Annotated in this window: 49 protein-coding genes, 1 tRNA gene and 1 rRNA gene (1 of these 51 only partly in view); 27 read left to right on the top strand and 24 right to left on the bottom strand. The window is 68.3% G+C overall.

The features are described from left to right. The 4 genes from ACSC1W_RS15230 to ACSC1W_RS15215 form a co-directional block, all read right to left on the bottom strand. Nucleotides 1-690, bottom strand: the 5' portion of a protein-coding gene (locus tag ACSC1W_RS15230) for a phosphotransferase family protein (RefSeq protein WP_435348409.1). The gene continues 270 nt to the left of window position 1, outside the view; 690 of the gene's 960 nt are visible here — the first part of the coding sequence; the start codon lies at nt 688-690; the stop codon falls past the left edge of the window. A gap of 108 nt (nt 691-798) precedes the next feature. Further along, nucleotides 799-966, bottom strand: coding sequence for a hypothetical protein (locus tag ACSC1W_RS15225; protein WP_435348408.1), 168 nt, complete (start codon nt 964-966; stop codon nt 799-801). Between the two features lie 190 nt (nt 967-1,156). Continuing rightward, nucleotides 1,157-2,335 carry an MFS transporter gene (locus tag ACSC1W_RS15220; protein ID WP_435348407.1) on the bottom strand — a complete coding sequence of 393 codons (1,179 nt, stop codon included), beginning with the start codon at nt 2,333-2,335 and terminating at the stop codon, nt 1,157-1,159. Nucleotides 2,336-2,448: 113 nt separating this feature from the next. Further along, the gene (locus tag ACSC1W_RS15215; protein WP_435348406.1) at nt 2,449-3,297 is read right to left on the bottom strand and encodes a hypothetical protein; all 849 of its coding nucleotides are present in this window, start codon (nt 3,295-3,297) and stop codon (nt 2,449-2,451) included. Between the two features lie 130 nt (nt 3,298-3,427). Here ACSC1W_RS15215 and ACSC1W_RS15210 point away from each other — a divergent pair, with 130 nt between their 5' ends. Further along, nucleotides 3,428-3,916, top strand: coding sequence for a universal stress protein (locus tag ACSC1W_RS15210; protein ID WP_435348405.1), 489 nt, complete (start codon nt 3,428-3,430; stop codon nt 3,914-3,916). A gap of 54 nt (nt 3,917-3,970) precedes the next feature. Here the strand turns inward: ACSC1W_RS15210 and ACSC1W_RS15205 are convergent, their stop codons facing one another. From ACSC1W_RS15205 to ACSC1W_RS15190, 4 genes are all read right to left on the bottom strand, one after another. Beyond that, complete coding sequence (locus ACSC1W_RS15205) at nt 3,971-5,134, bottom strand: acyl-CoA dehydrogenase family protein (protein WP_435348404.1); 1,164 nt, start codon at nt 5,132-5,134, stop codon at nt 3,971-3,973. Between the two features lie 60 nt (nt 5,135-5,194). Beyond that, on the bottom strand, nt 5,195-6,010 hold the full coding sequence (locus ACSC1W_RS15200; protein ID WP_435348403.1) for a DUF8054 domain-containing protein: 816 nt from the start codon (nt 6,008-6,010) through the stop codon (nt 5,195-5,197). A 126-nt stretch (nt 6,011-6,136) separates the two neighbouring features. Next, nucleotides 6,137-6,844 (bottom strand): type 1 glutamine amidotransferase, encoded by a 708-nt coding sequence (locus ACSC1W_RS15195; protein ID WP_435348402.1) that lies wholly within the window; start codon nt 6,842-6,844, stop codon nt 6,137-6,139. A gap of 505 nt (nt 6,845-7,349) precedes the next feature. Then, nucleotides 7,350-11,042: a PAS domain S-box protein gene (locus ACSC1W_RS15190; protein WP_435348401.1), complete on the bottom strand. Its 3,693-nt coding sequence runs from the start codon at nt 11,040-11,042 to the stop codon at nt 7,350-7,352. Between the two features lie 251 nt (nt 11,043-11,293). Here ACSC1W_RS15190 and ACSC1W_RS15185 point away from each other — a divergent pair, with 251 nt between their 5' ends. Continuing rightward, nucleotides 11,294-11,614, top strand: a complete 321-nt coding sequence (locus tag ACSC1W_RS15185) for a DUF7344 domain-containing protein (protein WP_435348400.1) — start codon at nt 11,294-11,296, stop codon at nt 11,612-11,614. Between the two features lie 125 nt (nt 11,615-11,739). On the opposite strand, the gene ACSC1W_RS15180 is transcribed toward ACSC1W_RS15185, so the two are convergent. Then, nucleotides 11,740-12,519 carry an alpha/beta fold hydrolase gene (locus tag ACSC1W_RS15180; protein WP_435348399.1) on the bottom strand — a complete coding sequence of 260 codons (780 nt, stop codon included), beginning with the start codon at nt 12,517-12,519 and terminating at the stop codon, nt 11,740-11,742. Nucleotides 12,520-12,624: 105 nt separating this feature from the next. Between ACSC1W_RS15180 and ACSC1W_RS15175 the strand changes: the two genes are divergently transcribed. Beyond that, complete coding sequence (locus tag ACSC1W_RS15175; RefSeq protein ID WP_435348398.1) at nt 12,625-13,827, top strand: HD domain-containing protein; 1,203 nt, start codon at nt 12,625-12,627, stop codon at nt 13,825-13,827. A 79-nt stretch (nt 13,828-13,906) separates the two neighbouring features. Here the strand turns inward: ACSC1W_RS15175 and ACSC1W_RS15170 are convergent, their stop codons facing one another. The 4 genes from ACSC1W_RS15170 to alaS form a co-directional block, all read right to left on the bottom strand. Further along, a complete protein-coding gene (locus tag ACSC1W_RS15170; RefSeq protein WP_435348397.1) occupies nt 13,907-14,779 on the bottom strand; it encodes a DUF4013 domain-containing protein in 873 nt (290 codons plus the stop codon). A gap of 98 nt (nt 14,780-14,877) precedes the next feature. Next, the gene (locus ACSC1W_RS15165) at nt 14,878-15,495 is read right to left on the bottom strand and encodes a DUF4013 domain-containing protein (protein ID WP_435348396.1); all 618 of its coding nucleotides are present in this window, start codon (nt 15,493-15,495) and stop codon (nt 14,878-14,880) included. Between the two features lie 364 nt (nt 15,496-15,859). Beyond that, nucleotides 15,860-16,603: a DUF4013 domain-containing protein gene (locus tag ACSC1W_RS15160; protein WP_435348395.1), complete on the bottom strand. Its 744-nt coding sequence runs from the start codon at nt 16,601-16,603 to the stop codon at nt 15,860-15,862. Nucleotides 16,604-16,654: 51 nt separating this feature from the next. After that, on the bottom strand, nt 16,655-19,435 hold the full coding sequence (gene alaS, locus ACSC1W_RS15155) for an alanine--tRNA ligase (protein WP_435348394.1): 2,781 nt from the start codon (nt 19,433-19,435) through the stop codon (nt 16,655-16,657). A gap of 255 nt (nt 19,436-19,690) precedes the next feature. Between alaS and ACSC1W_RS15150 the strand changes: the two genes are divergently transcribed. Both ACSC1W_RS15150 and ACSC1W_RS15145 read left to right on the top strand, forming a co-directional pair. Then, nucleotides 19,691-20,197, top strand: coding sequence for a TspO/MBR family protein (locus ACSC1W_RS15150; protein ID WP_435348393.1), 507 nt, complete (start codon nt 19,691-19,693; stop codon nt 20,195-20,197). Nucleotides 20,198-20,314: 117 nt separating this feature from the next. After that, nucleotides 20,315-22,198 carry an ATP-binding protein gene (locus ACSC1W_RS15145; RefSeq protein WP_435348392.1) on the top strand — a complete coding sequence of 628 codons (1,884 nt, stop codon included), beginning with the start codon at nt 20,315-20,317 and terminating at the stop codon, nt 22,196-22,198. Between the two features lies 1 nt (nt 22,199). Here ACSC1W_RS15145 and ACSC1W_RS15140 read toward each other — a convergent pair whose 3' ends face one another. Then, entirely contained in the window at nt 22,200-25,280 is a 3,081-nt protein-coding gene (locus tag ACSC1W_RS15140) for a replication factor C small subunit (RefSeq protein WP_435348391.1), read from the bottom strand. 124 nt (nt 25,281-25,404) lie between these two features. Here ACSC1W_RS15140 and ACSC1W_RS15135 point away from each other — a divergent pair, with 124 nt between their 5' ends. The 3 genes from ACSC1W_RS15135 (at nt 25,405) to ACSC1W_RS15125 (ending at nt 27,233) form a co-directional block, all read left to right on the top strand. Next, nucleotides 25,405-26,505 (top strand): bactofilin family protein, encoded by a 1,101-nt coding sequence (locus tag ACSC1W_RS15135; RefSeq protein WP_435348390.1) that lies wholly within the window; start codon nt 25,405-25,407, stop codon nt 26,503-26,505. 89 nt (nt 26,506-26,594) lie between these two features. Then, nucleotides 26,595-26,792, top strand: a complete 198-nt coding sequence (gene samp2 / locus ACSC1W_RS15130) for a ubiquitin-like small modifier protein SAMP2 (protein WP_435348389.1) — start codon at nt 26,595-26,597, stop codon at nt 26,790-26,792. 3 nt (nt 26,793-26,795) lie between these two features. Then, the gene (locus ACSC1W_RS15125) at nt 26,796-27,233 is read left to right on the top strand and encodes a GNAT family N-acetyltransferase (protein WP_435348388.1); all 438 of its coding nucleotides are present in this window, start codon (nt 26,796-26,798) and stop codon (nt 27,231-27,233) included. Nucleotides 27,234-27,274: 41 nt separating this feature from the next. On the opposite strand, the gene ACSC1W_RS15120 is transcribed toward ACSC1W_RS15125, so the two are convergent. Then, nucleotides 27,275-27,607 carry a hypothetical protein gene (locus tag ACSC1W_RS15120; RefSeq protein ID WP_435348387.1) on the bottom strand — a complete coding sequence of 111 codons (333 nt, stop codon included), beginning with the start codon at nt 27,605-27,607 and terminating at the stop codon, nt 27,275-27,277. Nucleotides 27,608-27,678: 71 nt separating this feature from the next. Continuing rightward, nucleotides 27,679-29,058, bottom strand: coding sequence for a phosphoglucomutase/phosphomannomutase family protein (locus ACSC1W_RS15115; RefSeq protein ID WP_435348386.1), 1,380 nt, complete (start codon nt 29,056-29,058; stop codon nt 27,679-27,681). Between the two features lie 191 nt (nt 29,059-29,249). Between ACSC1W_RS15115 and ACSC1W_RS15110 the strand changes: the two genes are divergently transcribed. Together ACSC1W_RS15110 and ACSC1W_RS15105 are read left to right on the top strand one after the other, a co-directional pair. Continuing rightward, on the top strand, nt 29,250-29,396 hold the full coding sequence (locus ACSC1W_RS15110; protein WP_435348385.1) for a hypothetical protein: 147 nt from the start codon (nt 29,250-29,252) through the stop codon (nt 29,394-29,396). Between the two features lie 184 nt (nt 29,397-29,580). Continuing rightward, nucleotides 29,581-30,177, top strand: a complete 597-nt coding sequence (locus tag ACSC1W_RS15105) for an NADPH-dependent FMN reductase (protein WP_435348384.1) — start codon at nt 29,581-29,583, stop codon at nt 30,175-30,177. Between the two features lie 21 nt (nt 30,178-30,198). Here ACSC1W_RS15105 and ACSC1W_RS15100 read toward each other — a convergent pair whose 3' ends face one another. After that, nucleotides 30,199-30,450 carry a GIY-YIG nuclease family protein gene (locus ACSC1W_RS15100; RefSeq protein ID WP_435348383.1) on the bottom strand — a complete coding sequence of 84 codons (252 nt, stop codon included), beginning with the start codon at nt 30,448-30,450 and terminating at the stop codon, nt 30,199-30,201. Nucleotides 30,451-30,502: 52 nt separating this feature from the next. Continuing rightward, nucleotides 30,503-30,652, bottom strand: coding sequence for a DUF7563 family protein (locus ACSC1W_RS15095; protein ID WP_435348382.1), 150 nt, complete (start codon nt 30,650-30,652; stop codon nt 30,503-30,505). Nucleotides 30,653-31,097: 445 nt separating this feature from the next. On the opposite strand from ACSC1W_RS15095, the gene ACSC1W_RS15090 reads away from it, so the two are divergent. Beyond that, on the top strand, nt 31,098-31,265 hold the full coding sequence (locus ACSC1W_RS15090) for a DUF1931 family protein (protein ID WP_435348381.1): 168 nt from the start codon (nt 31,098-31,100) through the stop codon (nt 31,263-31,265). 59 nt (nt 31,266-31,324) lie between these two features. On the opposite strand, the gene rpiA is transcribed toward ACSC1W_RS15090, so the two are convergent. After that, nucleotides 31,325-32,011 (bottom strand): ribose-5-phosphate isomerase RpiA, encoded by a 687-nt coding sequence (gene rpiA, locus ACSC1W_RS15085; protein WP_435348380.1) that lies wholly within the window; start codon nt 32,009-32,011, stop codon nt 31,325-31,327. A 122-nt stretch (nt 32,012-32,133) separates the two neighbouring features. Here rpiA and ACSC1W_RS15080 point away from each other — a divergent pair, with 122 nt between their 5' ends. From ACSC1W_RS15080 to ACSC1W_RS15060, 5 genes are all read left to right on the top strand, one after another. After that, nucleotides 32,134-32,862: an ABC transporter ATP-binding protein gene (locus tag ACSC1W_RS15080; protein WP_435348379.1), complete on the top strand. Its 729-nt coding sequence runs from the start codon at nt 32,134-32,136 to the stop codon at nt 32,860-32,862. Then, on the top strand, nt 32,859-34,097 hold the full coding sequence (locus ACSC1W_RS15075; RefSeq protein ID WP_435348378.1) for an ABC transporter permease: 1,239 nt from the start codon (nt 32,859-32,861) through the stop codon (nt 34,095-34,097). Before ACSC1W_RS15080 ends, ACSC1W_RS15075 begins: the two co-directional genes overlap by 4 nt. Nucleotides 34,098-34,194: 97 nt before the next feature. Then, nucleotides 34,195-35,481: an MFS transporter gene (locus ACSC1W_RS15070; RefSeq protein WP_435348377.1), complete on the top strand. Its 1,287-nt coding sequence runs from the start codon at nt 34,195-34,197 to the stop codon at nt 35,479-35,481. A gap of 245 nt (nt 35,482-35,726) precedes the next feature. Continuing rightward, nucleotides 35,727-36,317: a DUF7474 family protein gene (locus tag ACSC1W_RS15065; RefSeq protein ID WP_435348376.1), complete on the top strand. Its 591-nt coding sequence runs from the start codon at nt 35,727-35,729 to the stop codon at nt 36,315-36,317. A gap of 70 nt (nt 36,318-36,387) precedes the next feature. Further along, entirely contained in the window at nt 36,388-36,747 is a 360-nt protein-coding gene (locus ACSC1W_RS15060; RefSeq protein WP_435348375.1) for a hypothetical protein, read from the top strand. A gap of 23 nt (nt 36,748-36,770) precedes the next feature. Here the strand turns inward: ACSC1W_RS15060 and ACSC1W_RS15055 are convergent, their stop codons facing one another. Continuing rightward, nucleotides 36,771-37,514 (bottom strand): DNA polymerase sliding clamp, encoded by a 744-nt coding sequence (locus ACSC1W_RS15055; RefSeq protein WP_435348374.1) that lies wholly within the window; start codon nt 37,512-37,514, stop codon nt 36,771-36,773. Between the two features lie 255 nt (nt 37,515-37,769). Between ACSC1W_RS15055 and ACSC1W_RS15050 the strand changes: the two genes are divergently transcribed. Then, nucleotides 37,770-38,543 carry a 23S rRNA (uridine(2552)-2'-O)-methyltransferase gene (locus ACSC1W_RS15050; RefSeq protein WP_435348373.1) on the top strand — a complete coding sequence of 258 codons (774 nt, stop codon included), beginning with the start codon at nt 37,770-37,772 and terminating at the stop codon, nt 38,541-38,543. Nucleotides 38,544-38,581: 38 nt separating this feature from the next. On the opposite strand, the gene ACSC1W_RS15045 is transcribed toward ACSC1W_RS15050, so the two are convergent. Together ACSC1W_RS15045 and ACSC1W_RS15040 are read right to left on the bottom strand one after the other, a co-directional pair. Next, the gene (locus ACSC1W_RS15045; protein ID WP_435348372.1) at nt 38,582-38,758 is read right to left on the bottom strand and encodes a ribbon-helix-helix domain-containing protein; all 177 of its coding nucleotides are present in this window, start codon (nt 38,756-38,758) and stop codon (nt 38,582-38,584) included. 62 nt (nt 38,759-38,820) lie between these two features. Continuing rightward, nucleotides 38,821-41,250, bottom strand: a complete 2,430-nt coding sequence (locus tag ACSC1W_RS15040) for a twin-arginine translocase subunit TatC (RefSeq protein WP_435348371.1) — start codon at nt 41,248-41,250, stop codon at nt 38,821-38,823. Between the two features lie 104 nt (nt 41,251-41,354). Between ACSC1W_RS15040 and tatC the strand changes: the two genes are divergently transcribed. The 7 genes from tatC to pheT all read left to right on the top strand — a co-directional run bounded on the left by tatC (nt 41,355) and on the right by pheT (nt 52,877). Further along, nucleotides 41,355-42,902, top strand: coding sequence for a twin-arginine translocase subunit TatC (gene tatC, locus ACSC1W_RS15035; protein WP_435348370.1), 1,548 nt, complete (start codon nt 41,355-41,357; stop codon nt 42,900-42,902). A gap of 75 nt (nt 42,903-42,977) precedes the next feature. Beyond that, nucleotides 42,978-45,440, top strand: a complete 2,463-nt coding sequence (locus tag ACSC1W_RS15030) for a DUF2298 domain-containing protein (protein ID WP_435348369.1) — start codon at nt 42,978-42,980, stop codon at nt 45,438-45,440. A gap of 206 nt (nt 45,441-45,646) precedes the next feature. Continuing rightward, a complete protein-coding gene (locus ACSC1W_RS15025; protein ID WP_435348368.1) occupies nt 45,647-47,620 on the top strand; it encodes a MutS-related protein in 1,974 nt (657 codons plus the stop codon). 129 nt (nt 47,621-47,749) lie between these two features. Next, nucleotides 47,750-47,944, top strand: coding sequence for a DUF1059 domain-containing protein (locus ACSC1W_RS15020; RefSeq protein ID WP_435348367.1), 195 nt, complete (start codon nt 47,750-47,752; stop codon nt 47,942-47,944). Nucleotides 47,945-48,141: 197 nt separating this feature from the next. Further along, nucleotides 48,142-49,272, top strand: a complete 1,131-nt coding sequence (locus ACSC1W_RS15015) for an ORC1-type DNA replication protein (RefSeq protein WP_435348366.1) — start codon at nt 48,142-48,144, stop codon at nt 49,270-49,272. Between the two features lie 288 nt (nt 49,273-49,560). After that, nucleotides 49,561-51,066 carry a phenylalanine--tRNA ligase subunit alpha gene (pheS, locus tag ACSC1W_RS15010; RefSeq protein WP_435348365.1) on the top strand — a complete coding sequence of 502 codons (1,506 nt, stop codon included), beginning with the start codon at nt 49,561-49,563 and terminating at the stop codon, nt 51,064-51,066. Then, nucleotides 51,066-52,877, top strand: a complete 1,812-nt coding sequence (gene pheT / locus ACSC1W_RS15005; protein WP_435348364.1) for a phenylalanine--tRNA ligase subunit beta — start codon at nt 51,066-51,068, stop codon at nt 52,875-52,877. Before pheS ends, pheT begins: the two co-directional genes overlap by 1 nt. A gap of 24 nt (nt 52,878-52,901) precedes the next feature. Here the strand turns inward: pheT and ACSC1W_RS15000 are convergent, their stop codons facing one another. Both ACSC1W_RS15000 and ACSC1W_RS14995 read right to left on the bottom strand, forming a co-directional pair. Next, nucleotides 52,902-53,228, bottom strand: a complete 327-nt coding sequence (locus ACSC1W_RS15000) for a hypothetical protein (protein WP_435348363.1) — start codon at nt 53,226-53,228, stop codon at nt 52,902-52,904. 31 nt (nt 53,229-53,259) lie between these two features. Then, entirely contained in the window at nt 53,260-53,457 is a 198-nt protein-coding gene (locus tag ACSC1W_RS14995; RefSeq protein WP_267641674.1) for a hypothetical protein, read from the bottom strand. A 237-nt stretch (nt 53,458-53,694) separates the two neighbouring features. On the opposite strand from ACSC1W_RS14995, the gene ACSC1W_RS14990 reads away from it, so the two are divergent. From ACSC1W_RS14990 to ACSC1W_RS14980, 3 genes are all read left to right on the top strand, one after another. Then, complete coding sequence (locus ACSC1W_RS14990; RefSeq protein WP_435348362.1) at nt 53,695-54,000, top strand: non-histone chromosomal MC1 family protein; 306 nt, start codon at nt 53,695-53,697, stop codon at nt 53,998-54,000. Nucleotides 54,001-54,884: 884 nt separating this feature from the next. After that, nucleotides 54,885-56,356: ribosomal RNA gene (locus tag ACSC1W_RS14985) — 16S ribosomal RNA — on the top strand. 127 nt (nt 56,357-56,483) lie between these two features. After that, nucleotides 56,484-56,555: transfer RNA gene (locus tag ACSC1W_RS14980), tRNA-Ala, on the top strand. Nucleotides 56,556-56,826: the final 271 nt, after the last annotated feature.

The following is a 56,826-nucleotide window of genomic DNA, read 5'->3' as shown; positions in this document are numbered from 1 at the left end:
CGGTGGGCCACAGAGCGCGTGCTCGAAGTCGATGACGCAGGTCACCCGCCCGTCGGCCGTCCCGACGTGGTCGGGCAGGTAGTTCCCGTGGCAGAGGACGGGTTCGCCCGTGCCGTCGAGGAGGGCCGGCCGTTCGCGCAGGCAGTCGACGGTCGCCCGGGCCACGTCGCCGTGGCCGACGCGGTCGAGGTAGTCCCCGACGTCGGCGAGGTGGGCACAGACCGCGTCGACCCAGTCGTCGTGCGTCTCGACGCCGAGGCCGGGCCCGAGCGTCCCGTCGGCGTCGACCGTGCTGCCGACGAACCGCCCGTAGCTATCGACGGCGGCGGTCGTCTCCCCGTGCAGGGTCGCCAGTCCGGCACCCATCGTCCGGGCCGTCGCGTCGTCGAGGCTTGCCGACTGCGGGACCCCGTCGTGCCAGCGCGCGACGAAGTGGTCCCGACCGACGGCGAGGACGTCGGGGACCTGGACCGCCGTCTCCCGGTCGACGAACTGGAGGACGCGGGCCTCGGTCGCCGGATCGCCCTGGGGCCCGGTCGCGACCTTGCAGACACTGCGCGTCCCGTCGACGGTCACCTCGTACGTCCGGTGTGGCGGAACTTCGTGCAGCAGTCCGCGAACCTCGTAGCTGTCGAAGTGCGATTCGAGTGCGTCTCTGGCGGCCGAGTCGCCGCCCGTCGTTCGTGTCATGGGTTCTCCGCCGCGTGACGTGCGGCGACCGGTGTCAGCACTGCGCGGTGCAGCAGCTACCACCCGGAGAATGCACGCGTGAACGTGCTCCGTCCGGGGACAAAACCCTTACTCCTCGCAGACGAGTTCGAACCCTCCACAGTCACGGCGTATCCGACGCCGTCGAGGAACGACGTGGCGTCGTCGTACGTCCGGTCCGGGCGGTCGGTCGACCCGGCCGTCGAGCGTGGCGGCCTCGCGGACCAGTTCGAGGAGGTCCTTCGTCGCCACCGCCACGGTCGCACCGTCGGGGACCGAACCCAGGTCGACCGTCGTCGCAGTCGGTCTGCTTCCGTCAACGGAAGTCGCCGTCGGTGAGACAACCGGCGACCGCGGCAGCGAGCACCGCAGTGCCGGCCTGGCGGGCGTCACTGCGGGAGCACACGCGTCGACCGTCACGCTCGTCCGGTGAGTGCTTCGTCGGGACTCAGTAACCCAGATCGAACGCCCGGTTCACCACGAGTGCGAGGAACACCAGCGAGAGGAGGGCGACGAGCACCCCGATGGCGAAGACCCAGCCGAAGAGTTCGGCGAACGTCCCGGTCGCGACCGACCCCACCGACCCGACGACGCCGTAGACCGTCCGGACGAGGCCGAACCCGGCACCCTGCTCGGCCTCGGCGAGTTCGTCCATGAACCGCGGCAGGAGTGCGCCGCCCCACCCGAGGCCCGTCCCGACGAGCAGGACTGCGACCGCGAGCGAGAGGACCCCCGGGACGGCCACCAGCAGGACGAACCCCGACGCGGCGAGGAGCATGCACCCCGCCGTCGCGACCTGGCGGCCGAACCGGTCCGAGGCCGCACCGACGCCGACCTGCGTGACCGCCTGGACGACGAAGTACGCGGAGAAGACCGCCCCGGCCAACGTCTCCGACTGGTCGCGGTACTCGACGAGGAACGTCGGCAGGAACGACGCCGTCGCCTGCCAGACGAACGCGCCCCCGACGGCCAGGCAGACGGTGAAGGCGATCTTCCGCCGCGAGAGCAGTTCGACGAGGGGGCCGAGTTCGAAGCGGTCGCGCATCGGTTCGGTCGGTCGCCGAGGTTCCGTCGGGTGGACGCGCCAGGCGAACAGGACGAAGATGGGAACCGCGACGAGGGCCCCGAGCGCGACAGCGGGCCGCCAGCCGTACCGGACGCCGACCCAGGCGGCGACCACGGGCGCGACCAGGCCGGCGGCCGGCCCGCCGGAGTTGTGGAAGCCGATGGCGAACCCGAGGTCGTCGTAGGTCCGCGTCAGGAGCGTCGCGGCGACGCTGTAGTGGAGGCCGGCGACCGCACCGAGCAGCACCGTGGCGAGAACGAAGACGGCGAACACCGGTGAGAGGGCGAGCAGGAGGCTCGCGACGGCCGTCCCGCCGACGGCGAGGAGGATGACGGGTCGCTCGCCGTACCGGTCGGCGAGCACGCCGCTCGGGAACTGGGCGGCGAAGTACGACATCCACATGCCCGTGAGCGCGAGTCCGACGAGCGACTTCGAGACGTGGAACTCGTCGGTGATGAACGGAACGACGGGGCTGATGACCAGTCGGCCGGCCATCGTCGCGAAGAAGGCTAGCGTGCTCAGGATGAGGACCGTCTGTCGGTAGCGCCACGCGAATCCCATTCTACTCGGTCACCGGCGTCGTCACAGTACCTACTCGTCACCGACGTCGCTGTAAGAGGCCGTCGGTTCCGGCGGCCAGTGCAGGGTTCGACGTGCGGTCGCGCGGTCCCCGGTCAGGCAGTCCCGACCACCGCGACGTTCGCCACCGCGCCGACGGTCACCACGTAGTCCACCCCGGCGAGCGCGCTGGCGAACTCGTCGGCGACCGACGGAGTGAGCCCGACCGAGCCATCTTCGATGGCGGTGGAGACGGACCCCTGGAGATGCCTCGCGAGATGGTCGTCGGTCACGGTGACTACCTGCGCGTCGGACGGCGGGTCGGCCGGGTCCAGGCGGAGCACGTGGTGGGCTGCGCTGTCGCCCACGAGGACCGTGATTTCGTACGTCTCGTCGGCCGAACGGACGTACCGGTTCCGTTCGAACGTGTACGCCGCCGACGGTTTCTCCTCGTGCATCCCGACGGCATACGACTGGCCGGAGACTAGCTGTTCGGCGATGTCTCTCTCCGTGTCGGTCAGATCTGTGACGTACACGACCCCATCGGCCTCGTCGACCTCGCTCTCCGGCACCCTCTCGGGTCGGTACTGGTAGCTCGCCTCACCGGCGAACGGGACGCGTCTCGCGCTCGGGTCGTAGGTCCCGTCGCCGAACTGTACGTACTCGAACCCGCCGAACGGGAGTGGCCCGTCGTGGTCGATGGGGCCGTTCCAGTCGAGGTCGACGTGGTCGTCGGCGACCGACGCTTCGTGCAGCAGGTTCAGGAGAGCCTCCGACGCCACCACGACGGTCGACCCCGGGGGGACCGTTTCGGGTCGAACCGTCGTCGCGGTCAGGTGGGGTGACTCGTCGATGGTAGTCGGGTCGGTCCCGGTCGCCGGACCGCCGGTGTCCGACAGGCAACCGGCGACCGCCGCGGCCAGCACCGACCCCCCGGTCTGGAGGATTCGTCTGCGGGAGGGCATAGCCGTGGCTTCCGCGCCGACTGGTAAGTGCTTTGTCGGGAGGACCGACACGAACTTCCACGACAGAACTTTACTCGGGGCTGAGTAAACGTTTCGCCATTTTATTGGCTCCGGGGACGAACGAGTAGCTATGCAGACGAGCACAGCCCATCAGCAGACGCAGAACGGTTTCCAGACAGTCTTCGTCGCCCTCGGCTCGGGCGACGCGAACCGCGTCGAGCAACTCGCCGAGAAGACCATCGACCTGGCCGGACCGTCCGGCGCACGCGTCGTCCTCGGTCACGTCTTCACGAGGGAGGCGTACCAGGAGCGCCGCGAGGCGCTCAACTTCGGCCCCGATTCCGAGGTCACCCCGGACGTCATCGCCCGCCGATTCGGGGTCGTCCGCGACCTGGCCGACGCCCTCGAGGCGGCCGACGTCGACCACGAGGTGCGCGGCGCGCTCGGCGACTACGGCCAGGGCATCGCCGGACTGGCCGAGGAAGAGGGCGCAGACCTCGTCGTCGTCGGTGGCCGCAAGCGCTCGCCGACCGGCAAGGCCGTCTTCGGCAGCACCGCCCAGGAGGTCATGCTCTCGGCGCACTGTCCCGTAACCTTCGTCCGCGGCGACTCGGCGTAAGCAGGAGTCTCGCCTCGACGCTGCCACGCGAGCGACCCCGTCGATTACGTCCCCTTACTCGAACGCCGCGATTCCGGTCAGGTCATGGCCCAGGATCAGCGTGTGGATGTCGTGGGTCCCCTCGTAGGTGTAGACGGTCTCCATGTTGGCCATGTGGCGCATCGGCGAGTAGTCGCTGGTGATGCCGTTGCCGCCGAGCATCTCGCGGGCGACGCGGGCCTGGTCGCGGGCCATGCGGACGTTGTTGCGCTTGGCCATCGAGACGTGCTGCGGGCGCAGGTCGCCGCGCTCTTTCAGGTCGGCGAGGCGGTGGGCGAGCAACTGTGCCGTCGTTATCTGGGTCGCCATCTCGGCCAGTTTCTCCTGCTGGAGCTGGAAGCTCCCGATGGGCTTGCCGAACTGCTCGCGGTCGGTGGCGTACTCCCGGGCCGTCTCGAAGCAGTCCCGGGCCGCGCCGACCGCACCCCAGGCGATGCCGTACCGGGCCTGCGTGAGACAGGAGAGCGGTCCCTTCATGCCCTCGACGCCGGGGAGCACGTTCTCCTCGGGCACGTACACGTCGTTGAGGCCGAACTCGCCGGTGATGGAGGCCCGGAGCGACAGCTTCTCGGTTATCTTGTTGACCGAGACGCCGTCGCGGTCGGTCTCGACGAGGAAGCCCCGGACCGGGTCTCCCTCGCTGCTCTGGTCCCGTGCCCAGACGATGGCCACGTCGGCGATGGGCGCGTTCGTTATCCACGTCTTCGACCCGTTGAGGACGTAGCCGTCGCCGTCTGCCTCGGCCCGGGTCTCCATGGCGGAGGGGTTCGACCCGTGCTGGGGTTCGGTCAGGCCGAAGCAGCCGATCTTCTCGCCGCGACCCATGTCGGGGAGCCACTCGTCCTTCTGGGCCTCGCTGCCGAAGGCGTGGATGGGGTACATGACGAGTGCGCCCTGCACGCTGGCCATCGACCGGAGACCGGAGTCGCAGGCCTCGAGTTCCTGCATCAGCAGGCCGTAGGCCGTCTCGGAGACGTTCGGCAGGTCGTAGCCGTCGAGGTTCGGGGCGTAGAAGCCGAGGTCGCCCATCTCGGTGATGAGGTGGGTCGGGAAGGTGCCCTCCTCGTAGTGTTCGGCGATGTCCGGGCGGACGCGGTCCTCGACGAAGTCGCGGGCCGTGTTACGTATCAGCCGTTCCTCGTCGTCGAGGTCGGATTCGAGACCGACGTAGTCGAGCATACTCTGGCTCTGACCTACGCGCTTAAAAAATACTCCTACATCCGTCCGAGCAGTGCCGACTCAGGCGACGCGCTGTTCGAGCACGCGCTCACCGCTGTCCGCACAGACCAGCGCGACGACGTCGTACGAGTTACAGCAGGACTCGACGGTCTCCTCTTTCATCTCGACGGGACCGCCGTCGGGGCAGTCGTCGAGGAACACGCGGAGGCCGTTGAGGATGCGCCCCCGGGCGATCGGGTCCAGGTCCGCCCACGCCTCGCGGTCGAATCCGGCGAGTGCGCGCCCGCCAGCGACGTCGACCCGGAGCGCGGTCCGCGACGGCCACTCGCCGGCCCGGCGCCCGTCGCGTTCGAGCAGGACGGCCTCCTCGCGGAAGTTCAGGTCGTACTCCCCGTCGTCGAGGCCGAAGACGGCGCGCACGTCGTCCGGTCCGACCGCGCCGGTGTCGGCGAGTTCGTCGTCCCACTGGTCGCCGAAGTCGGCGGCCAGACAGAGGTCGTCGACGTCCGCGCAGGGTTCGAGCACCCCCGCTTCGGTGAGGAACGTCTCGGGGTCGACCTCGCGTGTCTCTCCCGCCCGGGGCACGGAGTGGTCCGGGGCCTTGCCGAACCACGCGAGCACCCGTTCGGGCATGTATCGCTTCGTCAGTTCGGGCGTCCCGGGGACGAGGTAGCCACGGAGCCAGATGCTCGCGGCCGAGAGCGCGACGACGGCGACGGCCGCACCGGCGGCCAGCGTCGCGCCGGCGGCGGCGGAGACGGCGGCCCAGACGACGGCGGTCAGCCCCAGCGCGATGAGACCGTTCACCGTCGTACACGGCCAGCAGCGGTTCTCTCCGGTGTACTCCGGTTGTCGAACGTTGGACAGGACGTTCATCGTTTGCTATACAGACGGCCCCACTCGTTTAAATGTATTTTCGACGCGGCACCGTCGGCGTCGCTCCCGAACCGACGGCGACGGGAGGCGGCCGGTACGCGTTCGTGAGGCGGTTCGTGGCGTACCTCAGTCGGTCGCCGACTCCACGCGACCGCCCCGGACGGACTCGACGTACGCGACGAAGTTGTCGAACAGCGGTTTCGCCTCGCAGGCCCTGGCGTAGTTCTCCTCGGTGATGTCGTCGACGACGGCGGCCTTGCGCTCGTCCGCCAGTTCCTCCTTCCCCTCGGTCACGACGCGGGCCGTCTCGGTGTCGTACTCGGGGTGGAACTGCACGCCGAAGACGTGCTCGCGCCGGAAGCCGTGGTTGCCGTACTCGTTCGCCGCGATCTCCTCGGCACCCTCGGGGAGTTCGACGACGGCGTCGGAGTGCGTGGTGAACACGGTGAAACGGTCGTCCAGTCCCGACAGGAGGGGATTCTCGCCGACGCGCTCGACCTCGCGGTAGCCGATCTCGTACTCGCCCATGGGTGCGACGCGTCCCCCGAGTGCGTCGGCGAGCAACTGGTGGCCCCAGCAGACGCCGAGACAGGGAATCCCGCGGTCGGCGGCCCCGCGGACCCACTCGCGAGTGGCCGCTATCCACGGTTCGTCCCAGTACACCGACGAGCGCGACCCGGTGACGACGACGGCGTCGAAGTCGTACGTCCCCGGGAGGTCGCCCTCGGTGACCGGGAACTCGGCGACGTCGGCGTCGAGTTCCCGGCGGAAGTTGCGACGGGTGTCCGCATCGTCGTGTGCAGCCAGCAGCAGCGCGATTCGAACGCGACTCATCGTCGAAACGAAGTGGAGCCATCGTCAAGTGCGTTGCGCCCCGGCAAGCCCTGCCGTCGTCGCTGACGCCCGAAATCGGGCGACTAGCCTAGTCTGTTAGGGGCAACCGATACACCCGTGCCGGTCCAAGGAACGGATGCGTCGTACCGCAGAACCGACGCACCGCTGCACCCACCGCACCGCCGTCCGCCACACCGCACCACCCGCTGGCTGTACCCACCGTCCGCTGCGTCGCACCCGCAGCGAACACAGGTCGCATCCATCCCCCCACTGGCTGCACCTGCACCGCACCGCACCACACCCACTGCACCACGCCAAGCAACCTGCTGCCGCCGCCCGGCCGACGTGCCACGCTGGTTTCGTCGGTTCGCCGTCGGTAGAACAGTGCGGTCTGGCGGACCCTGTCGCTTTTCGCGGTGCTTCATCGTATACCACCCACGCCCGACGGCGGACGCCCGCCGCTACCCGGACGTGGAACTGCCGCTACCCGGACGTGCAACTGCCGCTACCCGGACGTGGAACCGGCGAGGACGGATTCGAGCAACCGCTGGTGTGCCTTCCGCAGTAACTGGTGGAACGTCGGCGGCGTGATGTCCATCGAGTCCGCGACGTCCTGGCCGGAACTCTTGCGCGGCCACTCGAAGTACCCCGAGTAGAACGCGGCCTCGAGCGCCGTCCGCTGTCTGTCGGTGAGTCGCTCCGAGAGCAACTGGATGGTCCCTCTCGTGTAGCCGGTGTCGCGGGAGACCTGGCGTCGGCTGACCAGCTGTGCCCCCTCGAAGGTGTCCTGGACGAGTTCGATGACGCCACGGACGTCCGCGCTCGTGGCCAGGTGAATCTGGATGTGGTAGTCGCCGTCCCTGATGGCCGCCTGCTCGATGTACCCGCCGTGGTCGGTGATGGCCGCGAGTATCGGCGGTTCGACCATCCTGAGTTCGAAGCGCGTGCGGTCCTCGCTCTCCTCCAGTACGGTCACCTCTCGCAGGTGCGGACGCTCCTCGACGAGGGCGTCGAGCGTGTCCAGCATCCCGTCTCGCTCCGTGCCGTACGCGAGGTACGTGTCGTCGCCGGCGGGGACCCAGCGTTCGAGGGTCAGCAACCCGTCGGTCGCACACGACGTCTCCAGGCCGTCGAGGTAGTCCCGCACCGCGAACTCGAGTTCGACCACCTCGTCGCTCAGCAGGGCCCGCTTGCGTTCGACGGCGGCGATGGCGTGACCGACGACCTCACCGAGGTGGCGGACGACGGCCTCCTCGTCGCCGGTGAAGGCGTTCCGCCGGTCGGTGGCGACGTTCAACACGCCGTAGAGCGTGCCGCCGTAGGAGATGGGGATGGCGGCCCAGGACTCGACCTCGCTCCCGCCGTCGGGCCAGAGGTCGAACCTCGCGTTCGGAACCGTCTGTGCCGTCTGCAGTTCCCGCGTTATCGCGGCCATCCCGGCCGGGCACGCGCTGACCTCGTCGTCGGGGTCGACCGATATCGTCGTCTCGGGCGGCCCGTCGACGCCGACGCCCGTCCGGAACTGGAGCGAATCGCTCTTCGAGTCGACCTCGCCGGTCCACGCGAACTGGTAGGAGTCGGCTCCGGCGAGTCCCTCACAGACGACGCGCTCTATCTCCTCCCTGGTCGACTGCTCGATGACCGCGTCGGTGATGTCCCGGACGACGCGGCTGAGGTCGTTGAGCACGACGAGGTGCTCCCGGTGGCGTTCGATGGCCCGTTCCCGCTGTCTCCGTTCGGTGACGTCGCGGACGACGCCGACCGACCCGGCGTAGCCGTCGTCGGACCCGTTCAGCGCCGTGAACTTGCTCTCGGCGAGGACGCCGTCGCCCTCGTCGCGCGGAATCTCGGCCTCGACGACGGCGTGGTCGCCCTCGCCCCCGGCGAGTTCCTGGGACAGTTCCGAGGCCAGTCGGGATATGTCCTCGCCGACGACGTGTGAGCAGTGCGCGCCCAGCAGTTCCTCGCGCGTGTACCCGGTCAGTTCCACGTAGGCGTCGTTGACGAGGACGAAGCGGTACTCGTCGTCGAGGACGTAGATGCCGTCGTCGACCGTCTCGATTATCGTCTCGTACCGTTCGAGTTCCCGCTGGCGCTCGACCCGGTCGCTGACGTCGCGGACGACGCCGACTCGCCGGGCGTCGTCGTCGTCGGACACCAGGGCGAACCGCGTCTCGGCCTGGAACGACTCGCCGCTGTCGGTCTCTATCTCCGCCTCGACGGTCATCCCGTCGCGGTCCCCTGACCGGAGCGAACGTTCGACTGCTCGACCGGCCTCGACGACGTCCTCGTCGAACACGTCGGAGATGGGGGTGCCGACGAGGGCCTCCGGGGAACGGCCGATCATCGCCGCGAACGCATCGTTGACGAACCGGTAGCGGTTCTCGCGGTCGACGACGTAGATGCCGTCGTCGACCGTCTCGATGATGCGCTCGTACTCCTCGAGTTCCTGCTCGCGCTGCTTGCGCCCCGTGACGTCGCTGAAGTACACCGAGAGGCCGCTCTCCGACGGGTACACCCGGAACTGGAGCCAGATTTCGAGCGGCGGGACGTACTCCTCGTACGACACCGACTCCTGGGTCTCCATCGCCCGGCGGAGCACGTCGCCCATCACGAACTGGTCGTCGCCCTCGAACGCGTCCTCGAGGGCGGACCCGAGCAGGTCCGACCGGTCCTCGTCGAGCAACGCGGCCGCGCGCTCGTTGACGTACGTGAACCGCAGGTCGTCGTCGAGTGCGTAGAACGCGTCGTCGATTCGCGCGAACACGTCCTCGAGTTCCGATTCCAGTTCTGACCGTCGGCGTTCGAGGCGCCGGGCCTGCGCCTCGAGTTGCGTCACGTCGGTTATCGAGGCGACGACGCCGACGCCGTCGTCGAAGGTTATCGGTGCGGTGTCGACGGAGAGCCACCGGGGACGGCCGTCGTCGTTCTCGACGGTGACTCGCTGGTCCGACACGCGTTCGCCCGTCGCGAGGGTCCGCTGTGCCGGTCGCTCCGCGCTCGGAATCGGGTCGCCGTCCCCGTCGCGGAGGACGATGTCGTCGAGCTCGTAGTCGGCAACCGCCTCCTCGTCGAGGTCGAGGAGGTCCGCGAACCGGGTGTTGACCCGGTCTGCGACGCCGTCCGGGCGGAAGACGGCGATGCCGTTGGGACTGTTCTCGAGGATGGAGTCGAAGTGGTCGCGCTCTCGCGCTAGCTCGCGTTCGCGTTCGCGTCGCTCCTGCAGGTCGCGGACGACCATCACGTACCCCGTGAGCGACCCCGCGCCGTCGTGGATTCCCGAAATCGTCACGTTCGCGTAGACCCGCGACCCGTCGGCCCGCCGGTACCACTCGTCGTCCGTCACCGCCTCGCCGGAGGCGGCCTCCGCGAGCGCCCGGTCTGGCACGTCCGCCTCCCGGTCGGCCGGCGTGTAGAACGTCTCGACGTGTTCGCCGAGGGCCGCATCGCGGTCGTACCCGGTTATCGCCTGCGCCCCGTCGTTCCACGTCTGGACGTGACCGTCGGCGTCGAGCGTGACGATGGCACACTCGTCGACCGAGTCGACGAGCGTCCGGAACGTGCGTTCGCTCTCCCGGACGACGGCGTCGGTCCACGTCTCGTCGGTCAGTTCGACGACGATACCCTCGACGGCGTGGTCGTCACCGACGTCGCGACCGTGTTCCCACAACCACCGTACCTCGCCACCGGCGTCCTCGATGCGATACTGGGTCGTGAACCGCCCCGTCTGTTCGAGTCCCTCGGCGACGTCCTGCCGGACATGGGCGACGTCGTCGGGGTGGACGACGTCTTCCTCCCAGTCGACGGCCCCAGACGCCACGTCGTCGGGGTCGTACCCCGTCACCCTCGCGCAGGCGTCGCTGATGTACGTTACCGTCCTCGTGCCGTCGAATCGTGCGCGGTAGCCCATCCCCGGCAGGTCGGCGGCGATGGCGGCGTAATCGACCGGCGCGTCCTCGGACCCCGCTCCCAACGCTGCCGGCCGGACGGGTCGCCACCACACCCGGCCGCGCGCGCCGACCTCCTTCGACTCGATGTAGCCGTGGTCGGCCAGTCGTTCGAGTCTGCTGTAGGTACTGCGTCGCCCTACGTCGAGGTCTTCCGTCACTTCGCTCGTCGTCAGTGGCGTCCCGGGACGAACCGACTCGAAGACGCCGAGTGTCTCTCGGAGTGCGTCAGTCAGTGCCACAGTACTCATTGCACACATGGGGGGTTCCATCCTATTCAAGACTCCGTCGACGGAATCAGGAATCCGGTCGACAGGCGTCGCTCTCCGGTCACTATCTGAATCGCAGACGGCGAGCAGTCGTCACGACTGGAGCGACGAACTGGCGCCTCCCCCGGTCGACCGGGACCTAATATATGTTAAACAGGCCTTATCGGCGGCAGGTCCCAGTGTCCGGGTACACTCCGAATCGCGCTCTCGACTTCGATTGGAGGTGACTCAGCATGGCAGACTCACGAACCGACGACGCAGACGAACAGGAGTCGGTCCACGTCTCGACCGAGGACCGACACAGGATACTCGCCGACCAGCGCCGCAAGCACGCCCTCGAGGTAGTACAGTCGAGGCTCCCGCCGATACCGCTCTCCGACGTCGCCCGCGAGGTCGCGACGAAAGCGGACGACGTCCCCTCGCAGCGCGCGGTCGAGATATCGCTCCACCACCGCCATCTCCCGCTCCTCGACCGGATCGACGTCGTCGACTACGACCGGGACGGGAACCGCGTCACGGCGTGTCGCGCGACACTCGACCAGCTAACTGTCTAGCCTCCCGCCCCGGACGTGGCCACAGATACGTCCCGAGTCGTATACCGGGGTGGTGCCCCTCGGGGGCCGGCACCCCGGATTCGCGGTCGTCGAGGCGACGGCGGCGACGTCGTCGTCGTCGACCCCTAGTGCTCGCCCGTCTCGTCGTCGAGGAAGCCCCGGAGCGCGTCGTTCACCGGTCGGGAGCGTTCGACGCCGACGAAGTGCCCGGCGTCGGGGAACGACCGCAGTTCGCCACGGGGAAGCCCATCGGCGAGTCGCCGTCCGGCCCCCGCCTCGACGAGTTCGTCCGCGCCGCCCGCCACGACGAGCGCCGGCTGGTCCAGTTCGTACAGCGGTCTCGCGTCGAACCCGTCGACGGCGGCGCGCTGGTACCGCCACGACTCCTCGTCGGCGTCCTCGTCGCATCGCCACCGGGCGATGCCGTCGCAGACGTCCGGGTGGTCGGCGCGGAACCCGTCGGAGAGGACGGCCGACAGCGTCTCGCGGCAGGCCGCCTCGTCGCCGGGGTCGGCGAACATCGGGTCGGGGTCGTACTCGTCGCCCGTCGCGGCACCGCCGAGGAGCGCGAGCGTCCGCACCCGCCCGGACTGTCGGGCGTAGTGGAGCGCCACCATCGCGCCCAGGCCACACCCGACGAGGTGGACCGACCGGGTGCCGTGGGCCGACAGCACGGCGTCCAGGTCGTTGGCGAGGGTCGCGACCGAACACGGGCCGGCCGGCGGGTCCGACCGGCCCGTCCCGCGCGTGTTCCACACCAGCGTCTCGTAGGGACCGGCGAGGGCGGCGTGCTGCCAGCCCCAGAGCCACGCCCCGCACCCGACGTCGGGCACGAACGCGACCGTCTCGCCGTCGCCGTCGGTCTCGTAGTACAGCGTCGTCCCGTCCCGGGTCGTCGTCGGCATGGGCGAACCGAGACGTCGGCACGGGAAACCGTTCACGGATGGTGCCGGCCAGCGAGCCCGAGAGATTCGGGTTCCTTTTGGCTCGCCGACGAGTGTACTCGGCCAATGCACGCCATCAAGGACAGCGTCCACGACTACATCGAGGTGTCGGGCGTCGTCGCCGACCTGCTCGATACGGCGGCGATGCAACGGCTGCGTCACATCAAGCAGCTCTCGACGGTCCGACTCGTCTACCCGTCTGCGAACCACACGCGGTTCGAACACTCCCTCGGCGTCTACCACCTCGCCCGCCGGGCCTGCGACCACCTGGACGTGGAGGGGTCCCGCGCCGAGGCGGTGCAGGCCGCCGCCCTGCTCCACGACGTCGGGCACGGCCCCTACGGGCACCAGACCGAGGGCATCATCCAGCGCCGACTCGGCCGGCACCACGACGAGGTCCACGACCTGCTCTCCGGCGAGGAACTCGCCGCCGTCCTCGAATCCCACGGGCTGTCGACGGACGTGGTCGCCGACGTCATCGACGGGCAGGGCGAACTCGGCCAGCTCGTCTCGGGCGAACTCGACGTGGACCGGATGGACTACCTCGTCCGCGACGCCCACCACTCCGGGGTCCCCTACGGCACCATCGACCAGGGACGACTCCTCCGTGCGCTGACGTTCATCGACGGCGACCTCGCGCTGGCCGAGGGGAACCTCGCCACCGCCGAGTCGATGCTGGTCGCACGGGCGCTGATGAACGCGACCGTCTACCGCCACCACGTCTCCCGCATCGCCGGCGCGATGCTCGAACGCGTCTGCGAGCGCCTCCTCGACGGGACCGACCTCACCGTCGAGCGGTTCGCTCGCATGACCGACGACGAACTCGTCGCCGAACTCCATCGGCACGACGACACCGCCGACGTGGCCACCCGCATCGCCGAACGCGACCTCTACAAGCGGGCCGTCTGGGCGGAACTCGACGACGTCCCGGACCGGGTCGTCGACGCCGACCACGAGACGGTCCGCGACTGGGAGCACGCCGTCGCCGACGCTGCCGACGTGGCCATCCAGGACGTCCTGCTCGACGTGCCCGGTCGCCCGTCGATGCCGGAATCCTCCACCCGCGTCGTCGTCAACGGCGAAGTCCGCCGACTCCACGAGGAATCACCGCTCGTGAAGGGCCTCCAGGCCGCCCAGTCGGTGCAGTGGCGACTCGGCGTCTACTGCCCGGAGGCGAACGTTCCGGCGGTCAGAGACGCCGCCCTCGACGTGCTCGACCTCCCCGAGGCGGGCACCCGTCCGTCCGGGTCGCGCGACTGGCCGTCGTAGTGCGCCCGTTCGCTGGCAGGGAACGCGCTCGAATCGCTCCGTCGCTGTCCGCTACAGCACTGGCTCTTGCGCGAACGTCTCAGAAGCCGTTTCGCTGGTCGGCCTGCTCCGTGGGTTCGAGGACGCCGTCGCGTGCGCCGGCGTAGTAGACGAACCCCCAGTACGCACCGGTGGCGAGGAACGAGAACGCCCACCCCCACGCCAGGCCGACCAGGAGCGCGAACGCGCTGACGGCCGTCACGATGCGGAGGACGACGACGAGGGCGACGAAGACCAGCAGGTGCTTCACGTAGTATCCGGTGAACGCGAGGTCGAGGGCCCGACTCGACGTGAACGTCGTCGCGACGCTCCCGGTGACCGGGTAGACGGTGAGGACGGCGGGGAACAGGTACGCGCCGACGAGGCCGAACGTCGCTCCGACCGCCGCGTGGAGTTCGGTACCGACGGCGTAGGCGAGCAGCCACCCGAGGCCCGCCAGCGTGAAGACGACGACGTAGCCGACGCCGTCGGTGAGCATCTGTCCGTAGTCCTCGAACGCCGGCTGGTCACGACCCTGGGCAGCGTGGCGGGTGAGTCTGAACAGGTAGCCGAACAGGAACACGAGCGGCGTGAACAGGAGGAGGGCACTCCCCAGGGTCAGCAGTCCGGCCTTCAGCACCGGCCCCACACCGCGCTGGAAGGGATAGGTGACGGCGAATCCGAACGGCCCCTTCCGGTCGAAGTCGAACGGGGCGACGTCGGCCCGGGGGACCCGGCGACTGCTCGCGTAGTCGCGCCGTCGGCGGTGGCCGAACCGGTCGGCCGACTCGCGGCGACGCGACGGCCGAGCGTCGAAGTCCCAGGAGACGTCGTCGCGGGTCCGCCGACCGTCCCACGTCGTGACGCGCTGTCCCCGGCCATCCGGGCGTTCCGGGTGTCGACGCCGGTCGCCCGTCAGGTCCTCGTCGCTCATCGGTTGCTCCCTCTCGCGTACGGGGCGGACGCACGGGCCCACATCGAACTGACACGACGGAGGTACGCGGAAAAAGCCTTCCGGCGGTCGTCGGCCGGTTACCCGTCCGCCGGGAGCGGATCGACGACGCCCTCGTCCAGGGCCGTGCCGTAGGCGTGGCCCCAGTAGGCCGCCGACGGGACCGCCGCCAGCGGCGCCAGGAGCAGTCCGAAGGGCACGAAGAACAGGGCCACCAGACCGACGACGCCGGCGATGACGACGACCAGGACGTAGGCGACGAACCGGAACAGGTAGTGACGGGTGAGGGCGAACGAGAGCACCCCGTCGACGGCTGCGGCCGGTCCGACCGCGCCCGTCGCTGCGAGGGCGGTCACCGACGCGGGCGCGAAGTAGCACCCTGCGACGGTGAACGCACCGGCGAGGGTCACGTCCACCTGCAACCCGGCGTAGACCAGCGCCGCGACCGCGCCGGCGTACCCGACGAGTCCGACCGACGCGGCGACCCCGAGCACCAGTAGCCCCCCGAGGTCCTCGTACTCCGGCGGTTGCTCCGCGCGGGCGGCCGCCCCGGCGAGTCGGACGAGGTAGCCGACGACGAACGTCGCCGGGACGACGAGGAACGAGAGCAGCGAGAGTACCATCGTCAGCACGACGGCGGTTCCCCCGCGCCCGAACGGGTACCTGAGCGCGAACGAGGCGGCGTTCCCGTCGAACACTGCCGGGTCGACGCCGTCGTAGCCGGTCGGTTCGAGGGTCCGGCGCGGCTCGTGGTCGTACTGGCGTCGACCGAGTCTGTCGGCCCACCCGTCGGTCGGTCCGGGACGCGGGCGGTCGCGGCGGTCGCTCGACGATGGCCGTTCGACGGGTCGCCGGGGAGTGTCGGTCCCGCCGTGTGGCCACGACGCATCGGCCGCCCGTCCGGCATCCTCGCCGTGGGGCCACTGCCCCTCGTCGGCCCGGCCCTCCCGGGGGTCGCGGCCGGGACTCAGGGTCGGTCACCCCGGTCCGGGCGCGGCGACGTGGCGTCCCTCCGTACCATGGTTCGGACGACTCGTGTCTGGAGGAAAAACGTTCTGCCCGTCAGAACTTCGCGGTCCGGTCGTGTTCCCCGGGGTGGCCCGGGGGCGTGTCAGGACCGAACTCGCTCGGTGGCGGGACGATTCCCCGCTCGGCGGCCCGGTAGTAGGCGTAGCCCCAGAACGACCCCTGTGCGAACGCGAAGAACGCGGCGACGAACAGCGGGCCGACGATGGTGACGATGGAGACGAGGTAGACCACGTTCGCGACGACGACGAGGACGAGGTAGACGAGCGTCGCCTTCACGTAGTACCCCGTGAACGCGAAGTCGGTCACGACGCCGCTCGTGAACGTCCTCGTGACGCTCCCCGTGACGTAGTAGCCGGTCTGCAACGCCGGGACGAGGAACACGAGCAGGAGGTACAGGACCAGGACGACGAGGCCACCGGCGGTGACGAGGGCGTCCGACTCGACCGCCGTCCCTCCGAGGACGAACGTGGCGTACACGCCGGCGAACAGCAGCACCGGCGGGAGCAGGACCGCGAACAGTTTCAGCCCCTCGACGAACAGGTCGCCGACGTCGACCAGTTCCGGCTGGGGCCACCCGTTTGCCGCACTGCGGCCGAGTCTGGCCTGGTAGCCGAGGAGGACGAACACCGGGAGGACGAGGATGCTCAACAGGACGAGGAGGCCGCCGACGAGCGTCGGCCGCCACCCGACCGTCCGGGGATAGCCGACGGCGAACTCGAGGAGGCCGTCTCGGCCGAACCGATCGCTGTCACGGGTCGACGCGTTCGTTCGTGCCATACGGGATTATCGACGGTCTCTTTGAAAAAACCGGCCTCGGGGGTCCCGTCCTCAGTGGTCGAGGACTGCCTGGAGCACGTCCGGCGCGTCGTCGAGTGCGTCGTCGAGCGCGGTGGCGTCCGGACCGCCGCCCTGCGCGAAGTCCGGCGGGCCACCGCCGCCGCCGCCGACCCTGCTGGCGAGTTCGCTGACGACCGCACCGGCGTTCAGGTCGCTGCCGTCGGGGACGGCGACGACGAACTGCGCGCCGTCGAGTCCGGACCCGAGGACGGCGATCTTGCCCTCCTCGACCAGCGCGTTCGCCGTCGCCCGGAGTTCGTCCATGTCGGCGTCGACGCGCTGGATGACGGCGGGCGTCCCGTCCACGTCGACCTCCTCGACGTCGGCGGACCCGGCCGCACGGACCTCGGCGAGTTGCTCCTTGAGGTCCTCGATGGTCTTGCCCCGGGCCTTCCACTCCTCGAAGAAGCGCTCGGCCGTGTCGGGCACCTCCTGCGGCGAGACGTCGAACACCTCGGCGGTGTCGTACAGCGCGTCCTCGGTCTGCTGGGTCGCCTGCACCGCGGCGTCCCCGGCGGCGAAGTTGATGCGCTCGACGCCGTCCTGGACGCGCTCGCTCGTCAGTATCTTGATGACGCCGATGTCGCCGGTCCGGGCGACGTGCGTGCCACCGCAGGCCTGGACGTCCTCGGCGACGTGGATGAGGCGGATGTTCGTCCCCGGTGGGATGCCGCCCTGGTACAGGTCGAACCCGTGTTCCTCCTCGGCCTCGTGGCGGTGGGGCCACTCCTGTTTGACCGGCGTGTTCTCCATCACCAGTTCGTTCGCGTAGCGCTCTATCTCCCTGACCTCCTCGCGGGTGATGCGCTCGTAGTGGTGGAGGTCGATGCGCGAGGACGCGACGTCCTTCTGGGCACCGGCCTGCCGGATGTGCTCGCCGAGCACCTCGCGGGCGGCGTGGATGATGACGTGGGTCGCCGTGTGGTTGCGCATCAACTGCTTCCGGCGGTAGGTGTCGAGCTGTCCGCGGACGAACTCGCCCTTGCCCGGGTCCTCGTCGGTCCGGTGGAGGATGACGTCGCCGTCGAGCTGGACGTCGGTCACCTCGACGGTCACGTCGTCCGTCGAGAGCGTGCCGGCGTCGGCCGGCTGGCCACCTCCCTCGGGGTAGAACATCGTCTGGTCCAGCACGACGTCGTAGCCGTCGTCGCGCTCGAACACGTCGAGGACGACGGCCTCGAACTCGGTGCGCTGCTGGTCCTCGTAGTAGAGCCGTTCGGTGGCGGGCAGGTCGTCGAGTCGGTCGTCCGCGTCTTCCCCCTCCTCCTCGAACGCCTCGGCGCCGTCGTGGCGCTGGGCGACCAGGGAGTAGAAGTCGTCGGGGACGTTGACCCGTGCGCCCTCCTCGTCGGCGATCTCTTCGACCATGTCCGGCTGGATGCCGTGGCTGTCGTACAGTTCGATGAGTTCGCTCGTCGGAATCGGCTCGGACTTGCGGGCGTACTCCTCGGCGAGCTGGCGGACCTTCCGGCCGCCGCGTTCGAGCGTCTCGTGGTACTTCTCGACCTCGTTGCGGACTATCTCGCGGATGGTGTCCCGGTTCTCGTAGCCCAGGCGCTTGGCCTGCATGTCGACGAGTTCGTCCAGCGGTGCGTCGACGCCGACGGTGTCACACAGTCGCTTCGTCCGCCGGAGCACCATCCGGGCGAGGTAGCCCGTCGAGACGTTCGACGGGACGATGCCGTCGCCGAACATGTACGCGAGGGTCCGGCAGTGGTCGGTGATGGCGTAGATGTCCTCCAGTGGCTCCATCAACTCGACGAGGCGGTCGGCCTCGACGTCGAGTTTGTCGGCGATGGTCTCGCGGGCGGCCTCCATGTCCTCGGCCTCGTCGATGTCCATGTGGCCGGCGAGCTTGGCGGCCCGGTGGACGAGCTGGGCCTCGTCGTCGTCGAGTTCGACGCCGGCGTTCTCCTTGAGGAAGGCTATCATGTCGGGGTAGACCGCCTCGTACACCGTCGGCGTCCCCTGGGACATCCAGGTCCACCGTTCGAGACCGTAGCCGGTGTCGACGATGTACGTGTCCATCGGCGAGTAGCGGTTCCCGTCCTTCATCTCGTACTCGCCCTCGGGGTCCTGCTCCATCGACATGAAGACGAGCGTCGCCAGTTCGGCGCCCCGGTAGATGACCTCGATGGCGGGGCCGGCGTTGCCGCCGCCGACCCACGGGTCCTCGATGTAGGTTATCTCGTCGAGGTTCGCGCCCAGCGACTCGAACAGTTCGTCGCAGTACTTGACGGTCTCGTCCTTCCAGTACACCTCGCCCTGGTAGGCGTACTGGTCGGGGTCCTCGATGTCCTCGCGGGCGTTGAACGCGTGGTGGGCCATCATCTCGAACGCCATCGTGTGACGGCCCGTCTTGCCCACGTTGTCGATGTCCTGCATCCGGATGCAGGGCTGGCTGATGCACAGGGGGTTCGCCGGTGGCGGCGTCTGACCCGACGTGACGAGTGGCTGGAAGTCGTAGATGGACGCCTGCGTCAGCAGCACGTCGTCGCGCCAGCGGTTCGCCGCCACGGGGTACGGCTCGATTCGCTCGTGGCCGTGGGCCTCGAAGAACGACAGGAACGCCTCTCGCATCTCTTCGAGCGTGTAGGCCTCGTCGAACCCCGGGTTGTCGATGAAACTGTAGTCCTCGCAGGGGGGTTCCCCGCACGTCTCCCGGTCGTGGTCGCGCGTCCAGAAGTGGGCGCCGCAGTCGACGCACTCCCGTCGCACGAACCCTTCCGCCTCGAAATAGTCGAGGCGATACTCCGATTCGAGCTCGCTCATTCGTACCCCACAGTGACCGTCCGGGCGGTAAAACAGTTCCGCAACGCCGGTATCGGGCGATTCTGGCAGGAACCGGCGGGCACGTGCGACCACCTCCTCGCAGGGGCCAGAACGGGTGTCCGGGCAGACTGTAACGTTAGTTGACAATACTACCCGTGAGACATATTACCTCGATTGTATCTCGTGGCCGCCGGGGCCCACCGACCTAACTCGTTCGACCAACGCCTTTCGGTCACTCGTGACGTAGGACTCCCCATGTCGACCGAAAACGGTGGGTTGCTCGACCGGCCCGACGGCGGCGAGTTGCTCCGCATCCTCGGGTTCGTCCTCCTCGTGAACGTCGTCGGCGCCGTCCCGGCGGTCCTCGGCGGCCCCGACACGGCGTGGTTCCAGTCGCTCGAGAAGCCCTGGTTCTACCCGCCGGGGTGGGCCTTCGGGGTCGTGTGGACGTTGCTGTTCACGCTCATGGGCATCGCGCTGTACCGGGTCTGGTCGGCGGGAATCGGCGACCGGACGGTGAAGGTCGCAGTCGGGACGTTCGCCCTCCAGATGGCGTTCAACGTGGCCTGGACGCCGGCGTTCTTCACGTTCCAGCGCCCCGACCTCGGCCTCGCGATAATCGTCGTCCTCTGGGTGCTCGTCGTCGCCACGGTCCGCGCGTTCGACCGGGTCGACCGCACCGCGGCGGCGCTGCTCGTCCCGTACCTGGCGTGGGTCAGTTTCGCGGCGGTGCTCAACTACGCGATATGGGCCCTGAACTGACGCCGACTGTCACGTGCGAACTGCTGTCGGGCGGCAGGATTAACACTCCCCGACTACTATTCACGGGAAGTGAGAGACGACGAGAGACCGGGAGGGTACCCTGCCGCGGAGACCGCGGTGGGACCCGTCGCAGTCGTCGCGTCCCACCCCGAGCGGCGCGAATCGGTCGCCGACGCCATCGACGGCGAGTGGCCGGTAGAGACGCTCGCTCCCGGTGACTCGCCCGGCGACGACTGCTCGTGTCTCGTCGTCGCCGAGGACCCGACGTCCGCCGACGCCGTCCGGACGACCGTCGGTGCTACCCTCGCCCCGGTGGTCGTGTTCGCGGACGCCGACCCCGTGACCGTCTGCGACGAGGTGGACGCCGACGGCTTCGTCCGCGACGACGGGCGGTCCGGGACGGTGACCCGTCTCGTCGACGAAGTCGCGCTCCGCATCGTCGACCAGAGCGACACCGTGACGGCCCTCCGGGAGACCAACGCGAAGATAGAGCGATTGCACGACGTCGCGGTCGAACTGGCCGCCTGCGACACCTCGGCGGCCGTCGGCCAGGTGACGGCCCGGGTCGCCGAGGAGGTACTCGACCTCGACCTCGTCGGCCTCTACAGCGCCCGCGACGGCCACTTCGTCCCGGTGGCCGTGTCCGACGCGATGGCCGACGCCGGGGACGTCCCCGCGGACGGGTCGGCGACCGACGAGGGAATCGCCGGCGAGACGTTCCAGTCCGGCGACTCCGTCGTCGTCGAGGACGTCAGCACGCTCGAAGACGACGGGCCCGGGGACGACCACGAGTACAGGTCGGTCCTCTCGGTACCGGTCGGCGACTTCGGCGTACTCGTGGCCTGGTCGTGCCAGGTCGACGCCTTCGACGAGCGAGACCGAGAACTCACGGAACTGCTGGCGACGCACGTCGCCCAGACGGTCGAGCGCCTCCAGGCGGAGTCCGACCTCCGCCGGGAACGCGACCGACTCTCCGCGCTGTTCGAGAACGTGCCTGACCCGGCGGTCCGGTTCGCGTACGCCGACGGCGCACTCCGCGTCCAGGAGGTCAACCCCGAGTTCGAGTCGGTGTTCGGGTGGTCGAACGAGACGCTCGTCGGCGAGGACATCGACGAGTACATCGTCCCCGAGGGGTTCGAGGACGAGGCCGCGGCGCTGAACGAGAAACTCGTCGCCGGGGAGAGCCTCAACGTCGTCTCGAGACGGACCACACGGGACGGCATCCGCGACTTCCTCCTGCACGTCGTCCCGTTCGAGCGCGGCGAACGGAGCCTGCAGGGCTACGCCATCTACACCGACATCACCGAGGAGAAACAGAGACAGCGCGAACTCGAACGGCAGAACGAGCGCCTCGACGCCTTCGCCAGCATCGTCAGCCACGACCTGCGGAACCCGCTCTCCATCGCCGAGGGCTACGTCAACCTGGCCGAGGACTCCGGCGACGAGCGGTACTTCGAGGAGATTCGCTACGCTCACGAACGGATGAACACCCTCGTCGACGACCTGCTCACGCTGGCACGCCAGGGCGACGTCGTCGGCGACCCCGAACCGGTCGACATCGGCGCGGTGGCGACGCAGGCCTGGGCCGGCGTCCAGACCGGCGACGCGGAACTGTCGGTCGTCGACGACGTGACCGTCGACGCCGACCGTGCACGCGTGGTCGAACTCCTCGAGAACCTCTTCCGGAACGCGGTCACGCACGGCACGAGTGACGACGTCCCCGGCCGCCGGACCGAGGGGTCGCCGCTCACCGTCACCGTCGACCGCCTCCCCGGGGCCGCCGGGTTCTCGGTCGCCGACGACGGCAGGGGCGTCCCCGCCGAGGACCGGGAGCGCATCCTGGAGTCCGGGTACACGACCAGCAACTCGGGGACCGGACTCGGGCTCTCCATCGTCCAGGAGATCGCGGACGCTCACGGCTGGACGGTCACGGTCGGCGAGAGCGACGAGGGCGGCGTCGAGTTCCGGTTCGAGACCGCCGCCGACGTCGAGACGGGGTGACCTACCCCTGTGCGAGCGACGCCAGAAGCGCCTCTAGCTGGACGCGCTCGTTCGCGCCAGTGGTGATGCGGTAGTCGGCCTCGCCGAGGCGGTCGAGCAGTCGGACCGCGGCCCGTTCGTCGAGGTCGAACTCCCACGCCGAGCGGTGTATCTGGTCGATGATGTCCCCGCCCGCGAGGCCGCGTTCGGTCAGCAGGTCGTCGAGTTTCGCACGCGCCGCGATGAAGTCCCCGTTCAGCGCGTCGGTCACCATCGCCTCCACCTCCTCGGGTCGGGCGGTCGAGGTGATGGCGTAGACCGTCTCTTCGTCGACGGTGTCGCCCATCACGGCGGCCGCCTGCAGGCCGTTGATGGCCTTGCGCATGTCGCCGTCGGCCGCGTACACCAGCGCGTCGACGCCGTCGTCGGTGACGTCGATGCCCTCCGCCGCGGCGATGTGTCGGACCTGCGTCGCGACGGCCTCGTCCGACAGCGGCGAGAACCGGAACACGGCACACCGCGACTGGATGGGGTCGATTATCTTGCTGGAGTAGTTACACGAGAGGACGAACCGCGTGTTGTTCGAGAACTGCTCCATCGTCCGGCGCAGCGCCGACTGCGCGTCGCTCGTCAGCGCGTCGGCCTCGTCGAGGAAGATGATGCGGTAGTCGTACCCGCCGAACGAGGACCGTGCGAAACTCTTGATGCGGTCCCGGACGACGTCGATGCCCCGCTGGTCCGACGCGTTGAGTTCCAGGAAGTTCTCCTGCCAGTCGTCGCCGTAGATCTCCTTCGCGATGGAGACGGCGGTCGCGGTATTGTGCATCACGGTCGGGACCTGCCCGGCGACGTAGTTGTGGCTCTCCGGAACGGTGAGGTCGTAGACGCGCTCGGCGGTGTCAGTCTGCTCGACAGACTCGACCTCGTCGTAGTAGAGATTTCCTCCGACGAGTACGTCGAGGGTGCCGAGCGCCTCGACGACCTCCAGCGAGCACATCTCGCTGGCCACGCTCTCGACCGCATCAGCGACGGTTTCGAAGCGTGGGAGCGAGCTGAGGTCGTGGTCGCCGTTCCGCAACAGGTTCGAGACATCGTTGCCTCGAAGGCCCGTTTCGGCTGCGAGTCGTTCGAACGAGACGCCGAGGTCGTCGACGAGTCCGGCGAGTTCGGTCTGCACACGTTCGACCGGTGGAGCCGCCTCTACATCGCCGAGATGGACGAGTATCTCCTCGGTCCGTCTGGCCGTCGGTGCTCGGCGGCCGTCGGCGTACTCGAGCAGTCTGTCGGTCCGGACGCCGGTCTCCGAGGCGACTGCCTTCCGTGTTTCGAGCGGTTCGAGCTGCTCGCGCGAACCGATCCACGTCGCCGGTGTCCTGGTGATCTCCTGGACCTCCTGGCGGAGTGCAGCGATCTGCTCGGTAGTCGTCTGTGCCGCTTCGAGCCGCGTCGTCGCGGTCGACAGCACCTGCTCCATCGCAGCCTCGTAGTTCTCTCTTCCGGGCGATTCCGGGTTCAGACTCTCCGGGACGGCCGAGTTCTTGTCGATGTCGAGCTGGTCACAGAGCGTGTCGACGGCCGTCTGGACCGGCATCGTGTCGTAGTTCGGGTTTCCTTCTTTCGCCGCGTGTTCGGCCAACCTGTCGGCCTTGTATCCGAGCGAGAACCCGACCTCCTCCTCGAATCGCCGGAGTGACGGGACACCGGAGACGCTGAGGGTATGATAGGTCGACTTCTCTTCGGAGCCGTTGGGCGCTGCCTTGCGCTCGGTCTTGCGCCTGCTCGGAATTCCGATACCCGCCAGCAGGTACGAGAGAAGCGTGATGTGGTCGGCGTTCTTTTGTGTGAGCTCGATTGCACCGTTCTTCCCGACGTACCCCTCCGCGTCGAACATCGCGCGAAGGAACGCCCCCCGTGCGTCTTCGGGTGCGGTGACGATTGTCGAGCCGATACCGTCGCCACCACCGGAGCTGTCGAACACGTCGAAGCACGCCCGAAGGAAGTGTGTGAGCGTTTCGGAGATGACCCGGACGAACGGCGTCCCACCTTGTTCGCCGCGCGTCGGTTCGAGGTCGAACGTCTTGACGAGTATCCGTTCGAACTCGTCGAGCAGATCCTCGTCGGTGTTGTAGAACCGGATTCGGCCGTTGTCGATTCGCGCTTCGCTCACCGCGAGGCCGACGAGTTTCGCGAGGTCCGGCGTCACCTCGTCGGGGACCGAAATCGGCTCCGACCGGTAGTTGTTGGCGTTGACGTACTCGATTCTGTCGACTGCTTGCTGCACCTCGGCTGCCGTCACACCGTGTTCAAACAACGAGGCGAGTGAGACGCGCTTTGCCCCCTCTTCGTCGAGAGAGTCGGCCGCTTCTCGCCAGTACTTGCCTACTGTATCGGGGTCGAGGCCCGTCGTCTCGACCACCGTCTCTCGCGATTCCCCGTTCGCGTACGCCCGAAACACCTGCCGCTTCACGCCGACGTACTCCTCCGCCCCGGTCAGACCGTACTCGTCGGCGAGGTCCGATGGGATGTACGCGTAGATTCGGTCCGGGTCGACCGCGCTCGCCCAGTCGAGCGTCGGTTCACCGTCGATTGACAGTGCCTCACGAGGGCGAACGACTCGATCCCCGGCAGATAGATTCTCCGCCTCCCGCCACGCCAGCCCGTCGGTCGAGAGCGTCAGGAGCCGGTGTTCGGGTGTCACGCTGAACTCGTTCCCGTCGCGAGTGCTCACGGTGACGAGTTCGTCGGCCTCCTTTCCGAACACCTTCGACGGTGCGACGTACTTGAACGTACCATCGTCACCGAACGTGAGAACCTCCAGACCATCGTCGGGCTCGCCGAACCCGTCCACATCGCCGACGACGTCCTCGATACGCTCCACTCCTCGATTCGTGAGAACGGGCGTCTCTCCAGTCACGCACTTCCCGACCCCGGCCGGCCCCGCGAACATGAGGTGTGGCAGGTCGTTCCGGTCGACGTAGCTCTCGATGCGTCCGATGATGTCCTCGTGTCCGACTACCTCGTCGAGTCCGTCGGGTCGGTACTTCTCGATCCAGACCGTCCGCTGGCCGTCGGGTTCCCCGCCTGACTCCTCGGCCTCGCTCATGTGCGGACGGAGGGGACGTCCGGTCATAAACCCCCCGAGACGGGTCGTGGCCGACGGTGTCCCGGTTCTCCGTGTTTGAAATCCAGCTTACGAGTATATGTGAAGTGGCGGCGTATATAGCAGTATGAGCGTCTCTACCGCCAGTAGAAGAATACTCGTATCGTTGATGGTTCTCGTCGTCGTCCTCGGGTCGGTCCCCGGCCTCGTCGCGGCCGAGTCCGCCGTCGCCGGGTCGTACGTCGTCGAGGAGGGCGAGACGGTCGACGGCCTCGACGTCCTCGCGTCGACCGTCGTCGTCCGCGGGACGGTGAACGGCGACCTGAACGGGGCCGCCGCCGACGTCCGCATCGAGGACACCGGCGTCGTCACGGGCGACCTGAACGTCGCCGCCGCCAGCGTCGACATCGCCGGTCGCGTCGACGGGGACGTCTCCGTCGGGGCGGCGACCCTGCGCCTGCTCGACGGCGCCGTCGTCGGGGGGCAGTTGAACGTCGGCGCGGCCGACGTCACCCTCGCCGGGACGGTCCGGGGCGACGCCGCGGTCGGGGCCGACGTCATCAGCGTGACGGACTCGGCCGTCGTCGGCGGTGACCTGCGGTACGACGGCGACCTCCGGCAGGCCGAGGGTGCGAGCGTCGGTGGCAGCGTCGTCCGCGACGAGACCATCGGCCAGACCGAGTTCGATGTCCTCCCCGCCGTCACCGACTGGGTACTCGCCGTCTACGGGTTCTTCGTGAACTTCCTGCTCGGGGCCGTCCTCCTGCTCGTCCTGCCCGGGTTCTCCCGGCAGGTGGCCGACAGGGTGGCGGATTCGCCCCTGGAGAGCGGTGGCGTGGGGCTGTTGACGGTCGTCGCGGTGCCCGTCGCACTCGTGCTGGTGGCACTGACCATCGTCGGCATCCCCATCACGCTCGTCGGTGCCGGCCTGTTCGCCCTCGTCGCGTGGGTGGCCGTCGTCTACGGTCGGTTCGCCCTCGGGTCGTGGCTCGTCGCCCGCGCCGGGGGCGAGAACCGCTGGGTCGCACTGACGGTCGGGTTGCTCCTCGGCGCGCTGTTCGACCTGCTCGGCTGGGTCGGCGGCGTGTTCGACGGGGCCGTCTTCCTGCTCGGCCTCGGCGCGCTCGTGCTGGTCCTCTACGACCGGTACGTGGGTGGCCGCGAGCGGAGGGCCGGCGCGCCCGGCGCCGGCGAGGAGGACGAGGTCGGCGGCGTCCCGCCAGCGTAGGTGGGTCGCGCGCGAACGAGGATCCTTTTCGGGTCGGTCGCAGTCCCGTGGCGACACGCTTAGGCGCACGGACGGGCAACCGTACGTCCATGCAGGTCACCGTGGACGTGAAAGGGGAGACCACCCACGAGGTGGACCTCCCGGACCCGACCTACGCCGACCTCCTCGCGGCGGTCGACCTGAGCCCGCACGAGGTGAGCGTCCTCGTCGACGGCCGTCCCGTGCCGGAGGACCAGCCGGTCGAAGCGACGGAGGTCACCGTGTTGCGACTCATCAAGGGTGGGTGACCGATGTCCGGTGACAGTGCCGACGGCTCTGACGCCAGCGACGCGGGCGACTCCGTCTCCGTCCGAACTGCGCGCCCGGGAGAGGCCCAGGCCGTCGCAGGTGTCCTCGACGCCGCCATGCTCCGGACGGACGAACTGGGGCCGGCGCTCGCCCGGGACGACGTGCTCGTCGCCACCGCCGGCGAGCGACTCCTCGGGGCGCTCGTCCTCGTCCCACGGGACGGCGATGGGTCGCCGTCGCGTCTCCACGTCGACGCCGTCGCCGTCCGCCCGAACCGGCGCGGCCAGGGCATCGGGCGCGCGCTGGTGGAGGCTGCGGCCGACCGGTGCGACGCGGAGCAACGGCTGACGGCCGGGTTCGGGGCGAACGTGCGTCCGTTCTACGAGTCGCTCGGCTTCGAGGTGCGAGAGCGTGACGGCCGACTGTTCGGCGTCAGGTGAGGACGCCGCCGGTCGTCGCTCCCCGGATGCCCGGGCGTGGGCTACTCGAAGCGTTCGTAGTCGCCGCGTTCGTCCGCCTGCGACCGGTCGGACTCGCGCCCGTCGGCGTCGTCGCCCTGCCGCATTTCCGCCCCACGTCCCGGTACGGATGCGCCACCGTTCGCCTCGACGGCCTCGGCGAGGTGTTCGATGGCCGCTACCAGTTGGAAACCGAAGTCTGCGATGGCCCGAATCAGTTGGACAGTGAGGTACAGTCCGACGAGGAGGACCAGGATGAGGAGTCCGACGAGGAGAGACCTCGTCACCACCGAGTACACCATGACCACGGCACCGACGACGACCAGGAGCAACTTCAGGAGGGTGTCGTTGTCCATGGCGGGAACGACTCGGTTCCGTTACAAAAACATGCCGTCACGTCTCCGGCCGTCGCGGCCGGACCGCCGGCTCAGACGTGCCGTTCGACCAGTTCGCGCCCGGCGGCGAGCAGGTCCTCGACCCGGCCGGGACTGCTCGCCTCGGCGTACACCCGCATCTTCGGTTCGGTCCCGCTCGGGCGGACGAGCAGCCACGACCCGTCGTCACAGAGGAGTTTGAAGCCGTCCATCGTCACCACGTCGGCGACCGCCTCGCCGGCGACCTCGTCGGGTATCTCGTCGCCGAGGGCCTCGATGACCCGGGCCTTCTCCTCGTCGGGGCAGTCGACGCTCAGTTTGTGCTGGTGAATCTCGCCGAACTCCTCGAGCAGGGCGTCGACCCGGTCGTCGAGGGGGCGTTCGACCTCGGCGGCGGCGGCGAGCAGCGCCATGAGGACGCCGTCCTTCTCGCGGATGTGTCCCCGGAGGGTGAAGCCGCCGGACTCCTCCCCGACCATCAGGGCGTCGTGTTCCCGCATCGCCTCGGCGACCCACTTGAAGCCGACCGGCGTCTCGACGACCGCCTCGCCGTGGGCCTCGGCGACGCGGTCGATGAGGAACGTCGTGGAGACCGACCGAACGACCGGGCCGGCGTCCGATTCGAGGAGGTAGTCGTAGAGGGCGGCGAAGAAGAGGTTCTCGTCGAGGAAGCCCCGGTCGGGCGTGACGACGGCGATCCGGTCGGCGTCGCCGTCGTTGGCGATGCCGACGTCGGCGTCCCGGTCGCGGACGGCCTCGACCAGTTCGGTGAGGTTCTCCTCGCTCGGTTCCGGCGGCGTGCCGCCGAACTCGGGGTCGCGCTCGCACCGGACGCGGTCGACCGTCGCACCGGCGGACTCCAGCAGGTCGTCCGTCGTCCCCCGCCCGGACCCGTGCATCGCGTCGTAGACAACGTGCAGGCCGTCGAGGTCGGTCCGGACGAGGTCCCTCGCGTGGTCGGCGTGTGGTGTCACGAAGTCCACCTCGTCGACCACGCCGTGTTCCGACTCCGGGAGCGGTTCCGGTTCGGCGAGTCGTTCGGCGATGGCGTCGGTCACGTCCGGGAGCGCCGGTGCACCCTCGGCCGTGATGAACTTCACCCCGTTGTACTCCGGCGGATTGTGACTCGCCGTTATCATCATCGCGCCGGCGAGGTCGCGCTCTCTGGCCTGCCACGCCGTCAGCGGCGTGGGTCGGTCCCGGTCTTCGGGCATGACGACGTCGAACCCGTTGGCACAGAGCACCCGGGCGAGTTCCTGGGCGAACCCGGGGGAGGACTCCCGTGCGTCGTACCCGACGGCGACGGTGCCACCCTCGCGTCCCTCGTCCCGCAGGTAGGACGCGACGGCCTGCCCGACTATCCGAACGCGCGGGGCCGTGAACTCGTCGAGCGTCGCGCGCCAACCGTCAGTGCCGAAGGAGATGACGTCCATACGCGACCATCCACGCCCGCAGCGATAAAACCCCGCCGACGACGCCGGTGCTCCAGTTTCACTTTCACCACACTACGGACAGACCTTTGTGGGCGCCGTCCGTGATTACCGATAGCGCCCGTAGCGGCGCGAGTCCCACTTGGGGCGCGACGCATACCGCTCTGCGTCGAAAAACGACGACAGCGGCGGAGGTGACAGAAATCGGTACGCGCCTCCGCGTGACGCTCGCAACCGGCGGCGTCTCCCTGCTGACACAGGGTGTGGATTCTGGCTGGATCCTGGTCGCCGTTGCGGTGTTCGCGCCCACGTCCGACCAGCCAGACGAACAGCGCGAGTGACGCCGACGGTCGCTCCACCGACCGCCGGTCCCGCCGTTTTCTTTCGTCTGACTACCGGTCGCGTCGTCCGACGTCGGTTAGTTGCACTCGTACGATGAAATAGCTTTAGATTCACCCGGATGCAAACCGGTCGGTGGCGACCGAAACTGACGGACTTTTAGACCTCCCTCCCCGAGTACGGGCGATGACGGGCACTCCGACGGTCCTCGCGGTCTCCGGCAGCGTTCGCGAGGGCAGTTACACGCACAGCGCGCTCGAACACGTCCTCGCCGCCGCCGAGGCCGCGGGGGCGGAGACGGACATGCTCGACCTGCGGACGGCCGAGGTACCCCTGTTCGACCCGGACGCGGACGACCAGGGCGTCGGTCGGTCCGTCGACCGGGTCCGGGCGGCCGACGCGGTCGTCCTCGGGACGCCCGTGTACCACGGGTCGTACTCCGGCGTGCTGAAGAACTTCCACGACTTCTGCGGGTTCGACGAGTACGAGGACACCCCGGTCGCGCTCGTGGCGGTGGCCGGCGGCGGGTCGTACGGGAGTACCCTCGAACACCTCCGGAGCACCGTCCGGGGCGTCCACGGTCACGTCGTCCCCCGACAGGTCGGCATCCGAAGTGCCTCGGACAAGTTCGAACGGGACGCCGACGCGCCGGACGGCCGCGCGTGCACCGACGAGGACATCGCGGACCGACTCGATTCGCTCGGCGAGGCCATCGTCGAGGCGGCCCTGCGGTTCGACGAGCGTGCGGTCGCCGACGCGACGGCCTCCTGTACGGACGACTGACGGACCGGGCAGACCGCCGACTCAGGACTCGTCCCGGACGAGTCGTTCCTTCTCGCGGCGGGAGAGCTGTTTCACCTCGTACTCGCGAGACATCGCCGCGCTCCTGTCGTCGAACGACTCGACGTGCCTGAGTTCGACCGGCGTCCGCCCGCGGGTGTACTTCGCCCCCTCGCCTGCGTCGTGTTCGGCGACGCGGCGCTCGACGTCGGTGGTGTATCCGGTGTAGAACGTCCCGTCGGCGCAGGCGAGGACGTAGACGTAGTGCTCGCTCACGGGTCGTCTTCGACCGGGTCGGTAGAAAGGCTTCGCCTCGACCTTCGACGCGTCAGGGACTCTGCGCGCGTCGTCTGGCTGCCTCTGCGATACCAGCGTTCGCCGAGCAGTTCACGCACGCGAGTATCTCCCCGTGTTCGTCGGCGAACACGCGGGCGAACCGTTCGGAGACGTGCGAACCGCAATTGTCACACGATGGCATAGTGGGGTCCGGCGACGGGGTAGTGCCGGTGTCCCATGGTTCGGTTTGGACCACCAAATACCTGTTCCAGATTCTCACCCAAATTCGCCCATAGAAAAACAAAGTTCCTCATTACACACCTCTACTTTTCGGTTACCAGTGGTGGTTACGACGACCAGAACAAAAGTTCGAACTAGCGAAAAACCACCGGCAGTCTCGCCGCCATCCGGAGAGAATACGTCACTAGCACAACAACTCCGGAATCGGACAAACCATCTGTACGCTTTTTCGGTCGATAACCGACCGACTGAGTGCGAATTCCCCCGCCTTCTTGCACTTTTCGTGTCATCTCGCCCCCTCGTTAGCGAGCATGTCCACTCCATGTCATTGCTACACGCCCGTTTCAGGGCCTATCGCGGGACTATTTGGCAAGTATTATAAAGGGTGCGCCGGAAACTCCGCTCGTATGGCAGACCTCATCGTCAAGGCAGCCGTCAAGGAAGCACTTCAGGACAAGAACGTCGCGTCGGACTTCTACGACGCGCTCGACGCGGAAGTCGAGGAGCTCCTCGAAGACGCCGCCCGACGCGCAGAAGCGAACGACCGGAAGACGGTCCAGCCGCGCGACCTGTAAGCGCGTCCTTCCACTCCTAACCGTTTTCACGCCCGGTAGCGCCGCGTAGCGACGCGGCCCTACCGACGCACGACGTCCACGCCGTCGGCGACGCCCACGTGTACCTCGTCGGCCATGTCGACGAACAGGCCGTGTTCGAGCACGCCCGGCAGCGCCGAGAGTTCGGCCGCGAGTTCCGCGGGGTCGTCGACGACGCCGAAGTCGCAGTCCAGCACGACGTTCCCGTTGTCGGTGACGACGGGACCGTCCTTTCGCTCTGCGGCCCGGAGCGTCGGGTCGCCGCCCAGGTCACGGACCGCGTCCGAGACGGGCGGTCGTGCCGCCGGGAGCACCTCGACCGGCACCGGGTAGTCCAGGTCGTCGACGAGTTTCGACGGGTCCGCGACGACGACGAACCGGTCCGCGGCGGCGTCGACCACCTTCTCGCGGGCGTGGGCCGCGCCGCCACCCTTGACCAGCGTGAACCCGTCGACCTGGTCCGCCCCGTCGATGGCGACGTCGACGCCCTCGACGGCGTCGAGCGTCGTCAGCGGGACCCCGCAGTCGAGTGCTAGCTGGCGCGACTGGAACGACGTCGGGATGGCGCGCACGTCGAGTCCCGCGTCGACCGCCCGCCCGAGCGCCCGGATGGCGTGGGCCGCGGTCGACCCCGTCCCGAGGCCGACGACGTCGCCGTCCTCGACGAGTTCGGCTGCACTCTCGCCGGCGCGTCGCTTCTGGTCGGTCGAACCGCCGGTGTTCTTCATGGTCCGCCTTGCGTGCCGACCCGCCTAATGCGTTCCCGTCCGACCCGTCCGCCGACTCGCACACCGATGGAACGGACTCGTTGGGACGCATCTTTTTGGTCGCGACGACCCATCGGTCTGACATGGATTCTGCTGGGGGGACCCCCGCCGTTTCGTTACAGGGAGTCCGGAAGACGTACGTGGTCGGCGAGCCAGTCCACGCGCTCGACGGGGTCACGCTGGACGTCCCGCGTGGTTCCTACACCGCCGTCATGGGCCCGAGTGGCTCCGGCAAGTCGACGCTGATGAACGTCGTGGGCTGTCTCGACACCCCGACGGAGGGGACGGTGTTCCTCGACGGCCAGGAGGTCACCGCGATGTCCGACCGCCAGCGGACCCGCATCCGCGGCGAGGAGGTCGGGTTCGTCTTCCAGACGTTCAACCTGATGCCCCGGATGACCGCCCTCGAGAACGTCGCACTCCCGCTGGTGTTCCGTGGCGTCGGCGCGAGCGAGCGCCGCGACCGCGCCACCGAACTGCTCGAACGCGTCGGACTGGGCGACAGGCTCGAACACCTCCCCAACGAACTCTCGGGCGGCCAGCGCCAGCGCGTCGCCATCGCCCGGGCGCTCGTGAACGACCCCGCGCTCATCCTCGCGGACGAACCGACGGGGAACCTCGACAGCGACACCGGCGAACGCATCATGGCCCTGTTCGAGGAGTTGCACGCCGAGGGGAACACGGTGGTCATGGTGACCCACGAACGACCCATCGCCGAGCACGCAGAGCGCATCGTCCACCTCCTCGACGGCACCATCGAGTGGATCGAGGACCTGGACGCCGTCGGACGGAACGCCGAGGTCGAACCGTGAAGCCGCTGACCAACCTCAGCATGTCGTGGCGGGCCATCCGGAGCCACAAACTCCGGTCGACGCTGACCACCCTCGGCGTCGTCATCGGCGTCGCCGCGGTCATCACGTTCGTCACGCTCGGCGCGTCGCTCCAGGCGGGCATCATCGGCGACATCAGCCCCGACGACCGCCGGAACATCTACGGCTGGGCGTCGCCCGAGGGGTCGTCGAACCAGGGACCGCTCGCCGGCGCACAGGCGGTGTTCACGCAGGACGACGTGGAGAACCTCTCGACGAGACCCGGCGTGCGGGCGGCGTACGGCTACACGCCGATACCGACCCAGACCGTCGACTTCCAGGGCCAGCGCATCCCGAGACAGGACGCGGTCATCGCCACGGGACCGGAGTACGTCGACGCCGAGGACGTCGAGACGGGCCGCCAGTTCCGGATGGGCGAGCGCGAGGCCGTCCTCAACCCGGCGATGGCGAACGCGTTCGAGCAGAACGTCACCGTCGGCGACACCGTCAACGTCACCACCTTCGGCGGCCGGCAGGTGACCGCCACGGTCGTCGGCATCACGTCCGACTCCGAGTCCCGGTCGCCCTTCGAGGGCTTCGGCGCCGGGCCGCGGGTCTACCTGCCGCTGGACCCGTACTACACCGAGTTCGTCGCCGGTGCCCAGGAGACGCCCCGGTTCGCCGCCATCGTCGTCGAGGCCACCAGTCTGGGCGACGTCGAACGCGCGCGGGAGTCGACCAGGACGTACCTCGAGACCGAGTCCGACGCCGAGGAGCAGGCCGGCGACGAACTCGTCTACCGCCTCCAGACCAGCACCGAGTTGCTCGGGCAGTTGCGGTCCATCCTCGACCAGTTGCAGGCGTTCGTCGTCGGCATCGCCGCGCTCTCGTTGCTCGTCGGGAGCATCGGCATCGCCAACATCATGCTCGTCTCGGTCACCGAGCGCACCCGCGAGATCGGCATCATGAAGGCCGTCGGGGCGCAGAAGCGGGACGTCCTCTCGCTGTTCGTCACCGAGGCGGTCATCGTCGGCATCATCGGGTCGGTGCTCGGGACGGCCCTCGGCGTCGCCGGTGGCTGGGCCGGCGCGCAGTACGTCGGCGTCCCGCTGACGTACCCGATGGAGTGGTTCGGCATCGCCGTCGCCGTCGGCATCGTCGTCGGCGTCGTCGCCGGCCTCTACCCCGCGTGGCGCGGTGCCCGAACCGACCCCATCGACGCGCTCCGGTACGAGTGACGCCGACCCCGCCGGTCCCCGTGACGGACGACGCACGGGACGAGCCGGCGGTCCGACCTGGTTCGACGCGGCCTCGGCGGCACGACGGAGGCGTCCGATGACGGCCACGCACGCCCAGCCGGTGCCGGACGCGGGCGCGATGCCACGGCGGCGCGCGATGGTGGCCGTGACCCTCGTCGTCTTCCTCGACCTGCTGGGCTTCGGCATCGTCATCCCGATACTGCCGTTCTACGTGCGGAGCTTCGCGGTCAGCGACTTCTACATCGGTCTGCTGGCGGCGTCGTACTCGGTCATGCAGTTCCTGTTCGCCCCGTTGCTCGGTCGGCTCTCGGACCAGCGCGGCCGCCGACCCGTCCTCGTGCTGTCCCTGCTCGGCAGCGTCCTCGCGTGGACGGTGTTCGGTCTCGCCGGGGCGCTCTGGCTGCTGTTCGTCTCGCGGATGCTCGCCGGCGCGATGGGCGGGAACATCGCCACGGCGCAGGCCTACGTCGCCGACGTGACGCCGCCGGCCGACCGGGCGGCCGCGCTGGGCATCCTCGGCGCGTCGTTCGCCCTCGGGTTCATCTTCGGTCCGGCCATCGGCGGCGTCCTCGCCAGCGACGCCGTCGTCGCGGCGGCCCGGGACGTGCTGCCGGCGTTCGTCCCGGCGAACCGGTTCTCGTTGCCCAGTTTCGCCGCCGCGGGGATGTCCCTGCTGGGCGTCGTCGTCGCCCTGGCGTTCCTGCCCGAACCGGAGCGACACCGCCCGGTCGGCGAGCGCGAGACGCTCGTCGGCGGGTTCCGGAGCGCCCTGGCCGACGCCGACCTCCGGGGACTGGTCGTCGCGTTCTTCCTCGTCTCGCTGGCGTTCTCGGGCGTGCAGGTCGCGTTCATCCCGTGGCTCGCCGACACCTTCGGCTACGCAGAACCCGAGGCCGCGCTCTTTCTCACCTACATCGGCGTCCTCGGCGTCGTCGTGCAGGGCGGACTGGTCGGACGCATCTCGCGCGGCGTGGGGGACCAGCGCATGGCGGTGGTCGGCGCGACGGCGCTGGCGGTCGCCCTGGCGGCCATCCCCGTCGCGCCGACGGCCGGGCGAGTGCTCCCCGCCGTCGGCCCGCTGCCGCCGTCTGCCGTCGCACTGGTGCTGCTCCTGCCGCTGCTCTCGTTCGGCAACGGGTTGTTGAACGCGGCGCTCGGTGCGCTCGTCTCGTCGGCGGCGGGGGCCGACTGGCAGGGAAGCGCCTTCGGCGTGACCCAGGGCGCAGGTAGCCTCGGCCGGACGGTCGGCCCGCCGGCGATGGCCGGCCTGTACGCCTTCGCCGCCCACTGGACGCCCTTCGTGGTCGGCGGCGCGCTGGTCGTTCCGGTCGTCGCCATCCTGGCGACGGTCCGACGGGACTGAGGGGGCGTCTCACCCGCGGCGAGAGAAATCTGTACGTACCCGGGAACGACTCGTGTTTTCACGGCGACAGGCCTGCGGGTCGGCCGCCGACCGGGCACGAAGGCCGCCGGAAGCGTCGCGATGGCCTGCCTGGACCGGCCGCTGGTGCCGGTCCCGGGCCGCCAGCCATGTCAGGATTCGGGGTGGAAACGGCGACTTACCGGTGGAACGGTACACTCTTTTGCGAGCGACGCCCTCGTTGTGACGTGGCGCGTCACTTCGAGTACCCCTGTCCGGACTGTCGGAGCACGAACGACCTCCACGACCCGGAGTGTGCGTTCGCGGGCGAGGAGTGGCACGCGGTCGAGAAGGCCTACGCCGACGTGCTGTCGGCGCTCGCGGCCGGGGTCAAGCGCGAGAACGAACTCCCCCGGAGCGTCCCGGAGTGGGGACGCCTGCACAAGGCGGTCCTCGGCCACCTGCGGACGGTCCAGCGCGTCGAGGAACGCGACGACCGCTGTCTCGAACTCCGGTCGCCCGACGAGTACCGCGAGTTGCTGACGACGCCCCAGTACGAACCCGTCAAGACGGTCTACGAGTACGGGTCGGTCCCGGGCTGTCACGACAACAGCGTGTTCGCGCTGGTCGCCTACTACGAGATGGTCGGCCTCACGTGGGCGGAGACCCGAGAGCAGGTCGTGAACTGGCTTCACGACACCGGTACGTGGGAACGTGGCGGCTTCGCCGAGGAGACGCCGGAGGAACTCGTCGACGCCAAGCGACACGTCTACGAGGAGGGCTACGGCTGGAAGCAGGCCGCCCGCGAGGCCAAGGCGGTCATCGACCGGTATCGCTGAGTCGCGCCGCTGCGGACCGGGCGCGCGAGACGACGGTGTCCTTTTGCCGTCCCGACTCGAACCTCGAGCCATGGCTCCGGAGCGCCCGCCCGTGGAGGGATACCGGCACGTGTTCGAGTCGGTCGCCGGCGGCCGCTGGCCCGTCCTCCTCGCAGTCGCCGTCCCGCTGCTCGCGTACGCCGTCGTCACCGGTCGAGGGGCGCTGGCGCTGACGCTGGGTGCGTCGATGCTCGCGGCGGGGCACGCATTCGTCGTGGGCATCGCGCTCGGCCGGGGGGACACGGACGTCGCGCTCGCCATCGGGTCGGTCGCCCTGGTCGTCGTCGGCGCGAGCGCCGTCGCGCTGGCGTCGTTCGGGACGCTCGTCCTCGGAAGTGCTGTCTGTCTCCCGGCCGCCGCGCTCGGCTACGCGGCGTGGGAACGGGCATAGAGAGAGGAGAGAACGGCGGCCGCCTAGTTGCTCTGGATGCGCGGTGCGAGCACGAACAGTACCGAGCCCTGGCCCTCGGCGATGTCGAAGTGAATCTTGAGCGGGAACTCCTCGCCGAGTTCGAGGGTGACCTCGGCGTCGGACGGGATGGCCTTGTTCATGTCCTTCAGATAGTCGAGGCTGAACAGGGAGTGTGCGTCGCCGGCCTGGAGGTCGATGAGGTCCTCGGTGTCGAGTTCGAGGTGGACGTCGTCGGTGTCCCCCTCGGCGTCGACGTAGAACAGTTCGTCGTCGGCGTCGACGCCCAGCGCGATGTGGTCGGAGACCATGTCGGACGCCTTGACCGCCCGGTTGACGTCCCTGCCCTCGATGGTGACCTCGGCGGAGAGGTCGAGTTCGGGGATGTCGGGTTCCTGTCTGATGGAGTCGGGGTCGATGAGCGCGAGCGTGTACTCCAGGCCGTCGATCTGGATGTGGAGCTTCCGGGTCTCCTCGTCGAGTTCGAGTTCGACGAGCTGGTCCGAGTCTGCCATGCTGGCGATGTCCTCGAGTCGGGAGAGGTTGACGCCGATGACGCCGCCGGTGGCTTCGTAGGACTCGAACGCGTCCGCCGAGAGTCGCAGGTCGACCATACCGACGCTCGCCGGGTCGACGGCACGGATCTCGAGTCCGTCTTCGTTCAGGTGGATCTTGCACTCGTCCACCAGGACGCTCACGGAGTCGAGCGTCGTCTTGAGCGTCTCCGCGCTCACGATGGCCTTGAACATGTTGAATCACGCTACGAAACCGGGCACTAAAAAAACACCCTTTCAGTCGCGCGAGCGCGTGTGAGCGCGGCCGTGCTCGTGCCGGGAATCCGGACCGACGTGCTGGACCCACGCCACACCGGTCAGAAGCTCGTCACCTTCGACTGGATGCGTCCGTCGTCCCGCCGCGCATCGCACGGCGGTGAGCGTCGGCGGCGCGCCACCGGAACGAAGCCCCTAACCGCACGCACCGGCTAAAACCGGTAACTGACCATCATGGCGCGCAAGGACCACTGGTACAACAAGGCGAAACAGCAGGGGTACCGGACGCGGGCGGCGTACAAACTGAAGCAACTCGACGAGGCGGAGGGACTGTTCGGCCCCGGCAACACGGTGGTCGACCTCGGTGCCGCCCCCGGCGGCTGGTTGCAGGTCGCCGCCGAGGCCGTCGGCGAGGAGGGGACCGTCATCGGCGTCGACTTCCAGCGCATCAAGTCGTTCGACGAACCGTACGACGAGTGGGTCGAGACCATCCGGGGCGACATGACGGACGAGGAGACGAAGGAGCAGGTCCGCGAGGCTGCCGGGAACGAGGTCGACGTGGTGCTGTCGGACATGGCGCCGAACATGACCGGCGAGTACCAGCTCGACCACGCCCGGTCGGTCCACCTGGCCCGACAGGCGTTCGAGACCGCCCTCGACGTGCTCGACACCGGCGGCGACTTCGCCGTCAAGGTGTTCCAGGGGCGCGACCTCGACGACCTCCGCGAGGACATCGAGGCCGAGTTCCAGTACGTCCGGACGACCACGCCGGACGCCTCCCGCGACGAGTCCTCCGAGGTGTACCTCGTCGCCAAGCACCGCCTGACGGCGCCGGTCCGGACCGGCGACGTCGTCGAGGTGACCATCGAGGACGTCGGGAGCGAGGGCGACGGCATCGCCAAGGTCGACGGCTTCACGCTGTTCGTCGACGGGGTCGACGAGGGCGAGACGGTCGAGGTCGAGGTGACCGGGGTCAAGCCCCGGTTCGGCTTCGCGGAACCGGTGTAGCGCCGGTTCCGGCCCTTCGAGCGTCGACCGACGCCCGCTCAGGACTCGTCGTCGAGTCGGTCGTGTCTGGCGTCTATCTCGTCGAGGATGTCGAGGTTCTTGCGGATGGACGACCGGATGGCGTCGGAGCGGTTGACGAACTTCCCCTCGTCACCGACGTGTTCGTCGAGGTCGTCGAGGAGTTCCTGTGGAATCTCGACGCTTATCTTTGGCATACCGGAGCAGTCTCCCCGACGGAGGGTAACGCTTTCGCCGCACGGCCGCGGCGACCGGACGTTCAGGCGGTCTCGTCGACCGACCGCTCCTCGGGCGGACGCTCGGGTCCGCCACCGCCACCGCCCAGGAACCGCCAGGGCGACGTCAGCACGCCGAGGACGAGCAGGCCGAGGACGTACGCCACGGAGACGGGCACCGCGAAGATGAGCATCGTCAGGACGCCCGAGGGCGAGAACAGTGCCGACGCGAGGAAGATGCTGACGACGGTGGGCCGCCAGTACTCGACCATCGTCTCGTACCGGAGGATGTTGCCCCAGTGGAACAGCACCATCGTGACGACGATGTCGATGAACAGGCCGATGCCCACCGTGGTGAAGAAGATGAGCCAGAAGAAGCTCTTCAGCCGGTAGGAGATGATCATGTTGGCGTTGATGGCGTCCGACACCAGGTACGAGATGATGGTCGGCGCGACGTAGAGGTAGCCGAAGATGCCGCCGATGGCGAACCCGGCGATGAGCGAGAGACCCCAGACGAGGAACGTCGACCGGTTCCCCATCGTGACCAGCCCACGTTCTTTCATCGCGGGCCAGGCGTAGTACATCAGCACCGGGAACGTCACCACGGCCGCCAGCAGGGTGCTCACCTTCACCTCGAAGATGAGCGCCTCGACGGGGTGGAGCGCGACGATGAGTCCGACCTCGCTCGGACCGCCCATCGCGCCGAGCACCTCGGAGTAGGGCTGTGAGCTCGCGACCGCACCGGGGTTGCTCGGGCCGCTCCCCGCCGCCTGGGGGACGCCAGGTGCCACGGCCATCACGTCGGTGAGGGGCTGTGCCGCGTCGAACGCGCGCTCGAAGCCGACGGCGGACGGGTCGCCCCGGACGCTCGGCGGGACCCGGGAGATGAAGTTCCGCTTGATGTCGCCCAGCCCGCCGCTGTAGAGCCAGTAGAAGCTGATGAACAGGACGCTCATGAACAGGCCGACGACGCGGAACAGCTTCGACGTAATCGACTCGAAGATGAACGCAGCGTCGTAGTAGTAGCCGCCGATGTCCTCCTCGGTGGTCTCCTCCTCGGTGAAGGAGTCGACCACGCCGGCGGTGGTCCGCGAGACGACGTTACCGCTCTCCTCGTCCGGTCCGGGCTCGCCGGCCTCGACGGCGGCCTCGGCTTCTGCGGCCTCGGCTTCTGCCTCGGCCTCGCGGGCCGCCTCGGCCTCGTCGAACCGCTCGAGGATGGCCTCGGCCTTGTCCGGCTGGTCCGCGTCCATCGCCGCCCGTGCGTGGTCGACGGCCTCCTCCTCGGTCATCTCGACGAAGGCTTCGGGCGGTGCGGCGCGGACGCCGGCCGCGTCGAGTTGTCCGACGTCGATGGACGCGGGGTCGCCCGGTCGCACGCCACCCCGGGGAACGACCGGCTGGCGGAGCACGACGACGGTGTAGCCGACCAGCACCGACCCGGCGATGACGAACGCGCCCTGCAACCCGACGACGAGCAGCGCCACCGGGTCGGTCGTCGGCGAGAGCGGCCCGGGACGGACGAGCGACGGAATAGCCGGGAACACCGACTGCGAGACGACGGTGGCCGCCTCCGTCGCGAAGAACGCCACGGTGCCGACGGCCGAGAGGACGGCGATGCCGACCAGCTGGAGCGCCCGCTTCCGGAACAGGCTCTGGTCGGGGGTGTTCGGGTCGTTCCCGCCCGCCCGGCTGAGGTTCGTCACGACCTTCGAGAAGCCCAGGCTCAGGACGTACAGCGAGATGAGCGGGATGGCCCACATGACCTGGGTGAACGGGTCCGGCGGCGAGAAGAACGCGCCGAAGACGAAGATGAGGACGAACGCGTAGCGCCAGTTGTCGCGCCAGAACTCGTAGGGGGCGAGTTCGATGTACGACAGCGCCGACATGACGAGTGGCAACTGGGCCGCGAGGCCGAACGAGAAGGTGAGGAACACGATGAACTGCGTCCACATCGTGATGTCGTAACTCGGCTTGATGGAGGCCTGGATGGCGTTGGTCGCCAGGAACTCGAACATGAACGGGAAGAAGACGGTGTAGGCGTAGATGACACCGAGGACGAACAGGGTGAACACCGCGGTCACGATTCCGGTGACCTGCCAGCGAGAGACCGGGACCTCGGGACGGAACCCGCGCCGTGCGAGTGCGTCCTTCGAGAAGTAGAGCAAGAGAGGGAGCGCCAGGATGAACCCGACGATGACGCCGATCTTGAACTGGAGCAGGATGACGTCGAACGGCGTCCGGGCGATGACGTCGGTCAGCAACGCGGTATCGGACGACATCCGTTGCTCGGTGTTCTGCCTGAGGAAATCCCAGACGAACAACCGGAGCGAGTAGATGGTCCCGAGCATCCCGAGGAGGAAGACGATGAACACCTTCTGGAGGTGTTTCTGCAACGACCGGAGCATCACACCGGCGGTCTCGCGCCCCGCGTTGATGCTCCGGGCTGTGTCCTCGTCGATGACCGAACTCATTGATTGCGGGTAGCTATCCACCTCTCTAACATCAATCTTCTTCTCCGAATCCCCGCCCGGGGTAAGAAAAGGTCTATAACGCGTGCGATGTCTACGTCAGGTAGATGGCGGAGGAACCGGACGATTCGGAACTCTCGAAGGAAGACGACGACGAGCAGTCGCCACGCGAGTCCGAATCACCCAAGGACGAGACGGTAGACCCGGGTAGTCAGAGTCCGGTCATCCCGGACCCGTACGAGTCGGTCGAACCGTCGGCCACCGCGGACGCCGACGCGGACGCCAAAGTCGGTGAGGAGGACGGCCCGAACGCCGACGCTGACGGCGGCGGCGCTGGCGTTCCGAACGCCGACGGCGGCGAGGACGTCCCCGTCGGTCACGCCGCGGGCGCGACGCGACCAGGGTCGGCGACGACCGTCGGCGAGGACGACCCGTTCGACGACGACGACGGCTTCGACAAGCCGCCGGACGACGAGGAGATGCCACTCGCGATGCACATCGAGGAGATGGTCCACCGCCTCGGCATCGTCATCCTCGCGGCGGCGGCGGCGAGCGCGCTCGCCATCCCGTTCTCCGAGGAGATAATCGTGGGGATGTGGTACGACCTGCTCCCGGCGGGCCAGGAGATAACGCGCCCGCACCTCTACTCGCCCCTCGAACTGGTGCTGACGAAGATAAAGGTCGCCAGTCTGGCCGGCATCGTCGTCGCGCTCCCGCTGTTCGTCTACGAATCGTACCTGTTCATGCGCCCCGGGCTCTACCCCAGGGAGCGCCGGTACTACCTCGCGTCGGTGCCGGTGAGCCTCGTCCTCGCCGTCGCCGGGATGGCGTTCGCGTACCTCCTCATGTTGCCCGCGCTGTTCGAGTACTTCCTCTACTACACCGAGGGGTCTGCGAACGTCGCGTTCGCGCTCTCGGACACGTTCAACCTCATCGTGACGCTGATGGGCTTCCAGGCCATCGTCTTCCAGATTCCGTTGCTCATCATGCTCGCCATCATGATGGGCATCACGACCCGCGAGTGGCTCGTGGGTCGCCGCCTGCTGTTCTGGGGGGCGTTCCTGGGAATCGCGTTCCTGTTCTCCCCGGACCCGACCGGTGTCGCGCCGTTCATCGTCGCCGGGTCGATGATCGGACTGTTCGAGGGGACGCTCCAGTTGCTCAAGTGGACCCAGGACAGTTCGCCGATACCGACGGCCGACGAACTGGCGGACCGCCGGCTCTGGGTGTGGGCGTTCGCCGGCGCGGTCGGCTACGTCCTGAGTCCGGCACCCGTCCCGAACGGGTACTACGTGCACGCACCGCAGGTACTCATCGACGCGCTCGGGACGTTCGGGCTGGGTCCCGCGACGCCGTTGCTCCTCAGCGCCGCGGCCATCGTCCTGTACGAGGCAGTGGCGTACACGAACAAGAACTACTACGGGAGCGTCCGCCTCTGGCGGGGACTCCGCAAGGCACGACTGCCGTTCTGGCTGGTGGCCCTCGTCGCCGGGTCGCTGGCGAGTCCGGGGACGACGCTCGCGACCGTGGTGAGCGAGCCCTACCTCTCCGCGACCGGGGCGGCGACCGTCGCCGTCGGACTGGTCGTCCTCTTCGAGGGTGGCCTGGCGGTGGCGCGCTGGCGCGGCGGGACCCCCGAGGACGACGTCGAGTGACGGACGCGCCGTTCTGACACGACACGGCGACGACCTTCCAGAAGGCTTACCCCGTCCGCGTTTTCCGTTTGGAACATGTTGGACGTCTGGATGCTCTTCAGGTGGTTGCTCCTCTTCGCGGTCCTCACAGCGGTCGGTGCGCCGCTGGCCGCCGCGGCGTTCCCGCGCTTCCCGTCCCGGGGCGCGGCGTTCGCGCTCCCGGCCGCGTTGCTCCCGACGGCGGTCCTCGTGTTCTGGGTCGGCCAGGTATCGTTCGGCCGCCACACCGCCGTCCTGAGTCTGCTCGTCGTGGCAGCGCTCTCGACGTTCTCCTATCGGCGCGGTGCAGAACCCGACTGGCGGGCCGTGGCCGGCGGCTACGGCGTCTTCCTCGTCGGGTTCGGGTTCCTCCTCCTGTTCCGTGCCTACAACGCCGGTATCACCCCGGCCGGCGGCGAGCAGTTCCTCCACTTCGGCCTCGTGAAGGCGCTCCTGCGGACGAACGCCCTCCCACCCGAGGACTTCTGGTTCGCGGGGAGACCGCTCCGGTACTACTACGGGACCCAGTTGCAGGTGACGGTACTGACGATGCTCGCCGACACCCCGGCCAGGTCCGGGTTCAACCTCGGTCTCTCGACGTTCTACGGCATCATGTTCGTGAGCGCCTACGGACTCGCCGGTGCGGTCACCGCACACCGCGGCCGGTCCGCGCGCCTCGGCGGGGCGCTCGGTGCGTTCTTCGTCGCCGTCGGCGGGGCGCTCACGACCGCCGTCCGACTCGCGTTCGGCCTCCTCCCGACGGACCTGGCCGTCGCCTACGGTCGGGCGCCGTTCGGCGCCATCCGGCACATGGAGTACGAGACGGCCGTCGCGGAGCAGAGCGACCCCCAGCAGTGGGGCTGGTTCTTTACCCGGTACGTCGTCCCCGACACGCTCCAGGAGTTCCCCCTCTACTCGTTCGTCAAGGCGGACCTCCACGGGCACACGCTCGCGAACGGGTACGTCGTCGTCGCCGCCGCCCTCGCGTTCAGCTACTACCTCACGCCGGCCGACGAGCGCCGCCGTCGTCTCGCGCTCGTCTTCGGCGGACTGGGCCTCGTCGCCGGGGTCTTCGGCTTCATGAACACGTGGTCGCTCCCGACCGTCGTCGGCCTCGCGTGGCTGGCGCTGGCCGCCGCCGACGCGCACCCGGCGACGCTGTTCCCCGACCGGGTCACCGACACGCTCCCGGCCGCGGTCACGGGAGACGACGCCGGGTCGGGTACGGCGACCGACCGGGTTCGCCTGCTCGGGGCCGAACTCTGGCGCGTCGTCCTCGCCGGCGTCCTGTCGACGGTGGTCGCCCTCGTCGGCGTCGGCATCGCCTCGCCGTTCCTCGTCTTCGGGCACGTGCCGACGAACGACGGCGTCGGCTTCCTCCCGCCGCGGACCGACCTCGCCCCGTTCCTCGTCATCTACGGCGGCATCCTCGCGCTGTTCGCCGGCTACCTCCTGTACCGGGCCTGGCCCGCCGTCCGGGCGCACTCGACCGTCGAGACGGCCGTCGTCGCGCTGGCCGGCCTCGTCGCGGCGGTCGTCCTCGTCACCGTCGCCGACTTCGCGGTGCTGGCGGTCACCGGCCCGATACTGCTGGTCGCGTGGTGGCTGGTCCGGACCGGGCGCATCGGCTTCGAGGGCGTGTTGCTCGTCGCCGGCGTGGGCCTGCTCCTCTCGATGGAGGTCGTCTACGCCCGGGTCTGGCCCCCGACGCAGGAGCGCTGGAACACGACGCTGAAGGTCGCAGTACAGGGCTGGACGCTGGCGGGCGTGGCCGCGGGTGCTAGCGCAGGGCTGGTACTGTCCGAGGCCCGGGAGACTCTCTCCGGTCACCTCGAAGCCGACGCGACCGGGACCGCCACCCCGGTCGACGGCGGCCGCCCCGGTGCCGGCGGGCGGTCGCGCTGGTCGACGCTGGCGGTTGCCGGCCTCGTCGTCGCCGTCGTCCTCGCCAGCGCGCCCTTCGCCGCACTGACCATCAACTCCCAGATCGTCGAGGACGAGTTCGACCGGAACGAGGACCGCACGCTCGACGGCCTGTCGGTACACGACCGGTTCAAACCCGACCGGATGGCCGCCATCTACTGGCTGGACGACCGGCAGGGGACCCCGACCATCGTCGAGGCACCCGGCCGCCGGACCTACAGCTTCACCAACCCAGCGTCGACGCTGACCGGCGTCCCGACCGTCGTCGGCTGGGACCACCAGCAGGGGTATCGCGGCATCGACGCCTTCGAACGTCGCGCCGCACAGGTCGACGACGTGTACGTCGGCACGTGGGCCAACGCCTCCCGGACCCTCCGGCAGTACGACGTCCAGTACGTCTACGTCGGCCCGAACGAGCGCGAGCAGTACGGCGACTCGATGCGGGACTTCCGGAACCGTTCGGCGCTCTCCGTCGCCTTCGAGAACGACGCGGTGACCATCTACGCCGTCGACCACGCCGAACTGGTGGGGGACGGCGACGGGGCGGCAGCGACCGAATCGACGTCCGGAGCGCAGGAACGACGGGAGGTCCGGTGAGCCGCGGCGACCCGCCGGTGACGGGCGGGAGTTTTTCGCCTAGCCGGGGGTAGACGGGGTCCATGGAACGCTCGTCGGAGCGCTCGGTCTCGCAGGCTCGACCTCGCGTTCCGACGGCTTCCCACTCGCTCACTCCGTTCGCTCGTGGGAATGTCGGCGATACCGCGCCGGGAGTTTTTTCGCCTAGCCGGGGGTAGACGGGGTCCATGGAACTGTCGGCGATACCCGGCGTCGGCGAGAAGACGGCCGACGCGCTGGCCCAACTCGACGACCCAGAGACGGCGTTGCGAACCGGTGACGTGGCGACGCTGTCGCGCGCACCGGGCGTCACCGAGGGCCGGGCCGCACGCATCGCGCGGGCGGCGATCCGGACCGAGCACGACGACCCTGGCGGGTTCCTGGCGACGGACCGCGCACACGAGGTGTACCGGAAGCTGCTCGCCGAGTTGAAGGCGCGGACGGTGACCGACTACGCTGCAAAGCGCGTCGAGACGTTCTACCCGAGCGCCGCCGAGTCCCGCATCGAGGAGGTGCGGGCATTCGCCGAGGCGGCGATGGACCGGTCGGTCGACGAGGCGACCCTCGACGCGCTGTCCGGGGTCGAACCGCTGCAGGAGCCACGGGACGTGCGCGTGCGCGACCGGTGTCTCGCGACGACCGACGGCGAGACGTACGCGAAGGCCCGCGAGGCGGTCCCCGAGTTGCCCGTCGAGGTCGTCGACGACGCGCGCGGACTGGCTGAACTCGCCCGGGCGTACTCCTCGGTCGTGGCGCTGGACGAGGCGTTCGCCGGCGTCGAGGTCGACGGCGACGTGCGGGTCGAACCCGGGGCGCTCGCGGACCCGGTCGAGGTGGTCCCCGAGCGCGCGCTGGCGTTCTTCGCGACCAACCGTGACCGCCTCCGGGCGGCCATCGCCGTCCACCGCGCCGCCGGCCTCGACCCGCCGTGTGACCTCGACGCGCTGGAGTCGGCGCTCGACCGTCTGGCGGACGACGGCGGCATCGCGGGCGACGAGGAGGTCGACCGACTCGCCGGCGCGCTCGACGACCTCGACGCCGCGGTAGGGATGGCCGAGAACGTCGCCAACGACCGGCTACGGGAGGCCATCGAGGAGCGCGACGTGACCATCGAGGGCGCGGACCTGCTCTCGCTGGTCGAACGCGGTGCGGGCGTGGACTCGCTCCTGTCCCGCGAACTCGCCGACGAGTACGCCGCGGCCGTCGAGGACGCCCGGACCCACCTCGTCGAGAGTCTCTCGCTCGACCCTGGCGAGGCCGAGGTGGCCCGGCGCGCGTTCGGCGACGAACCGACGTTCCCCGTCGACCACGAGGAGTCGGTCGTCACCCGGTTGCGGGAGGACCTCACCGCCGCGAAGGAGCGCCGCGAGACCCGGCTGAAGCGCGACCTGGCGACGGACCTCGCCGACCAGCGCGAGGACGCCGAGGCGCTCGTCGCGGCGGCGCTCGAACTCGACGTCGAACTCGCCGTCGCACGCTTCGCCGCCGACTACGACTGCACGATGCCGACGTTCGAGGGCGAGGGCGTCGCCGTCGAGGGCGGTCGGTCGTTGCTGCTCGACGTGCCCCACGACGAGGTCGACCCGGTCGACTACGCCGTCGACGGCGTCGCCCTGCTCTCCGGGGTCAACTCCGGCGGGAAGACGTCGATGCTCGACCTCGTCGCCAGCGTCGTCGTGCTCGCACAGATGGGCCTGCCGGTCCCGGCCGAGTCGGTGCGCCTCCAGCGGTTCTCGGCCCTGCACTACCACGCCAAGACCCAGGGGACGCTCGACGCCGGCGCGTTCGAGTCGACGGTGCGCGAGTTCGCCGACGTCGCCGACGGCGGTTCGGGTTCGCTGGTGCTCGTGGACGAACTCGAGTCGATAACCGAACCCGGGGCCTCGGCGAAGATCATCGCTGGCATCCTCGAAGCGCTGGACGAGAACGGCGCGACCGCCGTCTTCGTCTCCCACCTCGCGGGGGAGATTCGCGAGACGACCGACTTCCCGGTCACCGTCGACGGCATCGAGGCCGTCGGTCTGGAGGACGGCGAACTCGTCGTGAACCGGTCGCCGGTCAAGGACCACCTCGCCCGGTCCACGCCCGAACTCATCGTCGAGAAACTGGCCGGCGAGTCCGACGCCAGCTTCTACGACCGGTTACTCGAGAAGTTCGAGTGAGGCATAGGGCCGTCGGTAACGACGGCTGACCCGGCGGGTCTCGTCGGGCCGAGACGACGCCCGCCGATAACTGCGGGTTACCTGACTGACCGTGACAGTTGGCCACGATTAGCACGTTCTAGCGGGCTCATGTCGAAGTTCGCCGGGGCCGTAGCCGCCCTCATGGTGAAAGCATTCGAATGTAGCCAGCAGGACTGTGCGTTCGAGGTCCACTCGAACGACGAGAACGAGATCGTGTCCATGGTACGGGAACACGCCAGGGACGTCCACGGGATGTCACTGAGTGACTCCGACGTGAAAGGCAATATACACGAGATACACTGACGGCGCGCTCGCGCTGTCGTCCCTCGCACTCGCACACGCACACGCATACGCGGTCAGCCACCTCGACACGGCGGCGATAGCTATCGGGGATGGGCGATAGACACATCCTCGCCGGTCTGGAGGCGGAGACAGTCTCACCGGTCGTCTGACGCGAGTCTGCCGAAGGACTAAGTAGCCTCCGAAGCGTGGTGAAAGTGATGACAGGGGACCCCTCCGACGAGGGGATGTTGTCGTGGGACGAATCCGTGTTCCGCAACGAACGCGTCTTCGAGATCGACTACGTCCCCGAGACGTTCAAACACCGCGAGAGCCAGACCCAGAGCCTGCAGTACGTCCTCCGGCCGGCCGTTCGCGGGTCGCGCCCGCTCAACGCCATCGTCCGCGGACCGCCCGGGACCGGCAAGACCACGGCCGTCCAGAAGCTCTTCTCGGAACTCCAGGCCGAGACCAGCGACGTCCGTACCGTCCGCGTCAACTGCCAGATGAACGCGACGCGGTACTCCGTGTTCTCGCGGCTGTTCGAGGGGATGTTCGACTACGAACCGCCCGCCTCGGGCATCTCGTTCAAGAAGTTGTTCTCGCAGGTCACCGAGCAACTCGTCGAGGAGGACGAGGTGCTCGTCGTCGCGCTCGACGACGTGAACTACCTGTTCTACGAGAGCGAGGCCTCCGACACGCTCTACTCGCTCCTCCGCGCCCACGAGGAACACGCAGGGGCGCGAATCGGTGTCGTCGTCATCTCGTCGGACCCGAACCTCGACGTGATGGACGAACTCGACTCGCGCGTCCAGTCGGTGTTCCGCCCCGAGGAGATTTACTTCCCGCCGTACGACCGGTCCGAGATCGCGGACATCCTCCGCGAGCGCATCGAACGCGGCTTCCAGGACGAGGTCGTCTCCACCGAGGTACTGGACCTCGTCGCCGAGTTCACCGCCGAGACCGGTGACCTCCGCGTCGGCATCGACCTGCTCCGGCGGGCCGGTCTCCACGCCGAGATGCGCGCCTCCCGGACCGTCGAGCGCGAGGACGTCGAGGCCGCCTACGAGAAGTCGAAGTACGTCCACCTCCGGCGCTCGCTCGAGGGCCTGAGCGAGTCGGAACGCGCACTCGTCGAGGTCATCGCCGAACGCGAGGGCGAACGCGCCGGCACCGTGTACGAGACGTTCCACGACCGGACCGACCTCGGATACACGCGCTACTCGGAGATCGTGAACAAACTCGACGACCTGGGTATCATCGACACCGAGTACGCGGACGTCGAGGGCCGGGGACGCTCGCGGGAACTGCGGCTCTCGTACGACAGCGACGCCGTCCTCGACCGGTTGTGAGCGCGGTCCACCGTCCGTCGACTCGACGTGTCCGGCACGGACCCCCGTCGCCGGTACCTCGACGGCAGAACCTTTTTACACGGAGCCACGAAACCGCGAGGTATGGCAGCCGAATCCCGCCACGGTGGTATCGCACAGCAGCGCCGGAGCGATGCGTCGGGGTTCGGCTTTTTTAGCGAGGCGTAGGCGCGGCGGACTCGGCGACCGGCGACCCCGCAGGTCGGCCGACGAAATCGCGCGCTCGTCCGGAATAGCTATCCGAACGCCACTAGCATCCACTACCAACGAATGAAACTTCCCGAGATACAGGTTGCGGTACTCGAGGCCGCGAGTGCTACCGACGCGCAGTCGGTGACCGCACTCGCCGACGACCTGGGCGCGAAGCCCGAGACGGTCGTCGGGGCGGTCTTCGAACTGGAGGACCAGGGCCTCCTCGCGGTCGAGGAGCGAACCGAAGAACGAGTCGAACTCACGGACGAGGGTCGTCAGTACGTCGGGTCGGGCCTGCCGGAGGTCCGACTCTACCGGGCGGCCGTCGAGGCGGGTGCGACCGACGACGCCGTCCAGATGGGCCGCGTCATCGGTGCGTCCGGCCTGGAGGGCGGTGCGGTCGACATCGCGCTGGCGAACTACGCCCGGAAGGGCTACGGCGACATCGACAGCGGCGACCTGACCGCGTCGGCCGACGCCGACCCCGACGACGACGCCGAGGCGACGGCGCTGGCCGCGCTCGCGGCCGGCGAGTCGGTCGACGAGGAGACGGTCGTCGACCAGCTCGTCCGGCGCGACCTCGTCACGGTGGCGGCGTCGACCGACCGACTCGTCACGCTGACCGACGAGGGCGTCACGGCGCTGATGGAGGGCGTCGAGACGGCCGAGACCGTCGGCCAGCTCACGACCGAGTTGCTGACCAGCGGCGAGTGGCAGGACGTCGATTTCGCCGAGTACAACGTCGAGGCGGACGCCGAGACGCCGACGGCGGGCAAGAAGCACGTCCTGCGCCAGACGGCCGACCGGGTGAAGGACGTCCTCGTCGGCATGGGCTTCCAGGAGATGGAGGGCCCCCACGCCGACGCGGAGTTCTGGATCAACGACTGTCTGTTCATGCCCCAGGACCACCCGGCCCGGACCCACTGGGACCAGTTCGGACTGGACGTGCCGCCGATGCAGGACCTGCCCGAGGACCTCGTCGAGCGCGTCGAGCACGCCCACCGCGAGGGGTGGGGCGAGGACGGCGAGGGGTACCACTCGCCGTGGACCGAGGACGTGGCCCGCGAGGTCGACCTCCGGGGACACACCACGTCGCTGTCGATGCGGTACCTCTCCGGCGAGGCCGTCGGCGAACTCGAACCGCCCCAGCGCTACTTCAGCGTCGAGAAGGTGTACCGCAACGACACGCTCGACGCGACCCACCTGCTGGAGTTCTTCCAGATCGAGGGCTGGGTGATGGCCGACGACCTCTCGGTGCGCGACCTGATGGGCACCTTCACGGAGTTCTACGAGCAGTTCGGCATCACCGACCTGCGGTTCAAACCCCACTACAACCCGTACACGGAGCCGAGCTTCGAACTGTTCGGCGAACACCCCCGGACCGGGGAACTCGTCGAGATCGGCAACTCCGGCATCTTCCGCGAGGAGGTGCTCCGACCGCTCGGCGTCGAGTGCGACGTGATGGCGTGGGGACTGGCCCTGGAGCGCCTGCTGATGCTCACCCACGGCTTCGAGGACATCCGCGACGTCCACGGGACGCTGGTCGACATCGACTTCCTGCGGGACGTGGAGGTGTTGCACTGATGCCCGTCGTCGACGTCGACCCCGACGAACTGCGGACGCTGACCGGCTACGACGAGAAGAGCGACGACGAGTTGCGCGACGACCTGTTCGCGCTCGGCCTGGAGTACGAGGGCGAGACCGATGACGGCGAGTTCCAGCTCGAGTTCGCGCCGGACCGACTGGACCGCCTCTCCGTCGAGGGGGTCGCACGGTCGCTACGCTACCAGTACGGCGACGACCGCGGGGTGTACGTCCCGAAGACGAACGACCCCGACTGGACCATCCACGTCGACGAGTCGGTGCCCGACGAGCGTCCGTACGTCACGGGTGCGGTCGTCCGGGGCGTCGACCTCGACGAGGACGCGCTGGACTCGCTCATCCAGTTGCAGGAGAAACTGCACGCGACGATGGGGCGAAAGCGCGCCAAGGGGGCCATCGGCATCCACGACCTGACGATGCTGAAGGGTCGCGCGGCCCGAAGCGGCGAGGAACCGGGAGACGGCGCTGGCGACGAGGGCGGCAACTCCATCGAGTACGTCGGCATCGCCCCCGACGGCGACCGGTTCGTCCCGCTCGACAGCGACCGGGAGATGACCCCGGCAGAGGTACTGGCCGACCACCAGATCGGCGAGACGTACGCCGACCTCGTCGCCGACTACGAGCGCTATCCCGCCATCTACGACGACATCGGGCTGTTCTCCTTCCCGCCGGTCATCAACGGCCGTCGGACCGAGGTCAGCACCGACAGCCGGGACCTGCTCGTCGAGATGACGGGGACGGACCAGTGGACCATCGACAAGATGCTGAACATCGTCTGCTACGCGCTCGACGCTCGCGGTGCGACCATCGAGGAGGTCACCGTCGAGTACCCCGACGAGTCCATCTACGCCGGCGAGAGCGTCGACCTGGTCGCGCCCGGCGCGGACCTGGTTCGGCCGAACTTCGCGCTGGCCGAGAAGACGGTCTCGCACGCCCGCATCGAGACGTTGCTCGGCATCTCGCTCGACCCCGAGGAGGTCCTCGACCTGCTCGAACGCTCCGGCATGGACGCGACGACCGCAGAGCGCGAGACGACCGCGACCGGCGACGACGTCGAACTCGTATACGAGGTCGACGTGCCGCCGTACCGCGTCGACGTACTTCACCCACTGGACGTCGTGGACGACGTCGGTCGGGCCTACGGCTTCAACGAACTGACGCCGACCTACCCGGAGGTCGGTACGGTCGGCGGCCGACACGAGCGCTCGACGCTGGAGGACGCGGTCCGCGACCAGCTGGTCGGCCTCGGGTTCACCGACCTGCTGAACTTCCACATGACCAACGAGACCGAGAACTACGGGCGCATGCGCCTGGACCCCGACGAGCACGACTGCGTCGGGGCCGGACAGCCGGTCACCATCACCGAGCCGTACAGCGAGGACTACACGATGGTGCGGTCGTGGGCGCTCCCGTCGGTCACGATGGTCCTGGAGAACAACACGCATCGGGCGTATCCACAGGACGTGGCCGAGGTCGGCTTCGCCGCCGAGTACGACGCGGACGAGGACACCTACGTCGCCGAACGCCAGACCGTCGCGGCCGCACTCGCCCGTCACGACGCCTCCTACGAGGACGCGAAGGGCCGGCTCCAGGCGCTCGCCCGCGACTTCGGCGTCGACCTCGAGACGCCCCCGACCGACCACCCGTCGTTCATCGACGGCCGCACCGCCGCGGTCGTCATGGACGGCGAGACGGTCGGCGTCGTCGGCGAACTGCATCCGGCGGTGCTCGTGGAACACGACCTCGAACTGCCGGTGGTGGCGTTCGAGTTCGACCTCGGCGGACTGCGGTAGGAAGACCACGCAGTCCGGCGCTTCTCACCCGTGGCGCTCGTCGCCGAGCGCGACCATCGACGCGGAGCAGACGAGTACCGCGGTGCGTCCGGCGAGTGCGGCGTGACGGCTGTCCAGCCCTTGCCGGTGGTTCAAAAGCGTCCGGTCTCTCCGTCCGATGACCGGGCCCGCCCCGCTGGGCCGGCCGGTCGGGCGTCGGCACCGACGGCGTCGACGCCGGCGCTCCAGCAGTTCGAGCACGCGCTCGTCGGTGTAGCGGTCGTCCGCGGGCGTGTCCTCCGACCGACGGCGGCTTCGGAACGTCGCAGACGTCCTCGTCTCGATGGGAGGGGAGGTGACGGGGAACGCCATCGGAGCGACTGGCCCTGCCGATGGTACGGGTTCAGAACTCGTGTTCGACTTCGTCTTGGTCTGCCTTCTGGATGATTATCTTGTCCTCGCGCACGCGGACGAACACCTCGTCGCCGATCTCCATGCCGGCGACTGCGAGTTCGTCCTCGTGGAGGTTGATATGTACGTTGTGGTATTCGCCGTTCTCGTCTTTGGCGCCACTCGGGCTCAACTTCTTTTTCCGTACCATCGCGGTAGTCTATCTCGTGTGTTCGCCACAGGACATACTTAAGTGTTTTCTACAGGCCTCCGCCGCCGGTTCTGCGTGCGACGCTCGCCGGTGCGCGTGAGGACCGAAATCGGCGGTTCGTGCGACGGAACGCACCCCGATTTCGGGTGGAGTATATAAACACACCGTCGCCGTCCCCCACTTTTCGGGGATATCTTTATAGTGGGGCGTGCGTTCAATTGGCATGGAGGGATAAATATGGTACGTGAAGATGGTAAGCGAAACTTCGCACTGCGCGAGAGCGGTCAAGAGACGAGCGTCTTCTCGGGTAACACTCCACGACAGGCTGCACTGAAAGCGGCCCGACGACTGGACCCGGCGCCGAGTGAGGACGTTGCCAACCGAACCGAACTTCGGCTGCGAGAGAAAGGAACCGACAAAGTCCACATCTACGACGGGTGGGCCTGGAACGAGACCGCACCGGACGACAAACCGGACTGGATGCCCGAGAACATCACCGAGGCGAACGTCTCGAAGAAGGGCATCGAGCACCTCGAGGAATAACTTCTCGGCTCGCGCGTGCGGGAGCACGCGCGAGAAGACAACTACGACGGGACCTCCGAGCGCCGCCAGCGCGCCCTCGATCCCGCGACGTCTCCTGACCGTCGAACGACAGGCGTTTGTCTCGCCACCGTCGAGTACCCGGTGCGCGGTACAATCCCGACCAGACCGGACGCACGACGCGAGGGATGACCGGTCGGCCTCCGCCCGCGCGATACCGTTTCCTGCACTACGACGTCGTCAGCCGGGCAGCGACGGCCGTCGACCGGTACGTACCAGGTACCCACGTATCGTGTTCACACTGTGACCTCGGTTCGACGGTCTTAAGTGTATCATCGGCTTCCGATAGAATGCGAACGACGTGGCGCGATGCGCCACCCCCTCCGGCCGCGTTCCGGCACGGAGGCAGGTACATCTCGACGCCCGCTCCTGGGCGTCGGTCCGATTCGGTTCGAAGCCCTTATGTATGCATCCGGGCTTCCGATACGAATGCAACCGCCCGCCGACATGGCCGTCGGCGTCGGCGACGGACCGATGCCCTTATATGGTGCAGGGCATTGGGATATGAACGCGAAAGCACAACGCGATTCGGGGAACGTTCAACTCGTTCCCCAATCCCGGACTGACGTTCGTCGGGGCCGACCCGGCGCATGAAGTCGTTCCGATGGGTTTAATATAACTCCTCGGCAACGTTCAGGTCCGGAAGGAAATGAGGATTCCACCCCTGCGGTCCGCCGTACACGATGGAATCTGATGTTAGCCCTGGTAGTTCGGTGACGCTCGACCGGCCGCTTCGGTCGGCTCGCCGAACTCGGACCACGCAATGTGATGGTTACACCGTTCACACGGTGTACCCGCCAAGCCCCCCGAGCAGTACGCTCGGGATCATTCCGGTTGATCCTGCCGGAGGTCATTGCTATTGGAGTTCGATTTAGCCATGCTAGTCGCACGGGTTCAGACCCGTGGCAGATAGCTCAGTAACACGTGGCCAAACTACCCTGTGGAGGACGATAACCTCGGGAAACTGAGGCTAATAGTCCATACGTCTCTCTCCCTGGAATGGGTTGAGATCGAAAGACTACGGTGCCACAGGATGTGGCTGCGGCCGATTAGGTAGACGGTGGGGTAACGGCCCACCGTGCCGATAATCGGTATAGGTTGTGAGAGCAAGAGCCTAGAGACGGAATCTGAGACAAGATTCCGGGCCCTACGGGGCGCAGCAGGCGCGAAAACTTTACACTGCACGACAGTGCGATAAGGGAACTCCAAGTGCGAGGGCATAGAGCCCTCGCTTTTCTGTACCGTAGGGTGGTACAGGAATAAGAGCTGGGCAAGACCGGTGCCAGCCGCCGCGGTAACACCGGCAGCTCGAGTGATGACCGATATTATTGGGCCTAAAGCGTCCGTAGCTGGCCAAACAGGTCCGTCGGGAAATCTGCTCGCTCAACGAGCAGGCGTCCGGCGGAAACCAGTTGGCTTGGGATCGGAAGACCTGAGGGGTACGTCCGGGGTAGGAGTGAAATCCCGTAATCCTGGACGGACCACCGGTGGCGAAAGCGCCTCAGGAAGACGAATCCGACAGTGAGGGACGAAAGCTGGGGTCACGAACCGGATTAGATACCCGGGTAGTCCCAGCTGTAAACGATGCTCACTAGGTGTGGCACTGGCTACGAGCCAGTGCTGTGCCGTAGGGAAGCCGTGAAGTGAGCCGCCTGGGAAGTACGTCCGCAAGGATGAAACTTAAAGGAATTGGCGGGGGAGCACTACAACCGGAGGAGCCTGCGGTTTAATTGGACTCAACGCCGGACATCTCACCAGCTCCGACAGTGTGCAGTGACAGTCAGTGTGATGAGCTTACTTGAGCCACTGAGAGGAGGTGCATGGCCGCCGTCAGCTCGTACCGTGAGGCGTCCTGTTAAGTCAGGCAACGAGCGAGACCCGCATCCCTAATTGCCAGCAACAGTTTCGACTGGTTGGGTACATTAGGGAGACTGCCAGTGCCAAACTGGAGGAAGGAACGGGCAACGGTAGGTCAGTATGCCCCGAATGAGCTGGGCTACACGCGGGCTACAATGGTCGAGACAGTGGGATGCAACCTCGAGAGAGGGCGCTAATCTCCGAAACTCGATCGTAGTTCGGATTGCGGGCTGAAACTCGCCCGCATGAAGCTGGATTCGGTAGTAATCGCCGCTCAGAAGGCGGCGGTGAATACGTCCCTGCTCCTTGCACACACCGCCCGTCAAAGCACCCGAGTGAGGTCCGGATGAGGCCGTCGCACGACGGTCGAATCTGGGCTTCGCAAGGGGGCTTAAGTCGTAACAAGGTAGCCGTAGGGGAATCTGCGGCTGGATCACCTCCACAGACCGGGACCGGGCACCTCGCCCGGCCCACCTTAGTCGTGTCCGAGTTTCGCACCGCCGTCGCGCCCGCTCGAGCACCTTTGAACTACCAGGGCTAACCGATATGTCCCCCTCTACGTTGGGGGTGGGCCCATAGCTCAGTGGTAGAGTGCCTCCTTTGCAAGGAGGATGCCCTGGGTTCGAATCCCAGTGGGTCCATGCCGTTCGGGTTGTGGGTCGGACTGGAATCGCTCCCCTTAAGTGTGGGAGGCCGGTACGACTGCATCCGAACAACGAACCGATGCACCACCCCGTGCAAGCGCGGGTGGGAAGGGTCGAACACAGCCTGCCACCACACCGCAGGTCGTGTTATGACACCGTGTGTACGCGCAATCCAGGCGTCCACTGGACCTCTCCGGGTCACAGTGAACGTCCCACTACGCGTGGCTACTCTGCCACCTGGTGAATGGCTCGGCTCGAGAGCCGACGA

The organism is Haloarchaeobius marinus, from assembly GCF_051207415.1.
Classification (GTDB): Archaea; Halobacteriota; Halobacteria; order Halobacteriales; family Natrialbaceae; genus Haloarchaeobius.
Note: the sequence above shows the minus strand (reverse complement) of the source record. Positions and strands in the feature narration are given on the sequence as shown.

Coding starts and splice junctions, on each gene's coding strand:
- pheT (WP_435348364.1), top strand. CDS start 51,066: ATGCCCGTCGTCGACGTCGACCCCGACGAACTGCGGACGCTGACCGGC.
- rpiA (WP_435348380.1), bottom strand. CDS start 32,011: ATGAAGAACACCGGCGGTTCGACCGACCAGAAGCGACGCGCCGGCGAG.
- ACSC1W_RS15200 (WP_435348403.1), bottom strand. CDS start 6,010: ATGAACGTCCTGTCCAACGTTCGACAACCGGAGTACACCGGAGAGAAC.
- ACSC1W_RS15030 (WP_435348369.1), top strand. CDS start 42,978: ATGTTGGACGTCTGGATGCTCTTCAGGTGGTTGCTCCTCTTCGCGGTC.
- ACSC1W_RS15210 (WP_435348405.1), top strand. CDS start 3,428: ATGCAGACGAGCACAGCCCATCAGCAGACGCAGAACGGTTTCCAGACA.
- tatC (WP_435348370.1), top strand. CDS start 41,355: ATGGCGGAGGAACCGGACGATTCGGAACTCTCGAAGGAAGACGACGAC.
- pheS (WP_435348365.1), top strand. CDS start 49,561: ATGAAACTTCCCGAGATACAGGTTGCGGTACTCGAGGCCGCGAGTGCT.
- ACSC1W_RS15190 (WP_435348401.1), bottom strand. CDS start 11,042: ATGAGTACTGTGGCACTGACTGACGCACTCCGAGAGACACTCGGCGTC.
- ACSC1W_RS15105 (WP_435348384.1), top strand. CDS start 29,581: ATGACGGGCACTCCGACGGTCCTCGCGGTCTCCGGCAGCGTTCGCGAG.
- ACSC1W_RS15040 (WP_435348371.1), bottom strand. CDS start 41,250: ATGAGTTCGGTCATCGACGAGGACACAGCCCGGAGCATCAACGCGGGG.
- ACSC1W_RS15120 (WP_435348387.1), bottom strand. CDS start 27,607: ATGGACAACGACACCCTCCTGAAGTTGCTCCTGGTCGTCGTCGGTGCC.
- alaS (WP_435348394.1), bottom strand. CDS start 19,435: ATGAGCGAGCTCGAATCGGAGTATCGCCTCGACTATTTCGAGGCGGAA.
- ACSC1W_RS15140 (WP_435348391.1), bottom strand. CDS start 25,280: ATGAGCGAGGCCGAGGAGTCAGGCGGGGAACCCGACGGCCAGCGGACG.
- ACSC1W_RS15150 (WP_435348393.1), top strand. CDS start 19,691: ATGTCGACCGAAAACGGTGGGTTGCTCGACCGGCCCGACGGCGGCGAG.
- ACSC1W_RS15080 (WP_435348379.1), top strand. CDS start 32,134: ATGGATTCTGCTGGGGGGACCCCCGCCGTTTCGTTACAGGGAGTCCGG.
- ACSC1W_RS15220 (WP_435348407.1), bottom strand. CDS start 2,335: ATGGGATTCGCGTGGCGCTACCGACAGACGGTCCTCATCCTGAGCACG.
- ACSC1W_RS15125 (WP_435348388.1), top strand. CDS start 26,796: ATGTCCGGTGACAGTGCCGACGGCTCTGACGCCAGCGACGCGGGCGAC.
- ACSC1W_RS14990 (WP_435348362.1), top strand. CDS start 53,695: ATGGTACGTGAAGATGGTAAGCGAAACTTCGCACTGCGCGAGAGCGGT.
- ACSC1W_RS15025 (WP_435348368.1), top strand. CDS start 45,647: ATGGAACTGTCGGCGATACCCGGCGTCGGCGAGAAGACGGCCGACGCG.
- ACSC1W_RS14995 (WP_267641674.1), bottom strand. CDS start 53,457: ATGGTACGGAAAAAGAAGTTGAGCCCGAGTGGCGCCAAAGACGAGAAC.
- ACSC1W_RS15170 (WP_435348397.1), bottom strand. CDS start 14,779: ATGAGCGACGAGGACCTGACGGGCGACCGGCGTCGACACCCGGAACGC.
- ACSC1W_RS15180 (WP_435348399.1), bottom strand. CDS start 12,519: ATGCCGACGACGACCCGGGACGGGACGACGCTGTACTACGAGACCGAC.
- ACSC1W_RS15020 (WP_435348367.1), top strand. CDS start 47,750: ATGTCGAAGTTCGCCGGGGCCGTAGCCGCCCTCATGGTGAAAGCATTC.
- ACSC1W_RS15070 (WP_435348377.1), top strand. CDS start 34,195: ATGACGGCCACGCACGCCCAGCCGGTGCCGGACGCGGGCGCGATGCCA.
- ACSC1W_RS15115 (WP_435348386.1), bottom strand. CDS start 29,058: ATGGACGTCATCTCCTTCGGCACTGACGGTTGGCGCGCGACGCTCGAC.
- ACSC1W_RS15090 (WP_435348381.1), top strand. CDS start 31,098: ATGGCAGACCTCATCGTCAAGGCAGCCGTCAAGGAAGCACTTCAGGAC.
- ACSC1W_RS15000 (WP_435348363.1), bottom strand. CDS start 53,228: ATGGCGTTCCCCGTCACCTCCCCTCCCATCGAGACGAGGACGTCTGCG.
- ACSC1W_RS15205 (WP_435348404.1), bottom strand. CDS start 5,134: ATGCTCGACTACGTCGGTCTCGAATCCGACCTCGACGACGAGGAACGG.
- ACSC1W_RS15050 (WP_435348373.1), top strand. CDS start 37,770: ATGGCGCGCAAGGACCACTGGTACAACAAGGCGAAACAGCAGGGGTAC.
- ACSC1W_RS15095 (WP_435348382.1), bottom strand. CDS start 30,652: ATGCCATCGTGTGACAATTGCGGTTCGCACGTCTCCGAACGGTTCGCC.
- ACSC1W_RS15055 (WP_435348374.1), bottom strand. CDS start 37,514: ATGTTCAAGGCCATCGTGAGCGCGGAGACGCTCAAGACGACGCTCGAC.
- ACSC1W_RS15215 (WP_435348406.1), bottom strand. CDS start 3,297: ATGCCCTCCCGCAGACGAATCCTCCAGACCGGGGGGTCGGTGCTGGCC.
- ACSC1W_RS15135 (WP_435348390.1), top strand. CDS start 25,405: ATGAGCGTCTCTACCGCCAGTAGAAGAATACTCGTATCGTTGATGGTT.
- ACSC1W_RS15015 (WP_435348366.1), top strand. CDS start 48,142: ATGACAGGGGACCCCTCCGACGAGGGGATGTTGTCGTGGGACGAATCC.
- ACSC1W_RS15175 (WP_435348398.1), top strand. CDS start 12,625: ATGCACGCCATCAAGGACAGCGTCCACGACTACATCGAGGTGTCGGGC.
- ACSC1W_RS15185 (WP_435348400.1), top strand. CDS start 11,294: ATGGCAGACTCACGAACCGACGACGCAGACGAACAGGAGTCGGTCCAC.
- ACSC1W_RS15160 (WP_435348395.1), bottom strand. CDS start 16,603: ATGGCACGAACGAACGCGTCGACCCGTGACAGCGATCGGTTCGGCCGA.
- ACSC1W_RS15060 (WP_435348375.1), top strand. CDS start 36,388: ATGGCTCCGGAGCGCCCGCCCGTGGAGGGATACCGGCACGTGTTCGAG.
- ACSC1W_RS15195 (WP_435348402.1), bottom strand. CDS start 6,844: ATGAGTCGCGTTCGAATCGCGCTGCTGCTGGCTGCACACGACGATGCG.
- ACSC1W_RS15045 (WP_435348372.1), bottom strand. CDS start 38,758: ATGCCAAAGATAAGCGTCGAGATTCCACAGGAACTCCTCGACGACCTC.
- samp2 (WP_435348389.1), top strand. CDS start 26,595: ATGCAGGTCACCGTGGACGTGAAAGGGGAGACCACCCACGAGGTGGAC.